The sequence below is a fragment of the Candidatus Binatia bacterium genome, from assembly GCA_036382395.1.
Classification (GTDB): Bacteria; Desulfobacterota; Binatia; order HRBIN30; family HRBIN30; genus JAGDMS01.
On sequence record DASVHW010000003.1, the window covers coordinates 1 to 40,503 of the forward strand.

Below are 40,503 nucleotides of genomic sequence, written 5' to 3' on the forward strand. Positions count from 1 at the left end.
CTCTCCGCATAACCGCCGCCGCTCCACCTCCAGCTCCTCGATATCCATTGGCCCCGCAGCCCTCCTCTGGCTATATGTCTATAGCCAGATTGCCGCGAAAAAGGCAACAACGCCTACTTTCCCCACTACCATGACGCACACCCCGTGACGAGGAGCCAGAGTCGCAGAATTGCGCTGCCCTGAGGGCTACGCTATGGTTAGTTGGTGCTTGCCATAGGACACGTGAATAGCGCAGGCCCAGCGTTGCCGCGGCGATCTCCACAGCCGTTTGTGACGATCACCAGCACCACGTCATCGATCACGCGTCACGCCTCACGCCTCACGCCTCACGACCAATGAACGGGCGCGATTTTCTCACACTGATCGAGAACGGCGGCGTGGTCATGTACCCGCTGCTACTGTGTTCCGTCCTGAGCATTGCCGTCATCATTGAGCGCTCCTGGACGATCATCCGTGCGGCCCGGGCGGCGGAGCGGTTGCATCAGCTCGTGAGCGAAGCCGCGCAAGAAGGCGGCCTGACGGACGCGCTGGCCATCAGCCGGCGAGACCTGTCCCCCCTGGGTGCGGTCTACAAAGCCATCCTCAGTCACGCCGACGACGACCAGCGTGTCCGGATTGCACAGCGGCGGCTCGGGGAAAGCGCACGGCGGCTGAAGCGCTACATATGGCTGCTCGGCACCGTGGGGAGCTTGGCGCCGTTCATCGGGCTGTTTGGCACGGTCATCGGCATCATCCGCGCCTTTGAGAACATGGCAGCCACTGGGTCCGGCGGCTTTGCCGTCGTCGCCGCCGGCATCTCCGAGGCGCTGATCGCCACCGCCGGCGGCTTATTGGTGGGCGTGTTGTCGATCTTCGCCTACAACGCCTTCATGGTACGTATCGCCAACCTCTCGGCGCTCTGGCGCGAATGGACCGATGAGCTGCTCATGCAACTCACGCAAACGCAGCCGCGCGAAGGAAGTATCGCTCGTGTCGCTCAGTCTCGGTAGCAGCGACGGCGATCCACAGGACGACGGGGACATCGTCGCCGAAATCAACGTCACTCCCCTCACCGACATCTTTCTGGTGCTGCTCATCATCTTCATGGTGACGAGCACGGCACTGACGCAGCAGGGCACCAAAGTGAACCTGCCGCGTGCCGCGGCCGGGGCCGCCGAGGCCTCCGGCATCATCATTACCGCAACGGTGGATCATCGCATCGAGATCAACGGCAAGCCGGTGCCCCTTGAAAACCTGCGTGCCGCCCTCGAAGCGGCGTTCCAGAAAGGATCCGATCGCAGCGTCATCCTGCAGGGCGACCGCAACGTCGTACTGGAACAGGCGGTGCAGATCATGACCACCGCCAAGGAAGCCGGTGCCGAACGCATCGCCATCGCCACAGCACCGGTAGAGGGTGCGAAGCCGCGGTGAGGAGAAAAAAGTCCTGAGTGCTGGGTCCTGAGACTCAGAATTCGGATTCGATGACACCATGGAAGCGCCAGAACAGCCACGCGTCGTTGAGGTCAAAGAGAGCCGCTCGCTGGCGATGCTGCGGGAGGTGTTCCAGGCGGGACGGCCGCTCACCTACATTCGCACGCCCGAAGAGCAGCGCATCGGCCAATTATTGAGAGAAGCGGCGCAGCTATTCTTCGCGCCTCCCGTGCCGGTGTGGAGTTGGAGCCTGACCGAAGGCTTGCGACATGAGGATGGGACGGCCGCCACCGCCGAACCGCTCGGACCGCGCTCGGCCCTCGATTTCGTCGTGGCCCATGACAGACCGGGAATCTTCCACTTCAAGGATTTCCACGAACCCATGCGCGAGTCGTCGGAAATCCGCCGGCGCCTGCGCGATCTGTGCGAGCAGTGCTTCGATACCGGGAAGTATGTGATCATCTCCTCCGCAGTCCGCTACATCCCGGAGGAGATCACACGCGACTTGGTCTACCTCGAGCTGAGTGTCCCCGACACGGTCGAACTGGTCGCCTTTCTGCGACGCGAGATGGAGCGCATCGCGCAAGCGGGTGGCACCGTCGACTCCAGTGAAGGCACGGTGCACCAGCTGGCGCGCGCGCTCCAGGGGCTCACGCTGGATGAGGCACGGCACGCCGTGCGCCGGGCGCTCGCGGTGGAGAAGAAGCTCGAACGCAGCGCGGTGCCGATCCTGCTGGAAGAGAAAAAAATGCTGGTCAACCGCACCGGACTGGTCGAATATGTCGCTGACAGCACCCATCTCGATCACGTGGGCGGACTCGAGCACTTGAAGAAGTGGCTACTCGAGCGGCGCAGGTTGTTCGAGATGCGCGAGAGCATCAACCTCGACATCGTGCCCAAGGGACTGCTGGTCATGGGCATCTCCGGCTGCGGCAAGAGTTTGTCCGTGAAGGCCATCGCGTCCTATTTCGGGCTGCCGCTGTACCGCATCGACATGACCGAGATTTTCTCCGGCCGCCACGGTTCGGCCGAGGGTGCGTTTGTCCAAGCCTGTCGCATGCTCGAAGATATTGCCCCAGCGGTGGTGTGGTTCGATGAAATCGAGATGGGCATCACCTCGCAAGAGACCGCCGGCGAGCAGGGCCGCATATTCGCGTTTTTTCTGACCTGGATGCAGGAGAAGGCTCGCGGCCTGTTCGTGGCCGCCACCGCCAACCGCATCGATTTGCTGCCGGCGGAAATGATCCGCAAGGGCCGCTTCGACGAGGTCTTCTTCATCGACCTGCCGCTCGACAACGAGCGCGTCGACATCTTCAAGATCCACCTGCAGCGCCGTGGAGTGAATCCGGACAACTTCAACCTCGAGCGCCTCAAGCGTTTCACGCGCGGGTGGACCGGTGCCGAGATCGAGCAGTGCGTCGTCTCCGCCTTCACGGCCGCACGCCTCGAGGACCGTGAGCTGGCCGATGATGACCTGCTGAATGCCACCGGCAGCGTCGTCCCGCTGTCCAAGACGATGAAGGAACAGGTCGACCACATTCGGGCCTGGGCCTTCGATCGGGCCGTCCGCGCCTCCCCCCGTGAGTTCGCACACTAGCCCTTCATTGCGGCTACGCCCTTGCGCCCATCCGGCCGGGCGGATTACATTCCAGTCATGGTAAAGGCCAAGAACGCGCTGCCATCGTTGAGCATCGGTGACTACCTCCGCCGGCAACGCCAACTCGCCAATATCTCGCTGCGCAAGGTGGCCGAACAGAGCGGCATTTCGGCCGCTGTACTGCGAGAGATCGAGCAAGGCCTGCGCGATCCGAGCAAGACGATCGTCCAGTCGATCGCTGGGGCCCTGCGGCTGTCGGCCGAAACGCTGTACCTCCAAGCCGGGGTGATCGATCCACAAGAGGCAGAGGAAATCGGCACGCTGCGGGAAATCCATCGTGACCCGAATCTCACCCAACGCCAGCGAGACCTATTGGTGGAAGTCTACGAGGCCTTTTGCGCCGCCAACCGCTCTCGGCGGGAATAGGGACAACCGTGGAAGCGTGAGGGCGTAAACAGGGAACGACGTTCCTTCGCCGTCACGCTCCTACGCCCTCACGCGCCACGCACACACCCGTGCGCGGTATTGACATTCGCCTTCCGCAGGACTCTACATGCGAGGGGGGCAGGTTGAGGAGAGGCGGAGGACGTGCCCAACTTTCGTAATCGGCTCACGCGACCGCAACAACGTATCTACGACCGCAGCAACGCCACCACCGCAGTTCCTCTGCGCCCAACCCCACGCCTACGGGCAGCGGTGACCGCGTTTCCAGGCATCCTGCTGTCTGCAGACCGCGCCCGTGTCGAACAGGCCTCCCAGTTCATTGCCGATGAGATCTGCATGGTCCTGCGTGTGGCGCGCGTCCGCATCGCCGTCAGCGGCACGCGGCCTGCGGACACCCGGGGCGAGTTGCACGGTTTGTACACGCCGTCCAGCAGCCGCGAGGCGGCAACGATCAAGGTGTGGATGATCACGGCAAAGCGCGGACAGATCGTGGCCTTCAAGACGTACTTACGCACGCTGCTGCACGAGATTGGCCACCATCTCGACTACACCCTTCTGCGCCTGACGGAATCCTTTCACACCGACGGCTTCTACCGTCGCGAGTCGAGCCTTTTCCATCAGATCGGCGCTGCGTCAGCGGCGGCGCGAGGTGCGGCTCAACCGGAAGTCCGGGTGCTGAGCGGCATCGCGGCGCCTGCTCCGCTACAATAAAGACAAATGCAAGCGACGGACCACACTCGCACGGAAATCACCGACAATCTCGATTTGCTGCTGATGGTGTTGCCGCCGCGCGTCCGTCAGGAAATCGAGAAAATGGAAGACCTCTCCGCCCTGCTCGAGGTGGTCCTCGACCTGGGGCGGCAACCCGAAGCGCGTTTCCCCGGCCGAACCGTTGCCCTGAGCCCGCAGCCGATTACGCGGGAGGATCTCGACTACATGACGGCCCGCATCGGCACCTTCACCCGAGACAACCGTGCCGGCATCGAGCGGACGCTGCACCGGATTTCGGCGCTGCGCAACCGCCTGGGTGAAATCGTGGGATTGACCTGCCGCGTCGGCCGCGCCGTCTACGGAACGGTCGACATCGTCAGCGACGTGGTTGAATCCGGACGCAGTATCCTGCTGCTAGGACGCCCCGGCGTCGGCAAGACGACATTGCTGCGCGAGGCGGCCCGGGTCCTCGCCGATGATCTGAACCGGCGCGTGGTGATCGTCGACACCTCCAATGAAATTGCCGGCGATGGCGACATCCCACATCCCGGCATCGGGCGGGCGCGCCGAATGCAGGTACCTTCACCGGAGCGGCAGCATGCCGTCATGATCGAGGCCGTAGAAAACCACATGCCGGAGGTCGTCGTCATCGACGAGATCGGTACCCAGGCAGAGGCGCAGGCGGCACGCACGATCGCGGAACGAGGTGTGCAATTGATCGCGACGGCCCACGGCATCAGCCTCGAGAACCTGATCGCCAACCCGATACTCGCCGACCTGATCGGCGGCATCCAGGCCGTCACGCTCAGCGACGAGGAGGCGCGCCGCCGCCGCACGCAAAAGACGGTGCTGGAGCGCAAGGCACCGCCGACGTTCGACGTCTTGATCGAGATCCGCGACAAAGACCGCTTCGCCGTGCACGCCGACGTCACGCAGGTGGTCGATGCCGTGCTGCGCAACCATTCGGCCCAGCCGGAAATCCGCGTCCGACACCCGGACGGCAGCGTCGAGGTCGAGTCAGCACTTGCGGGAATTCCCACGCTGCCTCGGTCCGAACCAACGGCGCCGCAGCGACACGCCCTCCGGATCTTTCCTTACGCCGTCAGCCGCGAACGCCTGGATCGCGCCATTCGGGACCTCGGCGTGGACGCTGTCGTATGCAGCCAGCCTCGCAATGCCGACGTGGTCGTCACACTGCGCTCTTTGGCCAAGAAGCGGCCCAAGAAACTGCGTGAGCTGCTGATGGTGGATGATGCGCGCCTGCATGCCATAGGCGGCAACACGCAAGCGAAGATCGCCGAGTTCCTGCGCGAGTTGTTTGAACTCTCGAGTATCGACAGCGAGCAGGCGCAGGCACTGAAAGAGGCCGAAGACGCCGTCGCCGCCGTGATCGCTCACCGGCAACCCATCGCCCTCAGCCCGCAAAACGCCCACTTCCGCCGCTTGCAGCACCAACTGGCCGAAGCTCACGGATTGGGAAGCGAAAGCACCGGGCGCGGTCCGTTTCGCCGTGTGGTGATCCGGCCGTGAATGGAAGACCTCAGTTCGCCGCTTCGAACAGACCGGCCGCGCCCATGCCGCCGCCGATGCACATGGTGACGATGCCCCAGCGCTTCTTCTGGCGGCGCAGCTCGAGGAGCAGCGCCCCCGTCATCCGCGATCCCGTCATGCCGTACGGATGACCGATCGAGATGGCGCCGCCGTTCGGATTCAGTTTCGCCGGGTCGATGCCGAGCCGGTCGCGGCAGTAGACCGCCTGGGAAGCGAACGCTTCGTTCAGCTCGACGATGTCGATGTCGTCGATCTTGAGGCCCGCGAGCTTGAGCAGCTTTGGCACCGCGAACACCGGCCCGACGCCCATTTCATCGGGCTCGCACCCGGCAAACACGCAGCCGCGGAAGAAGCCGAGCGGCCTGATACCGAGCGCCTTGGCGCGGTCGTACGACATGATCAGATTCGCTGATGCGCCGTCGGAAAACTGTGAGGAGTTGCCGGCGGTCACGGAGCCGTCCGGTTTGAACGCGCCGGGGAGCTTGGCCAAGCCCTCCATCGTCGTGTCGGGCCGGTTACACTCGTCGCGGTCGACCACCACTTCTTTGGTAGACTTGGCGCCTGTTGCTTTGTCGGTCAACTCCATGGTGACCTTCATCGGCACGATCTCATCCTTGAGCTTGCCGGAGCGCTGCGCCGCCGCGGTCCGCTGCTGCGAGAGGAAGGCGATCTCGTCCTGTTTCTCGCGGCTGACCTTGTAGCGCTCGGCCACGATTTCGGCGGTCAAGCCCATCGGCATGTAAACGTCCTTCTTGTGATCCAGGAGCCAGGGGTTGAACAGGTTCTCTTTATTGAACTTCCCCTGGAGCATGGTGATCGATTCGAGTCCGCCGGCGACAATGGCTTCGGCGCCCTCGTTCTGGACCACGTGCGCCCCGACAGCAACGGCAAAGAGCCCCGAGGAACAGAAGCGGCTGACGGTGCCACCCGGCACGGTTACCGGCAACCCAGCCATGACGGCGATGTTGCGCCCGGCATTGAAGCCCTGCGGCCCTTCCGGAAAGCCCGTCCCCATGACGACGTCCTCGATTTCAGCCGGATTGAGCTGCGGGGTCTTCTCCAGCACTGCTTTGACGCAGTGCACCGCCATATCGTCGGGGCGTGTGAGGTTGAACGAGCCCCGAAACGACTTGGCCAATCCGGTACGAGCGGTTGCAACGATGACGGCTTCACGCATTATCTTCTCCTCCTCGCGTTCGCTGCCGCTACCTTTCCAGGACCGCGAGCGTGTTGCAAGGTCTGAGGGCGGTTGCTTGCAGGCTCAGACGGCGCCCGCAGCCCGCTCTACATTTCAGCCGCGATTTTCTGTAGCCTAGCGGCATGAATCTCCGCAGAGCGGGAACGTCAAAACCGGGCGTGTCGTACCGACGCCTTCTGGTTCTCCTGGCCGCTGTGATCGTAGCCGGTGGTCCCGCCGCTGCCAGGCAAGTCGATGTCCCACTCCAATTCGACCACGACTTCATCCGCCAGATCCTGGTCGCCCAAGTCTACACCGGGCCGAATGGCAAAGCGGTCTTGTGGAACGATGGAGCCGGATGTGGGTACTTGACGCTCCGCGATCCGGCGGTGAATGGAGCCGGCAACCGCATCCGGGTGGTGACCCGAGGTGAGGCCCGTATCGGCACACCCATCGGCGATGAGTGTTTCGCCCCGGTACAGTGGGAGGGTTTTCTCGAGGTTCTGGAAGAGCCGCAGATCTCTACCGGCCAACAGGTCATGCAGTTCCGGGTGGTCGAGTCCAACCTCTACGACCAGGACTGGAAAAAGCGGTTTATGACCGGAAAGATCTGGGACCTCGTCAAGCGCTACGCGCATCCACAATTCGAGGCCGTGCGCATCGATCTGAAGCCGGTGGTACAGGATCTGCGCGATCTCTTACCGCTGCTGGTAGCGCGGGGGGACCAGGCGCGCATCGACCAGATGCTCGATTCGCTGCGTCTGGCCGATGCCAGCGTTATCGACACCGGGGTCAAAGTCGGGCTCGCCTTCACAGTCAGCGAGGTGCCTCCCGCTGCCGGCCCCACGCCAGAACCGACCTTGTCGCCGGAGGAACTGCAGCGCTGGGAACAAGCGGAGGAGCGATGGGACGCGTTTCTCACTTTCGCCGTCAAGCAATTCGGCAATGACACTCTGGCCCAAGATCTCCGCCAGGCATTCTTCGACGTGTTGATCGATGGCCGCTATGACATCCTGGAGGCGCTGGCACCCTCGGCTCCGGGCGCGCCCGACCCCACCAGGCAGCTCTTTCTCAAGACGTGGGAGCGGCTTGTACCGGTGGTCAGGCGCACGGCCGCGACCCTGCCCGGCACCACCGCCATGCGCTACCTGAGCTTTGTTGCCGCCGGCGATGCGCTGACAGCGCTGGACAAGATCGGACCGGAGGTCGGGCTTGACATCTCGGCCGATGGCTTACGCCGGCTGGCCCGTATCGCTGCGCCGTTGAGCGCAGAGGATCCGCTGGCATACAGCGCGGCGGTGGATCCCGAGCTGCGCCAACTATTCGGATTCGGCTCGCCGTTGCCTCCACCAGACTTGTCTGTCGAGCCCACCGAAGACAACGTCCAGACGTGGTGGCACCGCCTGTTTGCTTTACCCCTTGCGCAGGCCGCCGTGGAGCAGCAACCGGCGGCGAAGACGCTGGAGCAGTGGGTCGTGCCCGATGCCGATTCGATCGACGCCTATCTCCAGGCCGTGCGCGAAGTGCTCACCGAAATGACGCAGAAATCTCTCGCTGGGAGCGATCTTCAAGCGCAACACCATGATCTCTATCGCCGTCTCGTATTGGCGGCGGCATGGCAGGAAACCTGTTGGCGGCAGTTCGTGCGTGAACATGGAAAAGTCAGCTACCTGAAATCCGCCGTCGGATCGATCGGGATCATGCAAATCAACGAGCGCGTGTGGCGCGGCTTTTACGACGTGCGCGGCCTGCGCTGGGACATCCGGTACAACGCCCGGGCCGGCGGTGAGATCCTGCTCCACTACCTGAGGGATTACGCCATCACGCACGACCAGCCCGGTGTCACTGATTTCCTGGCGCGGGCAAGCTACGCGGTCTACAACGGCGGCCCCGGCCACGTGAAGCGCTTCCTCAATAAGAATGCCCCCAAGACCCTCAAGCGCATCGACGAGCTGTTCTGGGGAAAGTTCAAAGCGGTGACCGCCGGGACACAGTCCGGGCTGGTCAGCTGCCTCGTAGGTGGATGAGGACGGGCCTGAGTGCTGAGCCGAGTCCTGAGAGACGAACCCAAACCGCCGACTCGCTGGCACACCTGGCTTCGGATCGTGCCGCTTGCTTCCTCCTTGCAGGGGTGGGGGTGAGGGCTCCACGAGGAACAGACCAAATCCGCGTCAGTCCCGCTTTTCGTCGTCGCGGCGCGCTCGGCGGAGTTCATCCAGTTATTTGGCCCGCAGCTGGGGCTGGTTCCCGACATGGGTTGCACGTACTTCCCCGTTCGCCTGCTCAGCCGTGCGCGGGCTCGTGGTCTCGCCTTTCTCGGAGAACGGCTCACGGCCCAGCAAGCCGAGCAATGGGGCCTGATCTGGAAATGCGTCGTTGACGATATGCTGATGGAGAAGGCGCTGCGGATCGCGCGGCGCCTTGCGGCGGGGCCACAGCAGTGTTTCGGCTACATCAAACGCGCCCTCGACGCTGCGGAGCTGAACACGCTATCCGGGCAACTCGATCTCGAGCGCGACTCCCAGCGGATCCTCGGCGATACGGAAGACTTCCGTGAGGGCGTAATGGCGTTTCTCAGTAAACGCAAGCCTCAGTTCGAAGGGCGATAAGAGCCCGGCACTAGAGAAGCTATCGATATGGGGTCCCAGGCTGACGAGCCGCGGAGGTCGCGTTCTAGGTCGGTGCACCCGGCACCGAAGCAACACAAGGCGCTCCGCCCACGAGGACTTGCACCGATAGGTCCGGATCATAAACGCGGCCACCGGTCGGACTAGCCAGAATCAGGTTGCTGATGTTGACGGAGCAACAAGAGCCGTCTTGAGAGCGAGCTACCGTGAACCCGCAACAGAAGAGCTCACCGTCAGGAATCGGGTTCGTGTCGGATACGGACAGGAAAAGTACCCGCATGGTCGAGTTGTTGGGGAAGATCTTCGTCTGTACGTTCTTACGCGTTGAGGGGTTTGAGGCGCACCGGGCGGCATTGCCCGCTGCCTGTTCCGCCGTCATGCAGGCGGGGTTCCAGCTGAGATCCATCTGGAGACCGCCCACCGCGCCATGGCTGGCGGTCATGACCACGCAGACGTCAGTGGAAGTTGGGTCCGCCGCCTGTCCAAACACCCCCAAGCGTTGCGCCCCCGTAGCGCCATCGCTGCTGCCGCCGCCGCAAGCTGACAGAAACAGCGCCCCAAGAATCAGCACCGTCGAAAAGCCAGTCTTGACCATCCTGTGTACAACCCTCTTAAGGAAAGGAGACTATCACGCACAAACCGACAACGATAGTTGACAGTCTTTCACGGCGCTGAGAATCTCAACGCCCTCAATGGCTGCGTGATACCAACGGCAGGTCCGGCCACCTGAAGCGCTTCCTCAACCAGGATCCGCCCGAGTCAATCGTGTCCAGGCGTCGGTTCCGAGCACGACTCACGAACACGATTCACGTTTTAGTGTTCAGGCCTGCCTTGCCGTCGGGCACGCGCTCCACGGCGCGCTTGAACTCGCGGTGCCAGTTGGTGACGGTGCCGAACTGTTTCACGTAGGCATCCAAACCCACCAGCGCCCGCGCCAGGAAGACGCGGTGCCCGGGCGCTTTGAACAGGCGGTTTTCAAACCCGATGCTGGCCACCGCCATCGCCGTCTCCACCGAATTGAAGTCGCGTGGGTTGAACACCTTATCCTCCAACACCGGCGCGAAGATCAGGTACATGATGCGGACAAAGGGCTCCGGATCGTCGCCGCGATCGAGGTACCCCAAACGCACGAAGGACTCGGCCATTGTCGCCTTGTCGTCCGCCAGGATAGCCTTGGCCAGTCGGTGATAGGCTTTGCGGATCACTTCGGGGAAAATCCGGATCGATCCGAAGTCGAGGATCGCCAGCTTCGGGTGATAGGTAACCAGGTAGTTGCCCGGATGCGGGTCCGTGTGCAGCACACCGAACTCGAAGATCTGCCGCCAGAGGACGCGAAAGTACTTGACGGCCACCCAATCTTTGAGGGACTGGTCGACGCCAGGACCAAGGATGTCCTTGAAGGGATATCCTTCCAGCAGGCTCATGGTGAGCACGCGCCGCGAGGAGAAGTCGGGATACACATCCGGAATCACCACTTCGTCGTCGTCCGAAAACATTCGCTGGAAGAGCGCGATGTTCTTCGCCTCGTTCACGTAGTCGATCTCTTCGTGCAGCCGCTCCTCCAGCTCGCGGTAGACGTCGGACTGGTCGACCTTCTGGCGCATGACGTCGCGGCCGATCATGGTGAAGGTCTGCAGCAGCGCCTTGATGTTCTGCAGATCCTGGTTCACGGTCTCTTCCACGCCTGGGTACTGCACCTTGACCACCACTTCCTCACCGCTGGGCAGCCGGGCTTTGTGCACCTGCCCCAGCGAGGCCGCGGCAAAAGCGTCCGCATCGAAAGCCGCAAAGATCTTCTCCGGCGGCTGCCCCAGCTCGCGGATGATCTGTTTCCGGATGAGGCCGTAGTCCATCGGCGGGACCGAGGACTGCACCACCGACAGCACCTGCAGCGCCTCGGTCGGCAGGATGTCGTCGCGCATCGACAAAATCTGCACCAGCTTCATGAAGGCGCCGCGCAGTTCCTTCGACCGTTCCACGATCCTGATCGCATTCTTGATGTGGGTGTCGAGCAATGCCTTTTCGCGGCTATCGGCGGAGCGGAAGGGCCAGCGCAGCGCCTGCCACACGTAGCTCGATCCCACCGAGGTGGCGAGCTCGCCGACCTTCAGCACCCGCTTGGCACGGCCGCGAGTGATGTCACCGCCTGATTTCGACGCCCCGGTCACTCAATCTCCCGAGAATCAACCGCCCCGCGTCTTACGCGCCGCAGTCTTCTTGTCTTGGCTCCGACGGGCTGCGGGGCGCGGCTGTGTTCGTCCCGCGCTTGGCGCTGGTGTCCTGGCCTTCGGACCTTGCACCTGTTCCTGCATCGCCGCCGCTTCGCGAGCGCGGCGCACGGCCACCCATCCTTCCCGCTGTAGCTGCTTCTTCGAGTTCAACACCAGCGCCCCCGGCGCGACATCGCGCATGACCGTAGTCCCGGAGGCGATGTAGGCATCGTCACCGACGGTGACCGGTGCGACCAGCTGCGAGTCACTGCCCACCTGAACGCGTTTGCCGATGATGGTGCGCTGCTTGCGGAATCCGTCGTAGTTGCAGGTGATGGTACCGGCGCCGATGTTCGTGTCCTCTCCGATCTCGGCATCACCAAGGTAGGCCAGATGCATGGCCTTGGTGCCGGCACCGACAGTCACGTTCTTGGTCTCCACGAAATCGCCGACGTGGACCCGCGCGCCCAGGCGGGTACCCTGCCGCAGCTGGGCGAAGGGGCCAACCTGAGCGTCCTCTTCCACCGTCGCCTCGGTCATCACCACGCCAAATTTGACGTGCACGCGATCGGCGATGTTGGAATGGGTGATGAGGGCGCTGCCATCCAGGCGACAGGCCTCACCGATGCGCGTCGAGCCGCGTAAGATGACGTTTGGACCGATGACGGTGTCGCGGCCAATCACGACGTCGGGACCGATGTACGCCGTCGCCGGATCTTCCAGTGTCACACCCGCCGCCATCCACTTCGCGTTGATGTCGTCCTTCAAGGTCTTCTCCCGTGCAGCAAGGTCCGCGCGGGAACTCACCTGCGCCCCCTCGCCCGCTGTTGCCGGCGCATCGGCGATCCGCTGCCCCTGAGCATGCGCCAATCCCACGATGTCCGTAAGGTACAGTTCCGCTTGGGCGTTCGTCGGTTCGAGTCGTTCCAGTGCCCGAAAGAGAAAACCGGCATCGGCACAGTACACACCCACGTTGATCTCGTGAATCGCTCGCTCCGCCTCCGTGGCATCGCGCTCCTCCACGATGCGCACGACGCGGCCGGCCGCGTCCCGAATGATCCGCCCGAAGCTTGACGGCTGATCCACCGTTTCCGTCAACAGTGAGACCGCCGCTCGCCCCTCTTGGTGTGCCGCCATCAGGCGACGGAAGGTCTCGGGGCGGAGGAAGGGCAGATCGCCGTAAACGAGCACCAGGTCACCGTTGAAATCACCCAGCGCCGCCCGTGCCACCCGCACGGCATCTCCCGTGCCCTTCTGCTCTGTCTGCACGGCGAACCGCACGTCGTACGGCGCGCAAGCCGCGCGCACGGCATCCGCCTGGTAGCCCACCACCACGACAATCGGATCGACGCCGGCACGGCGCAGCGCGGTCAGGGGGTAGGAAATCAGGGGCCGGCCAGCCAAGCAGTGCAGCACCTTCGCCTGGTTCGACTTCATGCGGGTGCCCAGACCTGCCGCCGGGACAATCGCTCCGACCGGGCGCGCCATCACGGACCGACCTCAGCAGGACGACTGGCCGATCCCGCACCGCATCGATACTTCCTGATGATCAGCGCCATGGAAACACCCTACCGCCCAGTTCGGGCAGAGGTCAATGTCACTGGCCGCCAGCGCATGCCTATGGCTGGTGGTCTGAGGACAACGGCCTAGTCCCTGAAATGAACCTGGTCGGCGATCTGCCATAGGCGATAAGCCACATGTGTCACTTGCCGATTTGCCGATAGGTGCCGCGGAAGTGGATGAGCGGTTCGCCTTCGTGGGCATCGGCAGCCTCCACCTTGCCGAGGAAGATGCTGTGGTCACCGCCCTCGAAAACTTCCACGGTACGACACTCCAGATATCCGAGCGCCTCGGACAACACCGGGGCGCCCGTCACACCGAAGCGAAACGCCAGGTCTTTGAACTTATCCCCGCCGGATACGGCAAATCGGCGTGACAGATGCTCGTGGGCGACGCCCAGAAAATTGACCGCAAAGACGCCTGACGCGTGGAAATGTGGATGGCCCTCGGAACGCTTGTCGACACACACCAGCACCAGGGGCGGCTCCAGCGATACCGAAGTGAACGCGGTGGCCGTAAGACCGTACGGCCTGCCGTCGCCGCTGACTGTCGTCACGACGGTTACGCCCGCGGCAAAATGGCCCAGGACACGGCGGAACTCCTGCTGATCAATCGGCATAGCCCTCACCCCGGCCCTCTCCCAGAGGGAGTGTCGATAAACGCGAGTGGCCCCTCGATACGGCCCCTGAGAAAATGGGTGGTGTCCTAATTTGAAATCTGGCACTTGAGGCTTGGGCTTGCAATTAGGATTTCCTGGCGCACCGTCACTTTCCGACATGCGCACCGGAACACCCGGTAGAGTATGCCCCCTTCTCCACGTTCAGACTGACCTTGATAGTTGCAGCCGCATGGGTACCTCGGTTCGCTACGGATTTTGAACTGACGCGGAAAGAAATAGTGACCGCATTCGCTACACCTCCAATTCCCATGACCCTGGTAGGTGCAGGTACCGCCGCACTTCGTTCCACTCGTCGTCTCCCGGTTGCACCTCACCGTCCAGCTCATGTCCGTGTCCCTTCAGGGTGGCTTATTATATACTCGATCTTTGTACCGTGTACAAAACACGCCTCCGGCAAATTTCTCGTTCCTGTGGACGATAGGGATTGCCTTCCTGGTAGCTTCATCGAACTGCGCCCTCTGAAGCCAATTTCAAATTAGGACGCCACCAGAAAATGGGGCCTACTCGGGGTGAACGGGGAAAACCCTCTGAAATCAACATGGAACCGCTCGCCCCGAGTAGCCGCCCTCATTCCCGATCATCCCGAGTTGCGGCCTTCTCTTGGCCGCGTATCGAGGGGCTGGCGGCGTATCGAGGGGTGCCCGCTGGGCGAAAATCGACAGTCCCCAGAGGGAGAGGTTCGTGACCCTTTCCCAAGGTCGCAGGCTCTGATGAAGTCAACGAGCGCCGCAAGCGAATGGAAAACCGTTTTCCATTCTCCTATCGTTCACACCAACCCCAGCTCCGCCAGCTTCTCCGGGGTCGGCCGCCCCTCGGCGTCCCAGCCGCGGTACTGGTAGTAGTCTGTGAGCATTTCATCGAGGGGCACAACATGGCCCCGCACCATGCCCTCGGTCAGCGGCTCTTCCAGCATGCGCGGCGGCAGGCTGTCGTCCTTGCGGCCAAGACCGGCCCTGTTATTGAAAAGGCGCTCAAGGTTCCAGATGCGCTCGCCGATGCGCTGGATATCGTTCTCGTCCAGTTTTATGTCGAGGGCGCAGCCGACGAGGTCGGCCAACGCCTGCGGGCTCATGGCCATGGTGGAAAAGAGGCACAATCCGCTGGAGTCGATGAAGGACGTGGAGTTCTGCAGGATCGACACCCACATCCCCTTCTCCCGTGGCGTGAACGGATCGAGCTTCACCGGGTTGCCGAAGTGCTCCAGCGATACCGCGTAACCGCGCAAGTGGCAGGCGCCGCGGTTCGAGGTGGCGTAGCCCAAACCCATGCCCACAGAACCGCGCGGATCGTAGGCCGCGAACGCTTGTTTCTTGGAACCAATGAACAGCTCCGGATGACCGTACTTCTCCGCCACCCGATAGCCGCCCTCGGCCAATGCATCGCCGAACCCTTTGCGGTACGCCATCGCCTCGATGAGCTTGATCAGGGCGTCGGCATCGCCGAATTTCAAGGCGAAGCCGACGTCGGCCTCAGGGATGTAGCCGCGTTCCGCCAGCTCCATTGCCGTAGCGATCGTAGCTCCCGCCTCGATCGTGTCCATACCGAGTTCGTTGCATAGGTAGTTGGCCTTGATGACCGCGGCCAGGTCACCGACGCCGCAGTCGGTCCCCAAGCCGTAGATGGTTTCGTACTCCGGACCTTCACCATGGCCATCGAGCTTGCCGTGGCCGGCGATCTTGGTCACGCGCCCGCAGGCGATAGTGCAGCTGTGGCAGCCACGCGTGCGCGTCATGAAGTCGCTACGCACGCGTTCGCCGTTGACCGCATCGGCATGAATGAAAGTACCCTTCTGGAAATTGCAGGTCGGCAGCATGCCGATCTTGTTCATGAAGCCGACCGTGCCGGCGGTGCCCATAATGTTCAGATTCGATGAGAGCGGTGCGTCGGCGACTTCCTTGAGCGCGGTCTTGGCGGCGCGCAGGAAGTCCTGCGGCTGCAGCATCGGCAGGCCCTTCGTACCGTACGCGGCAACGGCCTTGAGGTTCTTCGCCCCCATGACGGCGCCAACCCCGGACCGGCCCGCCGCTCGGCCCTTGTCGTTCATCACGCACGCGACCCGTGCCCGGCTCTCTCCCGCCGGCCCGATGCAGGCGACGCGCGCCTCAGGGTGGGTCTCCTGCCGCAGCAGGTCTTCGGTATCACACACGAGCCTGCCCCAGAGGTGCCGGGCGCTGCGGATCTGGACGATATCGTCGTGGATCCACAGGTACACTGGTTCGCGCGCTGCACCCTCGACCATGAGATAATCGTATCCAGCGTAGCGCAGCGCCGGGCCCCAGTACCCGCCCGAGTTGGAGCAGGCGACGGTGCCGGTCAGCGGCGACTTGGTCACCACCATGTAGCGGCCGCCCGTGGGAGCGAAAGTTCCGGTCAACGGTCCGGTGGCGAAGATCAGCGGGTTGGCGGCGTCGAACGCATCCGTCCGTGCATCCATACTGTCCGTGAGAAGCTTGGTGGCCAAGCCACGACCGCCGATGAACTGCCGAACGAGCGCTTCGGCAATCGGCTCTTTGGTGATCTTCCCATTGCTCAGATTCACTCGCAACAGCATCGCGCCCATGCATACCTCCCGAAGAGTCGTGTGCCCGTCCACATGCATCATGTTCCGCTGTGGGTGGTCCTTCCGAGCGTGATCCACCGGCACAGATCACGTTTCCCGATAGCACTTGGCACCCGGATCGACAAGAAACCTTTCGGCCACTGGTGAGGCGGCCCACCAGTGCCAGTGCGGCACCAGGTCATGAACTTGAAATGACCCGGCCGTTTTAATGAGGGAAGGCAAACGGCGGTACAACGACAAAGCAAGAATAGGCCGGTGCAAAGACACGCGACGGGTGCAGCTGTAAACCGGCGTTAATCAGCGTTCGGCCGCCACGGCTATCTCGAAGTCGATTCCTTCCCATCGCTGGGCATCGAGCCAGAAGAACGTGAATCGTGCCCTGCGGTCCGGTGGCAACTGCGCGGTCGGCAGATCGGCGAAATGTATACCGAGTCGGGTGTCCGTCGTGTGGGTTTCGTGCACGGTGCGCCAATCGTCCAGGCTCCAGTGCACCGTCGCAGCGGCCAACACTTCGACGCGCAGGGCTTTGCCGGCGGGCATCCGGCGACATTTGTGATTGAAGCGCCAGAAAGCAAGTTTGGCAGGGACCTTCGCGACCTGGTAGCGCTGCACGCTCTGCAGTGGCATGTCGAACACACGGCCCTCGCGTAGGGAGCGCAGCAGCTTGATGTACTCCGCGTGCGCCCACACCAAGGGCATCGCCGAACCCGAGGGGCGACCGTTGAACAGCTCGCGCTCGCGAATGTCGGCGGCGTCCCAAATCTGCTCCGGGATCAGCCCGCCCGCACTGCTCTGTGCGGCCATGACCTGACACAGCCGCCGCGCCTCCTGCTCGTTGCCACGCGCCAGCTCGTAGTGCGCGCGCTCGCCGACCAGGAGCGGCCACCCGCGGCCGACCCCGGTGCCGTCGAAGGGGCTGCCGTCGTCGTGCTCACCGTAACCGTCGTCGTTGTAGCGGTGCCACACGGACCCGGTCGCCGTCTCCGTCTTGAGCAACGCATCGATGATCTTTACGGTATCGACGATTCGCGGGTCGCTGGCCGCGCGCAGACCGAAGCGCACGAGTGCCAGTGCGTCCGGGCTGACGACCGAGGCGCACGGCTCGTCGCTTTCACCGGGTGGACGGTTCTTGATGGGGACGAAGCCGCCCGCCGGCGACGATGCGCACGGCACGTCAATCGGCGCAATGCGCACGTAGTAGCCGCCAACACCGTGCTCCCGGGCGAGGTCCGTGTCCGAGACGTAGATCCACGACTCGATCGAGGCATTCCACGTGTCGGCCGTCTCCCGGAGATAGCGTGCCATGTCGGCCTCACCGGCGAGATCGGCGAAGTCCGCCGCCGCCAGTAACGCCGCGATCTCCACGGCCAGCGTAAAGGGCGAGTAGCCGCCGTCTTCCTCCCAGCGGTCCTGCTGCGTCACCGGGCCGTTGCAGACCAGAAAACTCGCGGCCCGCCGGACCATGGGCCAAGGGTCGAGACGGCCCAGCCCATTCATGCGCCGGAGCGCGTCCGCGAGCAGGATGGGGAATGCCGTCTCGTCCATTTGGATTCCCGGCCAGTAAGGAGTGCCATCGAGCCACATATTCTGTGGCCAGTAACCGTCAGCCTCCTGGGTCGACATCAGGTAGCGCAACGTCTGGCGGGCGCTGCCTGTGTCTCCCGCCGCCAGGAACCCGCCGGCGCTTTCCACCAAGTCACGCGGCCACGCCAGGTGGTAGCCGCCGAGGTCCTCGTCACCTTTCGCGAAGCCCCAGGGGACCGACAGGCTCGCGATCATGCCACCGCGAAAACTCTTCGCCTCGTGCGTTTTCAGCACGGCGGTGCTGACCCGGTACGTATCGAATCTGCTCCCGCCGGTCTGGCCGAGATCGAGGCACTGTGCCTGATACTCTTGCCAGCTCCGCTGGTAGCGGGCGACGACAACGTCGAAGTCCTCCAGCAGTGTGGCACGTGCCCGCTGCCCGGCCTCGGCCGCGTTGCGGCCGAACGCCAAGGCAAGCACGAAGGTCCCTGCGCACCGCGTGATGTCGATGGCGCCGGTGAGAGCGATATTACCGTCGGGTGCGCGCCGATAGGACCAGAGCATCCGCCGGTGCAAATGAATGTCCTGCCAGCCGTCGCTCACGCCAACGTATCCGCAGCTCATCAGAGTGAACGGGAGAGAGCACGCCAGGGCGAGTGTCGTGTCGCCGCGTTGCGCGAACAGCATTGGGACGCCCTTGTACTCGCCGCTCCAGCCCGTGTTGCCATAGCCGGAGTTCCCGATGTGCGGGGCCAGCAGCGCGTACACGTGGTAATCGGAAAGCCGACCTTGCAGGGCTTCGAAACGGACGCGCTGCAGCAACACGTCACGCAATGGCTCGGTCACGATGACCTTCTCGATGCGGTAGCGACCCTGCGTACACGTGTTGGTCAGCCGATAGCCGGGAACACCCTGCGCCAGCGGAAGGATCTCGCACCTCGTATCGCGCTTCTCCTCCGACAAGAACTGCGCGCCGTCGGCGATGAGAAGCCCGAAATCACGCGTGTTGGCTTGATCGATCCGGGGGTAGTAGACCTCGTTCACGATGCCGTGCGAAATCGTGAACCAGACGCGGCTCAGCCCACTGATGGCCGTACCGACCCCGGTCTTCGCGCTCGACGTCCAGCGCGGCGCGATGCCGGGATGACCCGGTGCAATGTCATTGCCCATCTCGAAGCTCGGTTCACCTCTGCCATCGCGGGATCAGGTGTGACTGGTTTTTCTCGTACCGATCGGCTGGAAGCGTCTCGTCCTCGCCCGCCAGGTCTTTCTTGCAGATACTACCCCCATTGCCAGCGGCCGCAACAGCGAGGCCATGGATGTCGTTGTTCTGAAGGCGACTTATGGTGAGACATCTGCTAGCAATCGACGGCATGAAGCAGGGGTTCTCGTCGATCGCGTGCGCTGTTGCCGTGCTGATGACGGTGCTGGTGCGTGCGGCGATAGCCGAGCTATCGTTCGTCACGCGTACCGACTTTCCCGCCGGCCCGGCGCCCGGAGCACTGCAGGCTGGGCGGATAAATGCCGATGCCCTCGCCGACATCATTGTGGCCAACGAGAACGGCTTCTCCATTCTTCTTGCATCTGCGCCTGGCATGTTTTCAACGCCCCTGTCGGTGCGAACGCATCTGTCTCCTGGTTCCATGGCGGTGGCCGATTTCGACGGCGACGGACACTTGGACGTTGCCTATGTGAGTAATCTCGAACCGCTGGTACAGGTGCAACGTGGCGACGGCGCGGGCGGGTTCGGGTCGCCACAGCGCTTCGAGGCTGGCCGGAGACCGTACGCCATCCTGGCGATTGACGTGAACAACGATGGGCATCCTGACCTCATCGTCGGCTCGGTCGAAGGTCTCGCGGTGCTCCTCGGTGATGGGCACGGCGGGTTCGCGCCGACGCGCCACATTGATGCCGGCATTTCCACCCGCGTCCTGGCCGCCGGTGATTTCAACCGGGACGGCAAGATCGATCTGGCCCTCCTCGACACTGATGGCGAGGACATCGGCATATTCGCGGGCGACGGCGCCGGGGGTTTCGAACCCCTGGTGACCTCCAGAGCGGGGCTCCGACCACGCCGCGTTGTGGCCCACGACTTCACCGGAGACGGCAACCTGGATCTGGGGCTCTTGGACGAAAACGGCTTCTCGATTCTCGTCGGAGACGGAACGGGTCAATTTGAGACCCGCCCGCACATCATCCGAAACGCCAACTTGCGCGCCATTGCGGTCGGCGACTTCAACCGAGACGGCCACAGCGACGTGGCGCTGCTCGACAGCCGGCAGTGTAGTGTAACCGTGCTGTTCGGTGACGGTCACGGTCGGTTTCAGAAAGGCCCGGCATTCGCCATAGGCACCGGCGGCGTGGACTTGCTGGCCGTGAGTGTTGCCGGTGACGGAGTCGTTGATCTGGTCGCCAGCAATCGGTTGACGGACACCGTCACGCTGCTCAAGGGGGACGGCAAGGGGCACTTCACTGGCGCACCGATTCTGGATACGGGCGCCCGTCCCGTGGCCGTGGCGATCGCCGACTTCAACGCCGACCGGCACCTCGACATGGCCATCATCGACCAGGACGCCGACGCCGTGGAGGTGTTCCTCGGTGACGGGCACGCCAACTTCAGCCGTGGACCCGGCATCCGGGTTGGGCGGCAACCCCGCGCCATTGTCACGGCGGACTTCGACGGTGACGGGCGTCCCGACATCGCGGTAGCTGATTCCGCCGCCGATGACGTTGCGGTGCTGCAGGGAGACGGCACCGGCAATTTCGCCTCCCCGCTCTTCATTCCAGTCGGCATGGCCCCAAGCGCCGTCGTGAGTGCGGACTTCGATCACGACGGGCATCCGGATCTCGCCGTCGCCAACACCATATCCGACAGCGTATCCGTACTGTTCGGCGACGGGCGCGGGCGGTTTCCGCGTGTGCAGAACTTTGCCGTCATCCGGCAGCCCACCTTTCTGATGACGGGCTTCATGAACAATGACCACCGCATCGATCTGATCGTCGGCAACCAGCAGGACGAAAAAGTCTCCATCCTGCGTGGCGAGCCCGGAGGTTTGGCCGCCGCAACGGTCGGTGAGATGGGAACGACGGTCCGTCCGCTGGTCTCCGAGGACTTCAACGGTGACGGCCAGATCGACCTCGCCATCGCCGACGAGAGCCATGACCGGATCTCGATCCTGCTCGGAGCCGGCAACAACGCCTTCGGCGAGCCGATTTACTTTCCCGCGGGGCAGCATCCGTTCGCCATCGCGGCGGGTGATTTCAACGAGGACAAGCGCCTCGATCTGGCCGTGATCAATCGGGACTCGCATTCGGTTCTGCTGCTCCTCAACAACAGCAGCCGCAGCCCGGAACGGCCGGTCCCCCCATCGTCGACGCCCGCCGGTATACCGCGACAACCCAAGGATCCGTGGCCGCGCGCGATCCAGGCCTGGTAGCTTTGTCTTTACTTTCCCCTCGGCAGTTGGTCATAATCCGCGGCCCATGGGACTCAACGAGCAAGAGTTTTCCACCGAGGTCCACGCGTCGGTGGCGCAATGCTTCGCGACCATCACGGATTTCGAGAGCTATCCCAACTGGTTCTCGACCATCCAGCAGGCCAAGGTGCTGGACCGCCATCCCAACCGACTGGCGAAGCGCGTGGAATACCACATTGACATGAAGCTCAAGACCGTGCGCTACGTGTTGGAGTACGAGTACGTCAAACCCACGCAGCTCACGTGGAAATCCGTGGACGGGGACATCGAGGCCATCGAAGGGCGTTATCTCTTTGAAAAGCTCGGTCCGTCCTTGAGCCGGGCAACATGCCGGCAAGCCATCACCCTGGGCTTTTGGGTGCCCGGCCCCCTGCGCTCATTGATCGAGCAGCAAGCCTTGAAGCAATCCGTGCTGGAGTTCAAGGCCGCCGCCGAGACGGCGGCGCGGAAGAAGTAACGGACGGCGCATGGCCTATAGCTGAGGGCTCATGGCCTGAATCTGTTGCGATACGCCATAAGCCAAGAGCCATAAGCGGCACGTCAGCGCCTGTACGTGCCCATCAACTCCGCCTGGGCAAGAACATGCCCTTCGATGGCGCGGAGCACGTCGGCCTTCGTTGCGCGTGGTTTCAAGTTGGTAGGCGCATCAAGCGCGTACAGTTTAAAGAAGTAGCGATGCGGCTTGCCGGGCGGTGGACACGGGCCGCCATAGCCGGTCTTGCGAAAGTCATTGATACCCTGTTTGCCGCCGCCGGAGAGAGTGTCCGTGGTCGGAAGTCCCTCCGGCAGCTTGCTGGTGTCCGCAGGCAGGTCGTACACCACCCAATGCACCCAGGTCCCCACGGGCGCATCGGCATCGTCGGCGATGAGCGTGAAGCTCTTCGTGCCTGCCGTCGCGCCGTCCCATGCCAGCGCGGGCGAGAGATCAGCCCCTGCGCACGTATGCCGCCGCGGAATCTCCGCTCCCGTCTTGAAGGCCGAACTCGACAGTGTCATGGTCATAGATGCTCCTCCGATATTGGGGTGAGACAGAAACAGACAGAGAGACAGAGATAGCGACCGAGACAGAAACGCGGGGCAGTGCACGATTCCTTTCCCTCTCGATCTCTGTCTCGCCTCTCTATCTCCGAAGGGCAAGAGGCCTCGTTTGTGAAGCAGCCCTGAGAGCATACGTGCAATCTCGTCGCAGTGAGCCTACAGCCGTTCGTGGGCCGCATCAAGCAAGCGCCATAGTATGTTTTTGCCCTACTTAGGACACTCGGCGTCGTCGGCGTGGACCTGACACCGGAGATGCTGGCCGAAGCTGAGCGGCTCCAAGCGGAGCGCGCCGTGGCCAACGTCAAGTTCCGCGTGGCTGACGTACACCACTTGCCCTTCGAGACTGCGTGCTTCGACTTGATCACCTGCCGGCGCGCAGCGCATCACTTCTCCAATATTGCCGAGGCGCTGGGGGAGATGAGACGGGTGCTGCGCGTCGGCGGCCGGCTGGTGATCGATGACCGCAGCGTGCCTGACGATGACTTCGTGGACGCGTGTATGAATCAACTCGATCGCTACCACGACGCGTCTCATATCCGCGAGTATCGCCCCAACGAATGGAGGCAGATGCTCGAAACGGACAGTTTCTTGGTGGACACCGTTGAGCCGTACACGAAACACCAGCCGTTGACCTCTCTGACAAATGGCGTCTCTCCCGAAAACCTGCGCAAGATTCAAACCCGGTTAGACCATTTGAACGCTCGCCAGCGTGCGGCTTTGAATCTCGTGGAAATCGACGGGCAGCCGCACCTCAATCATTGGTACGTCTTGATCGCCGCGAAAAGGGCCTGATGAATGGCGCTAGCCCGCTCGTGAATACCCCCCGCTGCTCATCCGCTGGATTGGTTCAAGAAGCGTCACGTCACTAGTCAGTTCACCGTTTGCGCCAGTTCAGTGGCGCGGCGTCTAGCGTCTGTTCCGGCAAGGAAGCGCGGGGACAGGCCCTGCCGCACGTAGTGCCAGGTGGCATGCCTATTGCGTTTACACCCGAGCAGGAGCAAGCGCAGATGGGACCTATAAAGGCTGGGGAAGCCTCATTAATCAAGTTTCTCGTGCACAACGGCATGGTTTCAAGCGATGAGGCCCGGACGGCGGCCCAGGAGCTTGAGCGCCAAGAAAACGGCGCGTCGATCATCGACCTGTTGGAACGGAAGGGCCTCATCGTTGAAGAGCAAGTTGCTCAGAAGCTGGCAGATCGCTTACGGATTCCGCACGTCGATTTGCCCCCGGCCGTGGCGCTCAACCCGCTGTGATCGCCTTGGTTCGCGAAGAGCTGGCCACGCGCCACAAGGTCGTGCTGTTGCGCGCGGACCTGAAGAGCCTGATTCTCGCCACTGCCAATCCACTTGATCGCGACGCCTTGCACGCCATCGAGTTCGCGACGGGCCTGCGGGTCCATCCCGAGGTCGCCACACTGACGGCGGTACGCGATGCGATCGAACATGCCTATCACCTCGATGAAGCACTCAACCAGTATCTGCGCGGGGTCAACGACGAGAACGAAGTCCCGGTCGCTGACCTCCCGGACGAACCCGTAGACGTCAAGAGCTTGTTGCGGGGGACCGAGATTCCTCCGGTAGTCAAGTTGTTGAACTTGATCCTGCTCGAGGGCATCCGCTCAGGCGCCAGTGATGTCCATATCGAGGCGGATGTCGCACTGGTGCGGGTGCGCCTGCGGATCGACGGCATCCTCGAGGAGTTTTTCCGCTTGCCGAAATGGGTACAAGACCCACTGCTCGCCCGATGCAAGGTACTCGCCAAGCTGGACATCACCGAACGGCGCGTGCCTCAGGATGGCCGCATTCACCTGCGTTTCCGCGAGCGCATGATCGACCTGCGCGTATCGAGTCTTCCGACGTAATACGGGGAAAAGGTGACACTGCGTATCCTCGATACAGGCTCGGCGCCCACGGGACTTGACCAGCTCAAAATGTCTCCCCGGGACCTGCAGTGTATCCGTCAGGCGATTGCGCGACCGGAAGGAATGGTCCTTGTGACCGGCCCGACCGGCAGCGGGAAAACCACCACGCTCTATGCCATGCTTGCCGAGACCGTTTCGCCGCAGCGCAATGTCGTCACCATCGAGAACCCGATCGAGTATCAGCTCGCGGGCGCCAACCAGGTGGAGATCAACGAGAAGCAGGGGCTCACCTTCGCCGGCACGCTGCGTTCGATACTGAGGCAGGACCCGGATGTAATCCTGGTCGGTGAGATCCGCGACAACGAGACCGCAGAAATCGCGCTACGCGCATCGCAGACTGGGCATCTGGTGCTCAGCACGCTGCACACAAATGACTCCGTGTCGGCCATCACCCGCCTCATCGACATCGGCATCGAGCCGTACATGCTGGCATCCTCCCTGCACCTGATCGTGGCGCAGCGCCTGGTGCGGCTAACGTGCGAGCGCTGTGCTGAGCCCTATGAGCCCGAGCCGATACAGCTGCGCGCCCTAGGAATATCGGGATTGGAGCACCAGTTCCGGCGGGGCGTCGGATGTAGCTCCTGTCGGAAATCGGGTTACGTGGGGCGGCGGGGCGTCTACGAGGTGATGCAGATCACGCCTCCGGTCGCGAAACTGATCGAGTCGAAGGCTTCGGAGGCCACCATACGGGCGCAGGCGCGTCAAGATGGCATGAAGTTGCTACCCGAGCATGCGGTAGAGATCCTCCGCAGCGACGCCACCACCCCAGAGGAGGTTCTCCGGGTAGTGGATATCGCTGAAGAAGAAACAGAAGCAAAAGGGCTCAGTTGCCTCAATTGCGGCCGCGCCGTCGAAGAAGCGTTCAGCATGTGCCCCCACTGCGGTACACCGTTGCAGTGCAAGTGCGGCAAGCAGCTGCAACCCAATTGGCAGATTTACCCGTTCTGTGGCGTCCCCGCGAGCCGCACGGACGCCACGGCACCCAGGGCTCCAGCGCCGCAAGCCCCTGTGCCTCCAGCCGCAACACCGCAGGCACCAGAGAGGACATCAGAAACGCGTCAATACCGGGCGCTGGTGGTCGACGATACGGCAGACTTCCGCCGGCTCATCAGTTTCACCCTGGAGCATAGCGGTCTCCCCGTGTCTGTCGAGACGGCGTCAAACGGCCGCGAGGCGATTGAAAAGGCACAAGCTGATCCGCCCGACTTCATTGTGCTCGATATCATGATGCCGGAGATGGACGGGTTTGAGGTGTGTGAGCGCCTGCGCGCGAACGTGCGAACCGCTTTCGTGCCCATTCTCATGCTGACGGCGCTAGACGACGCGGCCAATCGCGCGTGTGGTTTTCTCGCCGGCACCGATGATTACATCGGCAAACCCTTCGCGCGCGCCGAGTTGCTGGCGCGGGTACGCCGACTCATCGAGCGTACCTATGGCACCAGCCTACCGACGCGGACCGAGGTGACGCCCGGCGGACGCATGACCTCGCTGTCTGCAGCTGCCTGAGGACACCCCATGAATGCGGCTCACGCCACCGGGTCCACCGACATCAGCGACCTCGCCGACATCAGCGATGCCTCGATCATTGACCGAGACGCCATTCTGGAGCAATTCGGAGGCGATGTCGATTTTCTTCGCGAGGTCGTTCAACTCTTTATCGCCGCCTGTCCAAGGCGCTTGTCCGCCATTCACGAAGCCATTCTGGGCTGCAATACCACGGCGCTACAGATGGCGGCCCACTCCATCAGAGGATCGGCCAGCTACTTCGGCGCTCTGGCAGTAATGGCGGTCGCGTCTGATCTGGAGACGATGGGCCGAGAGGGCATCCTGCCCGATGCTGGCGAAGCCTGCGAAAAGTTGGAGCAGGAGCTCGCCCGCCTGAAGCAGGCGCTCGCCGCCCTCTTACAGTGCCCGTCGGAGAGCGCGCCGCAATCCCCATCCGTTCCTGAGGAAGTTCACGAAGAACTTCACAGGAAGACGGAGAGCAACTGAACGGAACGTGAGGTGCATTCCATGGAACCCGCAATTGATCTCCCTAATGCTCTTGAACGTCTCGACGACGATCGTGAACTGCTGCAGGAACTGGCGCAGCTGTTTCTGCAGGATTTGCCGCTACGGTTGGTCGATATCCGCAACGCCGTGGCGTCCCGTAATGCCAAGGCTTTACAGCAGAGCGCGCATGCCCTGAAGGGTTCGGCTGGCAACCTGGCGGCTGTCGCTGTCTTCGAGGTTGCAAAACATCTCGAACAAATGGGACGGGACGGTAACTTGACCGACAGCGACGAAGCGTATGCGGTACTGCAGACAGAGGTAGAGCGTCTGACAGCAGAGCTGGAGACTCTGGCAGCACCGTTATCGCACTAACCGAGGACCCCACCGGCGGCTTTAAAAGCCGCCACGGATCAGCTATCAGCATTCCAGCAATGGGAACGAAGCAAGAGGCTCGGACAGTACCGAGCCTCTTGTGGATTGAAGGATGCGCATCGCAATTATCGGCGCAGGGCCCGCAGGGCTTACTGCAGCCTACGATCTGAGCCGCCCGGCGGCGGCGGGCCACGGCGTAGGCGCACCGCATCAGGTAACGGTCTACGAGGCCGCGCCCGACGTCGGAGGGCTGGCCTCCGGTTTCAAGGCCCCGCACTGGGAGTGGACGTTAGAAAAGTTCTACCATCATTGGTTCGCCTCCGACGCCTCGATCCTCGGCCTGATCAAGGAATTGGGTTGGAGCGACCAGGTGCTCTTTCCGCGCCCCGTCACGGCGATGTACCACGACGGGAAGTTCTACGCCTTCGACTCAGCCTTTGCCGTGCTGCGTTTCCCGGGTATCCCGTTCGTCGACCGGGTGCGCTGCGGTGTGGTGGCCCTCTATCTGCGGCTCACGCCTCGTTGGCAGGCATTGGAAAAGGTCACGGCCGATGCGTGGTTGCGGAAGTGGCTTGGCCGGCGCTCGTACGACACCCTCTGGAAGCCGATGCTGGTCGGAAAGTTCGGCGAAGACAACCTGCCGGTGGTAAACATGGCGTGGTTCTGGGCGCGGATTCATGCGCGCACACCACGCCTGGGCACGTTCACGGGCGGTTTCCAGCGCTTCATGGATAAGTTGGCGGATGTCGTAAGAACACAAGGCGTCACGATCCAACTGAACCGTGCCGTGAACCGAATCACGCCGCGGCCCGACGGCACACTGCAGTTGGAAACCGATGGCGGCGCCGCGACGTTCGACGCCGTCATCTCCACGAGTTCCCCTGCCCTGATGGCCCGCATCGTGCCTGCGCTTCCTTCCGACTATGCCGAGAAGCTGCGCGCGCTCAAGTCCCTGGGCGCAGTGGTGCTCGTCCTGGCACTGGATCGGCCGCTGACGAAAGGCATCTACTGGCACAACCTCCCAAAGGACGCGGGCTTCCCCTTTTTGGCGATGGTGGAACACACCAACTACATGAGCCCGGAGCACTACGGCGGTGACCACATCATCTACTGTGGCGACTATCTCGACCCAACCCACGAATACTTCCACCTCTCCAAGGAAGAACTGCTAGAACGATTTCTGCCCGCGTTGACGCGTTTCAACCCGCAACTTGATCGCAGCTGGGTGAAGGCGACGTGGCTCTGGAAGACGGCGTACGCTCAGCCGGTGCCGTCGGTGAACCACTCGCGCAACATCCCAGCGATCCGGACGCCGGTACACGGACTCTACTTCGCCTCCATGAGCCAGGTATACCCCTGGGATCGCGGTACCAACTTCGCGGTGGAGATTGGACGTAAGGTCGCCCAGATGGTCATCAACGATCTCGCCACGCAGCGCAACGGCTAACACAGGCGCTACGGCTTCAGAGTTTGTACTCGGCTCGCACCCACCCTTCGTCGTTGCGGCGGAACTGACCGCCGAGAGAATTGGCGCGCCCGGCAATGAACAGGTAGCCGAGTTCGCCGCCGATGTGGTCCGTGAACTGATAGAAGACGCGAGGACGCAAGACGGAGTAGTCACTCTCGATCGCATGGATCGCAACCAATTGGGTCTGCACGGTGTCGGAGAGGAAGCTCTTGCGCAGATTTGCCAGCAAGCGCGTCTCGACATCCTTGATGAGCAAGTCGACGCTGTTGTGCAGTACGTCCGTCTGATTGACCTGGAACAGGAGCATATAGCCCTCATACACATAGTCGCCGCCGAGGCCCCACTCGGCGGAGTCGCGCACCACGAAGGACGGTGGCAGCTCCACCGGCGCACGCCCTCCCCCCCGAGCAAGCTGCGCAAGGGCTGCTTGAATGGGACCGGCCAGCGCCGCAGGATCAGTGATCAAGAGACGCAGATCGCGGCTGAACGGCCGGCCGCGCACGAAGGCCCCTTCGCCGCGTACGGTGAAGCGGTCGAAGGCATAAGCAAAATCCGCCCCCCACGAGTCGAGGTGGTGGAACTCCGGCGACAAGGTCGTCGTCGCGGACAGATCCTTTACCATCAGTGGGTTGGTAGGATTCTTTAGATCCGGGCGGCCAAACGCTTCAGCCGTCAAATTGAACGCCGGTTGCGCGTCGAAGCCGTGGAAGTAGTAGAGAGCCATATCGACGTCGCGAAGCAGTCCCGAATAGCGGAGTCCGATCTCGCTGTTCTCGAGACGCCAAGCGGGTGGCGGAATATTCCCCGTGCGAAAGCCCAGCGGTACGTTTAAGGCAGGAACAGGGCTGTTGCTCGGCAGTGGTATGCTGAAGGTGGTTGGAGGCACTGCGGCCGGTGGAAACCACCGCTCGACATCACAATGCGAGCTATTCCCTTGCACCGTACAGTTCGCCAGCGGAAAGCGAAAGGGAATGTACTTCGGTACCCACACGGCAGTCAGGCGGCTTTCCGCCGGCAGGGCCGTTGCAGCAGGGAGGTAATACGATGCCTGCAGCGCCGGTACACCAATTTTCCGTTCTGCCTCCTCCTGCAAGAACAGATCGGCGTAGCCCAGGGGATTGATCAGGTCGTTGGGCTGGGTGCGGTCGAGTTTCCCCCAGGCGACCTTCTGCTTGCCGACGCGGAGATCGAGCGACGGCAGGAACACATCGAAGTAAGCCTCTTCAAAATCCACAGCCGGTGAGATGTCTTGGAAGACGTCGTCCCAGGAGTACAGGCCAGCCCGGTCAGACTTCAGGGTGGGCCCGCCATTGATGCCGAGGGTGGTTGAATCAAAACGTAGCCAGGGGGCCAGCGCGACCGCAGCACGCACGCGAAGCTGCTCAAGCGTCCGTTCGTGCGTGGTGGCGTGATTTTCCTCAACAACCTCGCGCACGCTGAGGGTCGTGTCCAGATCAACCTGGCGGCCTCCGATCGTAGTCTGGATCGGCCAGGCACTTCTCGCGGCGCACACCAGCGCGGCAATGGCGAACGCGATCTGCGCCGTCCTTACCCTTCGCATCGGTCCCTCCCCTCAATGGCCGGCATCCTCTAACTTGAATTACACCACCGTGCAAGATAATTGAGACTTATTGGCCCATCGTCTTGCGAGGTCGTCCATGCAACGAAACGATCTGCTCTCGAAAGGACTCGACAGTGACATCGCGGCGGCGCACACGCGCTTTCTGGCAGCGATGGAAAACCGCCTCCCGGCGATGAATTTGGAAACCAAAGAACGATACTTCGTCGTGCTCTCGTCGCTGGTGAGTAAGTTGGAATCCGACGGGAAAAGCATACGCGAGGTCCTACGGGAGATGATGGCAGAAGTGGCAGCCTACGTTTTCCAGGAGATCGGCACCTGGGGTTAAGGATCCCGTGGCCCTCGTTTCGACCTGGCGGAAAGGAAGTATGCGCCCGCGCATTGCACCCTCTTCGCCTTCCCGTACAATGCCCTCGTGAAATCCGCTTTTCTACCGCGCCTCGTGAATGGGCCCTTCGGCGACCCCGGTCTTCATGTAGCGCTACGTTGGCAGGGGACGGCTTTGCAGTTCGACCTCGGCCGTCTGGATCGTTTCCCAGCGGCGGAGATTCTGAAACTTACCCATGTGTTCGTATCGCACACCCACATCGACCATTTCATTGGCTTCGACCGGTTGATCCGGCTCTTCCTAGCCCGTGAGGCACGGATCGCGCTGTTTGGGCCACCCGGTATCATCCGCAACGTCAGCGGGAAGCTCGCTGGGTACACATGGAACCTCGTCGAGGGGTACCCTTTCGTACTAGACGTCCACGAAGTGCATCCTGACCGCGTCGAGCGCGTGCGCCTGCGCGCCGGCGACGCCTTTGCCATCGAACACACTGGCGATCAGCCCTTCACGGGTATCCTGCACGAGGATGCTGCGCTCAGCGTGCGGGCCGTTCATCTCGATCATCGCATTCCCTGCCTTGGGTTTGCGGTAACGGAGAAGACTCATTTCAACGTCCGCAAGGACGAACTCGATCGCCTCGGCATCCCAGCCGGTCCCTGGCTGACCCGCCTGAAGCAAGCGATCCGCACCGGCCAGGGAGACGATACCGTTATCACAGCGAAGTGGCTTACTGGTGGGCAAGAGCAGCGTGTCGATTTCGCCTTGGGCCAACTGCGCAGCCGACTGATCGTGGAAACGCCGGGCCAGAAACTCGCTTATGTCGTGGACGCGCTTTTCAGCAAACAGAACGTGGCACAGATCATTGCGCTCGCAGGCAACGCGGACCTCTTCTTCTGCGAATCGCTCTTTCTCGACGAAGACCGCGACCAAGCCCTGAAACGGCATCACCTGACCGCGCGCCAAGCGGGCACGCTCGCTCGGCTGGCAAATGTCCAGCGGCTAGAGACCTTCCACTTCTCACCGCGCTACGACGGCATGGCGGACCGCCTCTACGCTGAAGCGGCGGCCGCATTCCGCGGGGAGATCGCACCAGATGAACCGGTCTGACTGTCGTGAGTGGTGATGGTGAATCGCGCCGGACAGCATCAAATGGCCCTGTCTGACAACGAACGTGCGTTCGCCGAGCACCGCCGTGTCGCCCGCCTGGCCACTGCGGATGCCGCAGGGACCCCGCACGTCATTCCGATCTGCTATGCGCTGATCGGCAACTGCATTTATTTCGTCATTGACGAGAAGCCCAAGCGGACCCGGCACGGGCTGAGGCGTTTGCGGAATATCGCCGAGAACCCGCGCGTGGCTCTCGTAATCGACGAGTACGATGAAGACTGGAGCCGTTTGGCTTTCCTACTCGTCCAAGGTCACGCCGCAACGGTCACCGACGGGGAGGAATACGCCACCGTTCTGGACCGGCTCCGCAGTCGGTACCCGCAGTACCAAGCGATGCCCCTGCTGTTGGCTACGCACCCCATGATTCGTATCACAGCGAAGCGCCACCACATGTGGCGCGCGCTCCCCGGAGGCGGAGCGGAACGGGAGAAATGAGCATGCTGCCGAATTTGCTGCGCAGATGATGACCGACCTTCCGCTGCTCGGAATCGATCCCGAACGGTCACGTTTCCAGCGCCTTGGTGATGGTATCGGCAATGGTGCGAACGTGGCCGATACCAAGAATGTAATTCCCCGGCTGCGCGAAGATTTCCGACGCAACGGCATCGATAGCGTGCCATTCGGCGGGACAGAGGCGCAACTCCTGTTCCAGCCGTTCGACAGCAGGCGAGTTGGCGATGAAGTCACCGACGAACATGATATCCCTGATGAAGCGTTCCTGCTCAAGCCCAAAGTAGGCCTCAAACGTACCCAGCTGCACGCGGGTCCAGGCATGCCGATGTAAACCCGGCCGGAGCTGCCGCTGCCGCAACCAGCGGTCACCACGGAATTCATGCGTGGCCGTCGCGCGGATTGCTTGTTCCTCGAGCGCCGTCAGCGTGTGCGGTTCAAGGGTCAGATTGAATTGCTTCTCGTAACCACGTCGCAGGAGTTCGCCGACCTCTTCGGTGCTCAGCGGCCTGCGCAACTCGCGCTCGAGGCACGTGGTGTCATGCGGCATCAGCATCTCCGCCTTGACGACACCGTTGCGGTCGACGGCTTCGAGCAGTACCGGCAAGAGGCTGAAGTCACGGCGCACGGCCAAGATCGCTTCGAACAGCATCGCGCCGGAGCGATGCGTTTCGAAAGAAACCAGCCCCATAACCCGCCGGCTCACGGTGATGAAGTCACGTCCGGGGTAGAAGGCTTCCGCACCAGCCAGCTTGCACGCTTCCAGAATGCCACGCACATAGCGATTGAGGACCTGGTGGGGCGCTAACGCCAAGGGATCGGCAGAGAGGAGTGCCGAGCGATATGGCAACGCGAGGGCCACGCCCACGAACCCGTCCCCGAAGGGGACGACGCGCCCGCCGCTGTGGCGGCGGAACAGTCGAGGTCCATCATCCGGGATCTTCTCAGCGGGTGCGACGTGATACCGTCCGAGCGAAACGATATCGCCTGGAACGTCGTACACCCGCAAAACACCGGTACGCAAACGAGATGGGTGCGTCACCACCTGCAGGAAATGCGCGTCCTCCGCCAAGCTGATCTCCGGGAGGAGCCGTGGCTGCACGAGGAAATCGAGCGTGCGCATCGCACTGAGGTGCAATCTGCTCGTGAGTCGTGCTCGGGCGACTTCGTCGCCCGCCCTGAGCACGAATCACGAGGGCGATTCACGGACTGTTCTCAGCTGGGAGCTGCCAACCCTTTTCGCGGCAGTTGTCACAGATCGGAATCGTCGTGCGTCTGCCGTTGCCTTCAATCAGAACTCCGTGAATGAGTTCCGTCGAAAGCGTCTTGCCGCAGGCCGTGCACTGGCCCACCAGCGTCTTGTTTTCCTTTGCCTTCTCGCTCGGCATGGCGCGGACAGCTACGACTCGGCTTCCACGAGAACGGTTACCTGCGCATCGATGCCCACCCCGAGGTGAACCGGCACCACGTGTTCACCGACCGATTTGATTGGCTCTTCCAAGCGGATGCGGCGGCGCTCGACCGTAAATCCCTGCGTGGCCAATGCCCTCTCGATATCCAGATTGGTCACCGAACCAAAGAGTTTGCCTTCCTCACCCGCACGGGTTTTGATCGTCAGGCGTACTTTGCTCAGCCGGTCGGCAGCAGTCTGCGCCTGGCGGCGGTCACGCTCGCCCTTGTCGGCAGCCAGGCGTTTCTGATGTTCTAGAACATGGACGTTCCGTGTGTCGGCAACGGCCGCTAGGCCCCGTGGCAGCAAAAAGTTACGTGCAAATCCTGGCTTAACCTTTACGACGTCTCCGACACTGCCGAGGTCAGCAACATCTTCACGCAAAATCACTTCCATATTTCTGTCTCTCCTATTCGCCGTCCCCCGGAATCTGGATGTCCGCGGGGCCGACGCTCAAGCGCCGGAAGTTTCCCCACAAATCGAAGACCCCGAGAGCAAGGACGATCCCTGCCACGATGTGCTGAACGGCGATCAGCAGGTACCCGGCGACGCGGACGCCGCGAGGCAACCGAAAGCGTTCCAGGAAGTAACTAACGATTGCGAGTCCTTGACAAAAGTAGCAACCCAGTAAGACGATGAAGATGTTGCGCGCTACCAAAGCGACCGGACGCACGGGAAGGAACATACTGAAACCGGTCGCAATGAGCGCCCAAATCAAGGCGTCTGGCGTGCGCCACAGGCGGAGGTCGACGTCGTGTAAGGTGTCGGTCCAGCGCCGCAGCAATACGAGGTTCGCGATCATCATAAGCGCCCCACACAGCATCACCAATGCTGGCAGGACCTCGATCAAGCCGGTCACGACCAAGTCACGCTCCGCCTTAACCGCAGCGAGGCTACTGTCGGACACGCCAACAGACCCGTAGGTCGAGAGCGCCAAGTCGACGCCGTGGGCGAGTTGTTGGCGGACCATGTCGGCCAGCACCGTGAGGTTGCCATAGGCCAGAAAAGTCGAACAAAGGAGACCCGCCGACCATGCAACCATTCCGGCCAGGACGGTTCGCTCAACCGCCCAGCCGCGCCGGAATCCAGAAGCCATACTGCACGCCGGCAGGCCAAAGAGAAGAAGCAGGCTCGCAGCCGCGTCCACTCCGAGGACAACGCTCACAACCCCTTCCGTCAGGAGCAGCCAGAGAACGCATGCCGCCGGCGCGTCCGTGGCAAGTACGAGTCCGGGGAGTGGGACCAGAAAAAGGAGCGGTGACGCGAACGGGGAGAAGGACACCCCGGCGGCATACAGCCCGCCGCTGAGCGACACCGCGAGTCCAAGCTTAAGAGCAAAGGGCGTGAGGTGTGCACCCGGGGAAACGGGTGCAGAAACACACTGCATCAGACATGCACCGTAGTAAACGGAAGGAGTGCCACAGCACGCGCCCGTTTGATCGCCGTCGTCAGTCGCCGTTGATGCTTGGCGCAAGTGCCCGTGATCCGGCTCGGAACGATCTTCCCGCGCTCGGTGATAAAGCTCAATAGAGAGCGCGTATCCTTGAAGTCGATGCTACTATCTTTATCGGCGCAGAACCGGCACACCTTTCGGCGCACTGGCCCGCGGCGCCGGAACGCAGTCTTGTCATCGGCCGCCGGCCGGCCCCGTCTAGCGCCGCTTTTCCCGGGTGCCATAATTAGCTCCCCTGCCCTGGAGTAGAAGCCTGCTCCGGCCCTGTCGCCGCCTGTGCTCGGCGCCGGGGGCGTCGCGCGACCTCTCGCTTCTCGGCCATCCGCACGGAAACAAATCGCAGAAATTCATCTGAAAGCTTCATGGATCTCTCCAGTTCCATTACCACTTCCGGCCGCGCCGCATATTGCACCAGCACATAAGTGCCCCGGGGCTGCTTTTGAATCGGGTAGGCCAAATCACGCATGCCCCAATCTTGCAGGTCTATCACTTGCCCCTGCATGCCCTCAATGAGCCGGCGCACCCGGTCGATGGTCTCGCGCACCTGGGCATCCGGCAAATCCGGGTGCAGGATAAACAACGTCTCGTATCGATGCATCTATTTCCTCCCAACTGATTCAGCCGGCGCCAGCGGCCCCTCAGGCGTGCGGACGTTAAACGTATTCATCGCTCGTTCCTCACCCTCAGCGACGATGCATTCCACGGCGTCCGCCGCCCGTGTGATGGCTGCGGCGATGGTTTCACGCTCCTCGTCGTTGAACTTCGACAGCACGTAGGTGATGGCATCCTTCCCGGGCGGCCGACCCACGCCAATCCGGACCCGCACAAAGTCTTCTCCGTAACACTCGACAATCGAACGCAGCCCACGGTGGCCCGCCGTGCCGCCGCCTCGTTTCACTCGAATGCCACCTAGCTCCAGATCGAGATCGTCATGCACCGCAACCAATTGCGTGACGTCAACCTCCTGCCCTGCACCAACCAGCGCTGGACCGCTCATGTTCATGTACATCTGCGGTTCGATTAACGCAACGTGTTTGCCGGCCACAACGCCCAGGACGATACGCATTTCATGTCGTGCCGGTCCGAGCGACAATCCCCATCGCCATGCCAGTTCTTCGACCACAGCGAACCCGACATTGTGGCGGCTGCCGGCGTACTCCTGCCCGGGGTTGCCAAGCCCGACAACCAGGTGCATCGATCGCTAGGATGCCCCGCCTTTCTTTTCCGTTTCTGCTTTGGCCACCTCCGGCGCCGGGACGCCTTCGGGCAACGCTCCTTCCGCCGCAGCCGCAGCCTCCTCGACCTTGACCTCTTCCACCGTCGGCGGCAGCACCGTCACCAGGGTGGCGTCGGTATCGAAGCAGATCCGGACCCCGGCTGGGGCCGACAGTTGGCTGATGTGGACAGCGTCATGAATATTGAGTCCGCTCACATCGACGCTGATGAACTCGGGGATGTCACCCGGCAGGCACTCCACCTCCACGTCACGTTGCACCGGCTGCAAAATGCCGCCGAGCGCCACGCCGGCTGCTTTCCCGGCAAAATGGAGCGGCACACGCAGGCGGAGTTTCTCCGTCATGTCAACTTCGTAAAAGTCGGCGTGCAGCACCGCACCGGTCACCGGATGGTACTGAGCTTCCTTCACCAAGGCCACCTTGTTGCCAATTTCCTCAGCGTCAGAACGCAAACGAATGAGGTGCGAACCTTCGAGCGATGAGATCTTCTCCAAGAATTCCCTGGCATCGATCGCAATCATGGTCGTTTGCCGCTTTGGTCCGTAAAAAATGGCCGGCAACGTTCCTTGCTGGCGCATCTGTCGCGCCGGACCTTTCCCGGTCCTCGATCGCAGTTCCGCACTCAACTCAACCGTTTCCATATTCAACTCCTGTTACGTCGAAACTCCAACGTGTTACACAAAAAGCGAACTGATTGACTCCTCGTCGTGGGTGCGCCGGATGGCTTCACCGAGGAGGTGGGCCACGGACAAAACCTTGATCTTCGAGCACGATTGCGCGCGTGGGGAGAGCGGAATCGTGTCGGTAACGATCAACTGGGTCAGCGCCGATTGCTCGATGCGCGTGATGGCCTCCCCGGAGAGCACAGGATGCGTGCAGCACGCCATCACCGCGCGCGCGCCGCTCTCCTTCAATGCAGCCGCGGCGGCCGCCAACGTACCGGCGGTATCGACCATGTCGTCCACAAGGATCGCCGTACGACCCCGAACTTCACCAACGATATGCATCTCTGCCACTTCATTGGCTCGGGCGCGACGCTTGTCAATGATCGCCAGCGCCGCATCGAGATGTTTGGCGAACGCACGGGCTCGCTCCACGCCACCCGCATCCGGGGAGACGACGCTCACGTCGTCTTGATTCAGGCGTTGACGGACGTACGGGAGCAAGACCGGAGTGGCAAAGAGATTGTCCACTGGAACGTTGAAAAAGCCCTGGATCTGGCCGGCGTGTAGATCCACCGTAAGAACCCGTGAGGCGCCGGCAGTCGTAATCAGGTCCGCGACGAGTTTCGCGCTGATCGGCACGCGGGGGGCGACTTTCCGGTCTTGGCGGGCATAGCCGAAGTACGGGATCACAGCGGTAATGCGCTTTGCCGACGCACGGCGGAACGCATCAAGCATGAGGAGGAGTTCAATGAGGTTGTCATTTACCGGCGTGCAGGTGGATTGGATGACAAACACATCGCCGCCGCGCACGTTCTCGTCGATCTCGACCAGGATTTCACCGTCACTGAAGCGGCGCACATCCGCGGCCCCTCGCGGCACGTTCAGGTACGCGCACACGGCACTGGCCAGCTCGGCATTAGAATTACCTGCGAAGACTTTGATCTCGTCTTTCACTTGTTCGCCTAAAAAATATCCATCAACGTATACTGGGCGGGAAGGATTCGAACCTTCGATACCGGATCCAAAGTCCGGGGCCTTACCGCTTGGCGACCGCCCATCAACATCCTACAACTGGTGACATGGCCAAGGTCTCAACCGGTTCCGCCCACAAGCCCAGCTGGCGCAGCCGTATCGCCGCGTTTCGTGCCGACTCGAGATCTCGCCACACCCCGAAGACTGCTGCACCGCTCCCGGTCATGAGCGCACCCACTGCACCCTCTTTCATAAGCCGAGCCTTCAGAGACAACACTTCGGGATGAATTTGCGCCGCTGCCTCTTCGAGATCGTTCACCAGCAATTCCGGACTCAGCCCGTGACCACTGACGAATTCGAGGATGTTACTGACCCCTGCTGGTCTTGTCAATGAAACGTTCACGCGGGAATAGACCAATTGGGTGGAGAGGGAGTATCCATCCCAGCATATCACCAGCGATAGACGGCGCGGAAGGCTCAGCGGAGTTATCCGTTCCCCAACTCCCTGGACTCGCGCCGGGCATCCGTGCACAAAAAACGTCACGTCGGCACCGATTTGGGCACCTAACTCACCCAGTTCGGCGGTTGCCAACGGCCCACCGAGCAGGCGATTCAGCGCCAGCAGTACAGCAGCACCGTCGCTGCTACCACCACCCAATCCACTCCCAACCGGAATGCGCTTGCGGAGGTCGATATCCACCGAGACTGCGCGTTTGACACGCGTCAAGAACATCGCAGCGGCCCGATACGCGAGGTTAGTCGGACCTCCTGGGGCATTTCCCGAATCTGAACTGACCCGAATGCTCTGCTCCGGGTCGGCCCCACGGGCAGCGGAACCTACCTTGACAGTCAACTCATCGTATAAGCTGATCGGCACCATCAACGAATCAAGCAAATGGTAGCCGTCGGTGCGGCGTCCGACAACGCGCAAGCACAAGTTGACCTTTGCCGGGGCTAGGAGTCGCTCTTCACGGTACATTCTGATCGCTGCTGTTCCTCGCACTCAGCAGAAATGCCGATCGCGCTGAGGCACGCTGAAGCCTTCGTTGATCATCCACCCACGTTCTGGTAGATGATTGTGTATCTGTCATCCGCCCCCGTGGTGAAAAGGATATCACACAGGTCTCCGGAACCTGTAGTCCGCGTTCGATTCGCGGCGGGGGCATCCTTCTTCATACCGACTCACCGTCAATAAAGTCACCTTGATTTTGATATGACCTTCCGATAGAGTCACTTGTTGTGGTTGGGTGGGTTGCTTGCGACCGGCCCTTGGCAAGGAGGTGGAGATGGAGTTCCCGAAATGCCTCAAGTGCAACAATGGAGTGTTAATTCCGCTGTCTGACTACGGACAAGAAGGGGCTTCCGTCCTTTTCAAGGCTTGGGTCTGCATAAACCCCGACTGCGGCTTCTCGCTACGGGTTGACAAGGGTGAAGTCAGTTACGGCAAGAAGATCGAACACAAGCACTAGTTCAAGCGCGTGTTGGCGCGCCTGAATCTCCGGTTCTGGCACGGTAATCACAAGCGTAAACAATAAAGGGCTCAGCGATATCGCTGAGCCCTTTTCCTTTTATATAGATCCGGCGGCGTCCTACTCTCCCACTGAGCGACCCAGTAGTACCATCGGCGCTGGAGGGCTTAACTGCCGTGTTCGGGATGGGAACGGGTGTGTCACCTCCGCCATAGCCACCGAAAAGCGAATGCGTTCACAATTGCATACGGGCATCTGGAAAAGCAAAGAAAGCACCTTGGTAGGAACGACAAAAATAGTGGTCAAGCCGCACGGCCAATTAGTACCGGTAAGCTCCACGCATTGCTGCGCTTTCACACCCGGCCTATCAACCTCGTCGTCTTCGAGGGGCCTTTAGGGGCCTTACGGCCCGGGATACCTTATCTTAGGGTGGGCTTCCCGCTTATATGCTTTCAGCGGTTATCCCGTCCGCACATAGCTACCCGGCGATGCGGCTGGCGCCACAACCGGAACACTAGCGGTGCGTTCCTCCCGGTCCTCTCGTACTAAGGAGAACTCCCTTCAAGTATCCTGCGCCCACGGCGGATAGGGACCGAACTGTCTCACGACGTTCTGAACCCAGCTCGCGTGCCACTTTAATCGGCGAACAGCCGAACCCTTGGGAGCTACTCCACCCCCAGGATGTGACGAGCCGACATCGAGGTGCCAAACCTCCCCGTCTATGTGAACTATTGGGGGAGATAAGCCTGTTATCCCCGGCGTACCTTTTGTCCGATTAGCGATGGCCCTTCCATACGGGACCACCGGATCACTATGACCTGCTTTCGCACCTGCTCGAGCCGTCGCTCTCGCAGTTAAGCTCTCTTATGCCATTACACTCAACGGCTGGTTTCCACTCAGCCTGAGAGAACCTTCGCGCGCCTCCGTTATCTTTTGGGAGGCGACCGCCCCAGTCAAACTACCCACCATGCAGTGTCCCACACCCGGTAAGAGTGATGGTTAGAAGCCAAGAATCACAAGGGTGGTATTTCAAGGTTGGCTCCATGCGAGCTAGCGCCCACACTTCAAAGCCTCCCACCTATCCTACACATGAAATCCCTAGATTCACTGCAAAGTTATAGTAAAGGTGCACAGGGTCTTTCCGTCCTGCCGCGGGTACTCGGTATCTTCACCGAGAGTGCAGTTTCGCTGTGTTTGTGGTCGAGACAGCTGGGAAGTCGTTACGCCATTCGTGCAGGTCGGAACTTACCCGACAAGGAATTTCGCTCTAGCTGTTACTAACCAGGCTTCCCTAGGCACTACCTGGTTTGAACTGGTCACGCAGACCAGCGGGTCGATCATTTCTGTCGACCTCTGCATGTCGCCATGCAGAACGGACTGTATCTTCGCCTCTCACGAGGCGGTTGGCGTACAGTCGC

The 40,503-nt window shown here is 61.9% G+C and carries 37 protein-coding genes, 2 tRNA genes, 2 rRNA genes and 3 pseudogenes; 22 read left to right on the forward strand and 22 right to left on the reverse strand.

Going from position 1 to position 40,503, the window contains the following annotated elements; translation table 11 throughout:
* Window positions 1–335 precede the first annotated feature (335 nt).
* The 6 genes from VF515_00075 (at window position 336) to VF515_00100 (ending at window position 5,692) form a co-directional block, all read left to right on the forward strand.
* Window positions 336–989 (forward strand): MotA/TolQ/ExbB proton channel family protein, encoded by a 654-nt coding sequence (locus tag VF515_00075; protein HEX7406026.1) that lies wholly within the window; start codon window positions 336–338, stop codon window positions 987–989.
* Entirely contained in the window at window positions 970–1,410 is a 441-nt protein-coding gene (locus tag VF515_00080; GenBank protein ID HEX7406027.1) for a biopolymer transporter ExbD, read from the forward strand. Before VF515_00075 ends, VF515_00080 begins: the two co-directional genes overlap by 20 nt.
* Window positions 1,411–1,468: 58 nt before the next feature.
* A complete protein-coding gene (locus VF515_00085) occupies window positions 1,469–3,007 on the forward strand; it encodes an AAA family ATPase (GenBank protein HEX7406028.1) in 1,539 nt (512 codons plus the stop codon).
* Between the two features lie 57 nt (window positions 3,008–3,064).
* Entirely contained in the window at window positions 3,065–3,433 is a 369-nt protein-coding gene (locus tag VF515_00090; protein HEX7406029.1) for a helix-turn-helix transcriptional regulator, read from the forward strand.
* A gap of 162 nt (window positions 3,434–3,595) precedes the next feature.
* On the forward strand, window positions 3,596–4,162 hold the full coding sequence (locus tag VF515_00095; GenBank protein ID HEX7406030.1) for a hypothetical protein: 567 nt from the start codon (window positions 3,596–3,598) through the stop codon (window positions 4,160–4,162).
* A 6-nt stretch (window positions 4,163–4,168) separates the two neighbouring features.
* Window positions 4,169–5,692, forward strand: coding sequence for a R3H domain-containing nucleic acid-binding protein (locus VF515_00100; GenBank protein HEX7406031.1), 1,524 nt, complete (start codon window positions 4,169–4,171; stop codon window positions 5,690–5,692).
* A gap of 10 nt (window positions 5,693–5,702) precedes the next feature.
* Here the strand turns inward: VF515_00100 and VF515_00105 are convergent, their stop codons facing one another.
* A complete protein-coding gene (locus VF515_00105; protein ID HEX7406032.1) occupies window positions 5,703–6,890 on the reverse strand; it encodes an acetyl-CoA C-acyltransferase in 1,188 nt (395 codons plus the stop codon).
* A 143-nt stretch (window positions 6,891–7,033) separates the two neighbouring features.
* On the opposite strand from VF515_00105, the gene VF515_00110 reads away from it, so the two are divergent.
* Both VF515_00110 and VF515_00115 read left to right on the forward strand, forming a co-directional pair.
* The gene (locus VF515_00110) at window positions 7,034–8,917 is read left to right on the forward strand and encodes a lytic transglycosylase domain-containing protein (GenBank protein HEX7406033.1); all 1,884 of its coding nucleotides are present in this window, start codon (window positions 7,034–7,036) and stop codon (window positions 8,915–8,917) included.
* 168 nt (window positions 8,918–9,085) lie between these two features.
* Window positions 9,086–9,499: pseudogene (locus tag VF515_00115) on the forward strand (enoyl-CoA hydratase-related protein).
* Between the two features lie 64 nt (window positions 9,500–9,563).
* Here the strand turns inward: VF515_00115 and VF515_00120 are convergent.
* From VF515_00120 to VF515_00145, 6 genes are all read right to left on the reverse strand, one after another.
* Window positions 9,564–10,112 carry a hypothetical protein gene (locus VF515_00120; protein HEX7406034.1) on the reverse strand — a complete coding sequence of 183 codons (549 nt, stop codon included), beginning with the start codon at window positions 10,110–10,112 and terminating at the stop codon, window positions 9,564–9,566.
* A gap of 211 nt (window positions 10,113–10,323) precedes the next feature.
* Window positions 10,324–11,685 carry an AarF/UbiB family protein gene (locus VF515_00125; GenBank protein HEX7406035.1) on the reverse strand — a complete coding sequence of 454 codons (1,362 nt, stop codon included), beginning with the start codon at window positions 11,683–11,685 and terminating at the stop codon, window positions 10,324–10,326.
* Between the two features lie 15 nt (window positions 11,686–11,700).
* Entirely contained in the window at window positions 11,701–13,215 is a 1,515-nt protein-coding gene (gene glmU / locus VF515_00130) for a bifunctional UDP-N-acetylglucosamine diphosphorylase/glucosamine-1-phosphate N-acetyltransferase GlmU (GenBank protein ID HEX7406036.1), read from the reverse strand.
* Window positions 13,216–13,429: 214 nt separating this feature from the next.
* A complete protein-coding gene (locus tag VF515_00135; protein ID HEX7406037.1) occupies window positions 13,430–13,906 on the reverse strand; it encodes a flavin reductase family protein in 477 nt (158 codons plus the stop codon).
* Between the two features lie 826 nt (window positions 13,907–14,732).
* Window positions 14,733–16,526, reverse strand: coding sequence for an aldehyde ferredoxin oxidoreductase family protein (locus VF515_00140; protein HEX7406038.1), 1,794 nt, complete (start codon window positions 16,524–16,526; stop codon window positions 14,733–14,735).
* Between the two features lie 297 nt (window positions 16,527–16,823).
* Window positions 16,824–19,220, reverse strand: coding sequence for a glucan 1,4-alpha-glucosidase (locus VF515_00145; GenBank protein HEX7406039.1), 2,397 nt, complete (start codon window positions 19,218–19,220; stop codon window positions 16,824–16,826).
* A 173-nt stretch (window positions 19,221–19,393) separates the two neighbouring features.
* Here VF515_00145 and VF515_00150 point away from each other — a divergent pair, with 173 nt between their 5' ends.
* Window positions 19,394–21,487, forward strand: a complete 2,094-nt coding sequence (locus VF515_00150) for a VCBS repeat-containing protein (protein HEX7406040.1) — start codon at window positions 19,394–19,396, stop codon at window positions 21,485–21,487.
* 46 nt (window positions 21,488–21,533) lie between these two features.
* Window positions 21,534–21,983: an SRPBCC family protein gene (locus VF515_00155; GenBank protein HEX7406041.1), complete on the forward strand. Its 450-nt coding sequence runs from the start codon at window positions 21,534–21,536 to the stop codon at window positions 21,981–21,983.
* An 83-nt stretch (window positions 21,984–22,066) separates the two neighbouring features.
* Here VF515_00155 and VF515_00160 read toward each other — a convergent pair whose 3' ends face one another.
* Window positions 22,067–22,528, reverse strand: coding sequence for a YbhB/YbcL family Raf kinase inhibitor-like protein (locus VF515_00160; protein ID HEX7406042.1), 462 nt, complete (start codon window positions 22,526–22,528; stop codon window positions 22,067–22,069).
* A gap of 252 nt (window positions 22,529–22,780) precedes the next feature.
* Here VF515_00160 and VF515_00165 point away from each other — a divergent pair.
* From VF515_00165 to VF515_00195, 7 genes and pseudogenes are all read left to right on the forward strand, one after another.
* A pseudogene (locus VF515_00165) lies at window positions 22,781–23,356 on the forward strand (methyltransferase domain-containing protein).
* Between the two features lie 215 nt (window positions 23,357–23,571).
* Window positions 23,572–23,817 (forward strand): hypothetical protein, encoded by a 246-nt coding sequence (locus VF515_00170; protein HEX7406043.1) that lies wholly within the window; start codon window positions 23,572–23,574, stop codon window positions 23,815–23,817.
* A 41-nt stretch (window positions 23,818–23,858) separates the two neighbouring features.
* A pseudogene (locus tag VF515_00175) lies at window positions 23,859–24,947 on the forward strand (GspE/PulE family protein).
* Between the two features lie 405 nt (window positions 24,948–25,352).
* Window positions 25,353–25,991 carry a response regulator gene (locus VF515_00180; GenBank protein ID HEX7406044.1) on the forward strand — a complete coding sequence of 213 codons (639 nt, stop codon included), beginning with the start codon at window positions 25,353–25,355 and terminating at the stop codon, window positions 25,989–25,991.
* Between the two features lie 9 nt (window positions 25,992–26,000).
* The gene (locus VF515_00185; protein HEX7406045.1) at window positions 26,001–26,477 is read left to right on the forward strand and encodes an Hpt domain-containing protein; all 477 of its coding nucleotides are present in this window, start codon (window positions 26,001–26,003) and stop codon (window positions 26,475–26,477) included.
* Window positions 26,478–26,498: 21 nt separating this feature from the next.
* On the forward strand, window positions 26,499–26,849 hold the full coding sequence (locus tag VF515_00190) for an Hpt domain-containing protein (GenBank protein ID HEX7406046.1): 351 nt from the start codon (window positions 26,499–26,501) through the stop codon (window positions 26,847–26,849).
* Between the two features lie 112 nt (window positions 26,850–26,961).
* Complete coding sequence (locus tag VF515_00195) at window positions 26,962–28,296, forward strand: NAD(P)/FAD-dependent oxidoreductase (GenBank protein HEX7406047.1); 1,335 nt, start codon at window positions 26,962–26,964, stop codon at window positions 28,294–28,296.
* Window positions 28,297–28,312: 16 nt separating this feature from the next.
* Here the strand turns inward: VF515_00195 and VF515_00200 are convergent, their stop codons facing one another.
* The gene (locus VF515_00200) at window positions 28,313–29,878 is read right to left on the reverse strand and encodes a DUF1302 family protein (GenBank protein ID HEX7406048.1); all 1,566 of its coding nucleotides are present in this window, start codon (window positions 29,876–29,878) and stop codon (window positions 28,313–28,315) included.
* Window positions 29,879–29,975: 97 nt separating this feature from the next.
* Here VF515_00200 and VF515_00205 point away from each other — a divergent pair, with 97 nt between their 5' ends.
* The 3 genes from VF515_00205 (at window position 29,976) to VF515_00215 (ending at window position 31,826) form a co-directional block, all read left to right on the forward strand.
* Window positions 29,976–30,224 (forward strand): hypothetical protein, encoded by a 249-nt coding sequence (locus tag VF515_00205; protein HEX7406049.1) that lies wholly within the window; start codon window positions 29,976–29,978, stop codon window positions 30,222–30,224.
* Between the two features lie 87 nt (window positions 30,225–30,311).
* Entirely contained in the window at window positions 30,312–31,331 is a 1,020-nt protein-coding gene (locus VF515_00210) for an MBL fold metallo-hydrolase (GenBank protein ID HEX7406050.1), read from the forward strand.
* Window positions 31,332–31,373: 42 nt separating this feature from the next.
* The gene (locus VF515_00215; GenBank protein HEX7406051.1) at window positions 31,374–31,826 is read left to right on the forward strand and encodes a TIGR03668 family PPOX class F420-dependent oxidoreductase; all 453 of its coding nucleotides are present in this window, start codon (window positions 31,374–31,376) and stop codon (window positions 31,824–31,826) included.
* Window positions 31,827–31,893: 67 nt separating this feature from the next.
* On the opposite strand, the gene VF515_00220 is transcribed toward VF515_00215, so the two are convergent.
* From VF515_00220 to ispE, 11 genes are all read right to left on the reverse strand, one after another.
* Window positions 31,894–32,964, reverse strand: coding sequence for a hypothetical protein (locus tag VF515_00220; protein HEX7406052.1), 1,071 nt, complete (start codon window positions 32,962–32,964; stop codon window positions 31,894–31,896).
* A 79-nt stretch (window positions 32,965–33,043) separates the two neighbouring features.
* The gene (locus VF515_00225; protein ID HEX7406053.1) at window positions 33,044–33,229 is read right to left on the reverse strand and encodes a hypothetical protein; all 186 of its coding nucleotides are present in this window, start codon (window positions 33,227–33,229) and stop codon (window positions 33,044–33,046) included.
* A gap of 11 nt (window positions 33,230–33,240) precedes the next feature.
* Window positions 33,241–33,687, reverse strand: a complete 447-nt coding sequence (rplI, locus tag VF515_00230; protein HEX7406054.1) for a 50S ribosomal protein L9 — start codon at window positions 33,685–33,687, stop codon at window positions 33,241–33,243.
* 13 nt (window positions 33,688–33,700) lie between these two features.
* The gene (locus VF515_00235; protein ID HEX7406055.1) at window positions 33,701–34,606 is read right to left on the reverse strand and encodes a DUF2232 domain-containing protein; all 906 of its coding nucleotides are present in this window, start codon (window positions 34,604–34,606) and stop codon (window positions 33,701–33,703) included.
* A gap of 71 nt (window positions 34,607–34,677) precedes the next feature.
* On the reverse strand, window positions 34,678–34,890 hold the full coding sequence (rpsR, locus tag VF515_00240) for a 30S ribosomal protein S18 (protein ID HEX7406056.1): 213 nt from the start codon (window positions 34,888–34,890) through the stop codon (window positions 34,678–34,680).
* Window positions 34,891–34,970: 80 nt separating this feature from the next.
* Window positions 34,971–35,342 (reverse strand): 30S ribosomal protein S6, encoded by a 372-nt coding sequence (gene rpsF / locus VF515_00245; GenBank protein HEX7406057.1) that lies wholly within the window; start codon window positions 35,340–35,342, stop codon window positions 34,971–34,973.
* On the reverse strand, window positions 35,343–35,939 hold the full coding sequence (pth, locus tag VF515_00250) for an aminoacyl-tRNA hydrolase (protein HEX7406058.1): 597 nt from the start codon (window positions 35,937–35,939) through the stop codon (window positions 35,343–35,345). It lies immediately after the preceding gene.
* A gap of 6 nt (window positions 35,940–35,945) precedes the next feature.
* Window positions 35,946–36,620, reverse strand: coding sequence for a 50S ribosomal protein L25/general stress protein Ctc (locus tag VF515_00255; GenBank protein ID HEX7406059.1), 675 nt, complete (start codon window positions 36,618–36,620; stop codon window positions 35,946–35,948).
* A 33-nt stretch (window positions 36,621–36,653) separates the two neighbouring features.
* Window positions 36,654–37,598, reverse strand: a complete 945-nt coding sequence (locus tag VF515_00260) for a ribose-phosphate pyrophosphokinase (protein HEX7406060.1) — start codon at window positions 37,596–37,598, stop codon at window positions 36,654–36,656.
* Between the two features lie 32 nt (window positions 37,599–37,630).
* Window positions 37,631–37,701 (reverse strand) — tRNA-Gln (locus tag VF515_00265).
* Window positions 37,702–38,595: a 4-(cytidine 5'-diphospho)-2-C-methyl-D-erythritol kinase gene (ispE, locus tag VF515_00270; protein ID HEX7406061.1), complete on the reverse strand. Its 894-nt coding sequence runs from the start codon at window positions 38,593–38,595 to the stop codon at window positions 37,702–37,704.
* A gap of 114 nt (window positions 38,596–38,709) precedes the next feature.
* On the opposite strand from ispE, the gene VF515_00275 reads away from it, so the two are divergent.
* Window positions 38,710–38,781 (forward strand) — tRNA-Arg (locus VF515_00275).
* 91 nt (window positions 38,782–38,872) lie between these two features.
* A complete protein-coding gene (locus VF515_00280) occupies window positions 38,873–39,085 on the forward strand; it encodes a hypothetical protein (protein HEX7406062.1) in 213 nt (70 codons plus the stop codon).
* 107 nt (window positions 39,086–39,192) lie between these two features.
* Here VF515_00280 and rrf read toward each other — a convergent pair.
* Window positions 39,193–39,308, reverse strand: a 5S ribosomal RNA gene (gene rrf, locus VF515_00285).
* Window positions 39,309–39,383: 75 nt separating this feature from the next.
* Window positions 39,384–40,503 (reverse strand): 23S ribosomal RNA (locus tag VF515_00290); the annotation flags it as partial.

Bases quoted from the DNA above. Each gene is read 5' to 3' on its own strand.
- VF515_00155 (HEX7406041.1), top strand. From the start codon at position 21,534: ATGGGACTCAACGAGCAAGAGTTTTCCACCGAGGTCCACGCGTCGGTG.
- VF515_00100 (HEX7406031.1), top strand. From the start codon at position 4,169: ATGCAAGCGACGGACCACACTCGCACGGAAATCACCGACAATCTCGAT.
- VF515_00120 (HEX7406034.1), bottom strand. From the start codon at position 10,112: ATGGTCAAGACTGGCTTTTCGACGGTGCTGATTCTTGGGGCGCTGTTT.
- VF515_00220 (HEX7406052.1), bottom strand. From the start codon at position 32,964: ATGCGCACGCTCGATTTCCTCGTGCAGCCACGGCTCCTCCCGGAGATC.
- VF515_00185 (HEX7406045.1), top strand. From the start codon at position 26,001: ATGAATGCGGCTCACGCCACCGGGTCCACCGACATCAGCGACCTCGCC.
- VF515_00180 (HEX7406044.1), top strand. From the start codon at position 25,353: ATGTGCCCCCACTGCGGTACACCGTTGCAGTGCAAGTGCGGCAAGCAG.
- VF515_00190 (HEX7406046.1), top strand. From the start codon at position 26,499: ATGGAACCCGCAATTGATCTCCCTAATGCTCTTGAACGTCTCGACGAC.
- glmU (HEX7406036.1), bottom strand. From the start codon at position 13,215: ATGGCGCGCCCGGTCGGAGCGATTGTCCCGGCGGCAGGTCTGGGCACC.
- VF515_00145 (HEX7406039.1), bottom strand. From the start codon at position 19,220: ATGGGCAATGACATTGCACCGGGTCATCCCGGCATCGCGCCGCGCTGG.
- VF515_00150 (HEX7406040.1), top strand. From the start codon at position 19,394: ATGGTGAGACATCTGCTAGCAATCGACGGCATGAAGCAGGGGTTCTCG.
- VF515_00225 (HEX7406053.1), bottom strand. From the start codon at position 33,229: ATGCCGAGCGAGAAGGCAAAGGAAAACAAGACGCTGGTGGGCCAGTGC.
- VF515_00160 (HEX7406042.1), bottom strand. From the start codon at position 22,528: ATGACCATGACACTGTCGAGTTCGGCCTTCAAGACGGGAGCGGAGATT.
- pth (HEX7406058.1), bottom strand. From the start codon at position 35,939: ATGCACCTGGTTGTCGGGCTTGGCAACCCCGGGCAGGAGTACGCCGGC.
- VF515_00135 (HEX7406037.1), bottom strand. From the start codon at position 13,906: ATGCCGATTGATCAGCAGGAGTTCCGCCGTGTCCTGGGCCATTTTGCC.
- VF515_00110 (HEX7406033.1), top strand. From the start codon at position 7,034: ATGAATCTCCGCAGAGCGGGAACGTCAAAACCGGGCGTGTCGTACCGA.
- rpsF (HEX7406057.1), bottom strand. From the start codon at position 35,342: ATGCATCGATACGAGACGTTGTTTATCCTGCACCCGGATTTGCCGGAT.
- VF515_00200 (HEX7406048.1), bottom strand. From the start codon at position 29,878: ATGCGAAGGGTAAGGACGGCGCAGATCGCGTTCGCCATTGCCGCGCTG.
- VF515_00170 (HEX7406043.1), top strand. From the start codon at position 23,572: ATGGGACCTATAAAGGCTGGGGAAGCCTCATTAATCAAGTTTCTCGTG.
- ispE (HEX7406061.1), bottom strand. From the start codon at position 38,595: ATGTACCGTGAAGAGCGACTCCTAGCCCCGGCAAAGGTCAACTTGTGC.
- VF515_00085 (HEX7406028.1), top strand. From the start codon at position 1,469: ATGGAAGCGCCAGAACAGCCACGCGTCGTTGAGGTCAAAGAGAGCCGC.
- rplI (HEX7406054.1), bottom strand. From the start codon at position 33,687: ATGGAAGTGATTTTGCGTGAAGATGTTGCTGACCTCGGCAGTGTCGGA.
- VF515_00205 (HEX7406049.1), top strand. From the start codon at position 29,976: ATGCAACGAAACGATCTGCTCTCGAAAGGACTCGACAGTGACATCGCG.
- VF515_00195 (HEX7406047.1), top strand. From the start codon at position 26,962: ATGCGCATCGCAATTATCGGCGCAGGGCCCGCAGGGCTTACTGCAGCC.
- VF515_00075 (HEX7406026.1), top strand. From the start codon at position 336: ATGAACGGGCGCGATTTTCTCACACTGATCGAGAACGGCGGCGTGGTC.
- VF515_00215 (HEX7406051.1), top strand. From the start codon at position 31,374: ATGGCCCTGTCTGACAACGAACGTGCGTTCGCCGAGCACCGCCGTGTC.
- VF515_00105 (HEX7406032.1), bottom strand. From the start codon at position 6,890: ATGCGTGAAGCCGTCATCGTTGCAACCGCTCGTACCGGATTGGCCAAG.
- VF515_00255 (HEX7406059.1), bottom strand. From the start codon at position 36,620: ATGGAAACGGTTGAGTTGAGTGCGGAACTGCGATCGAGGACCGGGAAA.
- VF515_00140 (HEX7406038.1), bottom strand. From the start codon at position 16,526: ATGGGCGCGATGCTGTTGCGAGTGAATCTGAGCAATGGGAAGATCACC.
- VF515_00090 (HEX7406029.1), top strand. From the start codon at position 3,065: ATGGTAAAGGCCAAGAACGCGCTGCCATCGTTGAGCATCGGTGACTAC.